The following is a 57,671-nucleotide window of genomic DNA, read 5'->3' as shown; positions in this document are numbered from 1 at the left end:
TTTGTGTCTAAGAGAATTTTGCGGTTATGGCAGTTATGTTTATCAATGCCAAGTTAGCAGATCCATAAAATTATTCATTCAGTTTTAAAGTTTAAAGTGGGTTATCATGAAATTAAATCTAACAGCAGTGCTGGTCATTGGGCTGATGACCAGTATGGGCGTGCTGACGGCGTGCAGTCAACAGGACGATACCAGCGTGCAGCAACAAATGCCAAATCCGACGGTAGATGTTCAAACCATTATGCTCGAAACTGTGCCAGTGATTCAAAGTTTTGCAGGGCGTGTTGCCGCCATTGAGACTTCAGAGGTTCGCCCGCAGGTGACGGGCATTATTGATGAAGTACTGTTCTATGAAGGTAGTATGGTGCAGGCAGGACAGCCTTTATATCGGATTAATGTCGATAGCTATACCAGCCAAGTGCAAGCAGGTGAAGCAGCGGTTCAAAACGCTGAGGCGGCTGTCGGTAATGCCGAGGCCACACGAGCATCAGCTCAAGCAAATTTAGCCGCTCAAGAAGCCAATTTGGCTCAGGCACGGGCAGATGTCATGCGACTTGAGGGCTTATTGGAGGTTGAGGCGATCTCTCGTCAAGCTTTTGACCAAGCAGTAACCGCCATGCGAACTGCTGAAGCGAATGTTTTGGCTGCCAGAGCGGCAGTTGCGCAGGCAGATGCTAATATTCACAGTGCAACAGCATCCGTGCAAAGTGCACGCGCCAATCTAAACGCAAGCCAACTGGATGCAGGTCGTACCATTGTCAAGGCACCCATCAGTGGTGTAACGAGCATCTCAGCGGTGACAGCAGGTGCACTGGTATCCGCCAATCAGCCAACACCATTGGTGACAATTAATCGGTTGGATGAAGTGTATGTGGACATCAGCCAGTCTTCAACCCAAATGCTAAGATTGCGTGAACAGATTGAGTCTGGTCAAGTAGGTCAAGGTGGTGCAGATGTTCAACTGGTGCTTGAAGATGGTCAAACTTATCCAATCTTAGGACAATTATTGCTTGCCAATGCACAAGTGGATACAGCCACGGGCAACATGACCTTACGCGCTGTGTTCCCAAATCCTGATGGTAAGCTTATACCGGGTATGTTTGTTAATGCTCGCTTAATTCAAAGTGTGGTGCATGAAGCAGCTTTATTGCCACAATCAGCGATCATGCGTACACCAAAAGGCGAAACCCAAGTTTATATCGTTAACGCAGATAACAAAATCGAGATTCGCACGGTAACGACAGCAGGTACTTATCATGGTAATTGGATTGTAACAGGTGGTATTAATTCTGGTGATCGTGTTGTGATTATTGGCGGCAGTAAAGTTAAGCCAGACCAAGAGGTTAATGTGCGAGAACTGCCAGCTGCCAGCAGTGAAGCAAATGCTGATATCAGCACGCCACCGCCTTCTAAACCAAGTACTGTTAACTCAAACATTCCAATGGCAAGACCACAAAGTGATACGACGGTTGCCAACTTATCCGCCGAAGAACAAGCTGCGATGAACGCTGCTGACGAAACCAAGTAAATAAAGGTATAGCATGTCTCGTTTTTTTATACATAGACCGATTTTTGCTTGGGTGATTGCAATTCTCATCATGCTGGTCGGTATTTTGGCAATTAATAATTTGCCGATTGAACAATACCCAAAAATTGCACCGCCTCAAGTAAAGGTGCGTGCCGTCTACCCAGGTGCTGATGCTGAGACGGTTGAAAACTCGGTCACGCAGATCATCGAGCAGCAGATGAAAGGGATTGATGGACTGATGTACATGTCATCAAATTCATCAGCGGCAGGGTCTGCCTCTGTGACTTTAACATTTGAAAATGGCACTGATCCAGATACTGCCCAAGTACAAGTACAAAATAAATTACAATCTGCCATGAGTTCATTGCCTGAAACAGTACAACGCACGGGTTTGAATGTTGAAAAATCTGCCAGCGATTTTTTGATGGTGACAGCTTTTGTGTCTGAAGATGGCAGTATGGATCAGTCAGATATTGCCGACTATGTTGCAACCAGTATTGTTGATCCTATCAGCCGTGTGGAGGGCGTCGGTGGTACTAATGTGTTTGGTTCATCTTATGCCATGCGTATTTGGCTTGATCCTGCCAAATTGCGTGCCTACAACTTGATACCGTCAGATGTCTCATCTGCCATCAGATCCCAAAATGTTCAGGTTTCAGCAGGACAATTAGGCACTTTGCCAACCAATACTGACCGTGTGGTGATTAATGCGACCGTCAGCGTACAAAGCTATCTGCAAACACCAGAGCAGTTTGAAGATATCTTATTAAAAACAGATACTGCAGGCGCTCAAGTACGCATCAAAGATGTTGCTCGTGTCGAGCTTGGTAGTGAAAATTACCAATTTAGAGCTCAGTATAACGGTCAAGCAGCATCAGGCCTTGCCATTATGCTTGCACCAGGTGCTAATGCACTTGAGGTGCGTGAAGCGGTGGGCGTGCGATTAGATGAGCTGTCGCAAAATTTCCCAACAGGCCTAAAAATGGTCGTGCCTTATGACACAACACCATTTGTTCGACTGTCAATTACACAAGTTGTATATACGCTGTTAGAAGCAGTTGTACTGGTTTTTTTGGTGATGTTCTTATTTTTACAAAACTGGCGAGCGACAATCATTCCAACTTTGGCAGTGCCAGTGGTCATTTTAGGGACTTTTGCGGTATTATCGGTGTTTGGGTATAGTATTAATATCTTAACCATGTTTGCGATGGTACTTGCCATTGGTCTTTTGGTGGATGATGCGATCATTGTTGTTGAAAATGTTGAGCGGATTTTGGAAGAAAATCCATCTATCCAAGTGATGGATGCCACCATTCAATCGATGCGTGAGATTAGTAAGGTTGTTATTGGTATTGCACTGATTTTATCGGTGGTTTTTGTACCGATGATTTTCTTTGGTGGATCCTCAGGCGTGATTTATCGTCAGTTTGCGGTTACTTTGATGACCAGTATGGCACTGTCTGCATTTATTGCACTTGTGTTTACACCAGCTTTGTGTGTGACCATTTTAAAGCGTCAAGCACATAAAGATATCAACATTCAAACAGGATTTTTTGGTTGGTTTAACCGCTTTTTTTATCAAACCAGTCGTCGTTATGAAAACTTTATTGGTAAAACTTATGCCTCAAAATTGGCGTATTTAGCAGTATATACTGGCATTGTGGCGGTTATGGCATTGATCTTTATGCGACTGCCAAGCTCATTTGTACCTGAAGAAGATCAAGGTGCGGTCATGACTTTGGTGCAACTGCCAGCAGGTTCAACACTTGATAAGACCAATGCGGTGATGGATAAACTGGCAAATTATTATCATGATAAAGAAACGGATAACATCGAATCGGTGTTTACGATTTCTGGATTTGGCTTCATGGGCAGCGGCCAAAATTCTGGTATGGCATTTATCAAACTCAAAGACTGGGATGAGCGAGCAGGCAGTGAAAATACCGCTCAAAGTATTGCACGCCGAGCAATGGTGATGAATATGATGATCCCAGAGGCAAGTCTGATTTTTCCAATCGCACCGCCGCCAATCCAAGGCTTTGGTAATACCAGCGGCTTTGATTTACAATTAAAAGATGTTGGCGGTGTAGGTCATGAAGCCCTGCTGGATGCACGCAATCAGCTGATGGGTATGGCGATGCAAAATCCAGCGATTGCCTCGATTCGCCCAGGTGGTCAAGAGGATGCACCCAAACTAAAAGTTGACATCAATCAGGCACAAGCAGCCGCTTATGGCGTACCTTTGACAGCGATCAATGATACCATTGCACAAGCGTGGGGAGGCAGCTATGTGAATGATTTCATTGATCGTGGACGCATCAAAAAAGTCTACATCCAAGGTGAGCCAGACAGCCGTGTGGTGCCTGAGGACATCAATCGCTGGTATGTGCGTAATCAATCTGGTGAGATGGTGAGCTTTGGTGCTTTTTCTGGCAGTCAATGGGAATATGGCAGCCCAAGTTTGGCGCGTTATAATGGTGTGTCTTCGATGGTGTTGACTGGCAGTGCTGCCCTAGGTGTGAGTACAGGCGATGCCATGGAGGCGATGGCACAAATGGCATCACAGCTGCCTGCTGGCATTGATTTTGAGTGGACAGGTCTGTCGCTTGAGCAACAAAAATCAGGGGGTCAAGCACCAATACTATATGCCTTATCAATTTTGGTGGTTTTCTTGTGTTTGGCAGCACTGTACGAAAGTTGGTCTGTGCCTTTTGCGGTCATTTTGGTCATTCCTTTGGGGGTAATTGGCTCTTTATTACTCACAAAAATCCATGGGCTTGCTAATGATGTATACCTACAAGTTGCCCTATTGACTGTGATAGGTTTATCGGCAAAAAATGCCATTTTAATCATTGAATTTGCCAAAGAAATCCAAGAATCTGGTCAAACGCTCAAAGCGTCAATCATGATGGCGGCGCGTATGCGTCTGCGTCCAATCATCATGACCTCGCTTGCTTTTGGTGTGGGTGTTGTGCCACTATATATTGCCACAGGTGCAGGTTCAGGCAGTCAAAACGCTGTTGGTACGGGGGCTTTGGGTGGGGTGTTGACATCGACATTCTTGGGGATATTTTTTATCCCAATGTTTTATGTTTGGGTGCGTACGCTATTTCCCTATAAGCCAAAAGCTCAGCCTGTAACCCATGCTAAATCTCATGAACATGTTTAAGGATTGATTATGAAAATCTCTACAACTGCACGTATCTTGACGCTCTCAGCGCTGGCGATTGGCATGGCAGCTTGTAGTAGCATTCCAAAGAAAATTGACACATCGGCACCGATTTTGGCGGTGCCTAATGTGCCTATGAAGGATGGCTATCAAGTCTATGATGCTGACACCATCAGTGTGGCGCAGGCACCAAGCGTGGCATCACTACGCTGGCAGGAATTTTATACAAATCCTAAACTTGCAGCTTTGATTGAGCTTGCTTTACAAAATAACAAAGACTTGCAATCTGCGGTCTTAGCCGTGCAATCAGCCCGTGCTCAATATCAAATTACCGAAGCTGGCAGCGTGCCACAAGTCGGCTCAAATACCAGTGTGACACGCCAAGCGAATAACCGTATCGATGCCAATGCTTCAACCAATTATCATGTTGGGCTTGCGATGAGTGGTTATGAGCTGGATTTATGGGGCAAAGTTGCCAGTCAAAAACAGCAAGCACTACATCAATATTTGGCAACCAACGCCGCCAAAGACGCCGTTCAGATTTCAATCATCTCAAGCGTCGCCCAAGGTTACGTTAACTTAGCTCACGCTTTGGCTCAAAGGCAGCTGGCTGAGCAGACGCTAAAAACCCGTGAACATGCGATGATGATTACCCAAAAGCGTTTTGAAGCGGGGATTGATTCTAAGTCGCCAAGTCTACAAGCAGCAAGTTCACTTGAGTCAGCACGATTGGCAGTATATGCAGCAGATACCAGTATCTTAAAAGCCAAAAATGCGTTACAGCTGCTGATTGGTCGTCCTGTACCAAACGAGCTACTACCAGCGATAGATGCCAGTATGCATATGGGTCATATTACCACACAGACATTGTTTAGTGCAGGTTTGCCCAGCGAGCTTTTATATTATCGCCCAGATATTATGCAGGCTGAGCATCGCCTAAAAGCAGCAGGTGCAAATATCAATGTGGCACGCGCTGCTTATTTTCCGTCGATTCGTTTATCATCTAATGTGGGATTTAGTAGTAACAGTTTGAATAACTTATTTGAATCAAGTGCTTTGGGCTGGTCTTTTGGGCCTGCGATTAGCTTGCCTATCTTTGATGCAGGCAGTCGCCGTGCCAATCATGAGATGGCGCAAGTTGCTCAGCAGTCGGCATTGGTGGATTATGAAAAAGCCATTCAAAATGCCTTTAAAGAAGTGTCGGATGTTTTAGCTGAGCGTGCAACTTTAGGCTTGCGTCTTGATGCTCAGATTCGCCTTCAGGATAATTACCGTCAAACTTATGATATCGCTTATGCAAGATTTCGTTCTGGATTGGATAATTATCTGACGGTACTGGACGCCGAGCGGTCTTTATTTATTAATCAGCAAAATATACTACAGCTTGAGCTTGCCAAGTTAGTCAGCCAAATCCAGCTATACCAAGCATTGGGCGGCGGTGCAAGCTTAACTGCTGAGCAAATCACAGAATTTAATCGTCAGCGTGAAGCCATGCGTCCAGCCATGCTGATGGATGACGAAAAATCCCAATAGGCTGATAATCACCCAACAACCCAATATACCAACCAAGATATTGGGTTGTTGGGCATCAATTACCACCGTTTAGATTGTGCAGATTGAATGTGGGTTGTTACTGCATTTGTGAGCGTATCAAGTGATTTATCAGAAAGCTTGGTAAGTTTGATGTCGACCATCGGTGCACTTAACTCCCAATCTCCACGATAACAAGATAATTGCCAAGCCGCCAATGATTGGCAGTCTGGTTCGATTTGGTCAAAGCTGATACTAAATGCCTTAGGCGTTTCTTTATCACCAAAGTATAGCATGCCTTTTTTGGCTTTTTGTAGCGGTTGATTGTGATAACTACTCAGCACAAAAACCAAATGATGTGCCTCTTTGAGCAATTTATCCAATTTGATTTGAATTTGTTCTTGCTGAATTAGACTATCGTCAAAGCTTTTAGCACCTACCAAGGCATCGCCATGATGGCGAATAGATTCATTGGCATTACGCAAATTACCATACCAAATCGTCTCCAAGATATTAAATGCCTTATCATAAACAAAGCAAGATAAATCAATATCCATCGCCACAGGCGCCTCATCTGCTAAGGGCAGTTTGGCAAGTAAGGCAGATAGCCCTTGTTTTTCAAGGCTGGTAAAGTGGTAGCTCACCCCCACGGTCACAGTATGACCAAGTTGATGCTCACGAATCTTGATTGGGTCAAAATATTCTTTTAAGATATGAGTATTGGTTGACATAAGGTAATTTTATCCATTTAAGTGAAAAGTTCATCATACCTTATCCACATCAGAGTTTTAAGTGTTGGTATGCAGATTGGTTGATAAAAGGGGCAATTTTAACAAAAAACCTAAACAGACCGTACAAATACAAGCAAAAATTCTCAAAGTAATCAGGCTGTTATGGGTAGGTTGATTGTTGGGTCAATTAATCAAAAATCTTCCCAGGGTTGATGATTCCATTGGGGTCAAATACCGCTTTGATGGCTTTCATATAATCAATCTCAGTCTGGGTGCGTGTGTAGGTTAGATATGGCTTTTTGGTCATGCCAACGCCATGTTCAGCCGAGATAGAACCTTGATATTTTTGCACGGTATCAAACACATAAGTATTGACCGTTTGGCATGTTTCAAAAAATTCATCTTTGGTCAAATTGGCAGGTTTTAGAATATTTAAATGTAAATTGCCATCGCCAATATGGCCAAACCAACAGATTTCAAAGTCGGGATAATTGGCTGTGACGATGTGTTCAATATCGCTGATAAAGTCTGCCAAATGGCTGATTAATACTGAAATATCGTTTTTATAAGGGGTGAATGCCGAGATGGTCTCAGAGATGCTTTCACGCAATTTCCAAAGTTCTTGAAGTTGCCCAATACTTTGGCTCATCACACCATCAACAATTAGCCCCTCTTCGGCACATTGCTCAAACACGCCCATCGCCAAATCTAGCACATCATCATTGATGGCCTCAAATTCTAGTAGTACATAAAAGGGTGCTTGGCTCTCAAAGGGTGCTTTGGTATGACCTGCGGCGATGACTTTATCAACAGCCAGTTGGTCAAAAAATTCAAATGCTGTTAAAGTCAATGCTTGACCAAATTGAGCCAGTAAAGTCACCACACTGTTAAACTCTGTCACGCCAAGCACCATGGCGGTTAGATTGATTGGCTGTTTTTCAAGTTTGATTAACGCCTTGGTAATAAAACCAAGTGTTCCTTCTGCACCGATGAATAAATGGCGAAAATCATAGCCTGTGGCATTTTTTAGCATACCGCCATTTAAAGTTAAAATATCCCCTTTGCCTGTAACAACGGTGAGACCTAAGATTTGATCTCGTGTCATACCATAACGGATAACCTTAATACCACCAGCATTGGTGCTGATATTGCCACCAATTTGGCTAGAACCTGATGAAGCAAAATCGACGGCATAATACAAACCTTGATTTTTGGCAAATTCTTGTAATGATTGAGTGATGACACCAGCGTCAACCTCAACCATACGGTCCGCTTCATAAAACTGACCAATTTGGTTCATTTTATCAAAACTTATCACCACCTCGCCTTTTGTCGCCACCGCTGCAGCGGATAGACCAGTGCGACCACCACTTGGCACTAAGGGGGTTTGATGTTCATTGGCCAATTTGACAATCACAGACACTTCTTCAGTTGTTTTTGGAAAAATGACTGCTTGGCAATGAGTATCAAAATGCACTGTCCAATCACGCCCCCAATGCTGGGTAGATTCGGTATCAGTTTTGATGCTTAAAGTGGGCAGAGTATTTGATAATGCTTGTAAAAATGCGTGATGTGGATTCATGCTCTTCTCAAAATTTTGGGTAAAAAACTAATCTAAACTACCATCAGTGTATAAAAGGTAAATCATACAAAATATAACTGTATCATAGCAGATTATCAAGTGATTTTAAAACATTCTTAAAAAACGGTTCTATAAACCACCTTAGAAAATAATCTTAATAAAATAATTAAATTAAATTAAATTAAATATAATTTTGGTGATGATACAACCCTAAAAGTAGAAAAATTTGCTATAATACAAATAATTTTGACCATAAAAAAAAGAGCATTCATTATGACCTCCCCAATCGCCCAAAAATCTGAACTGCTTTGTCCTGCTGGCACATTTAAGAACATGCAATATGCTTTTGCTTATGGGGCAGATGCGGTGTATGCAGGGCAAGCCCGTTACTCTTTGCGGGTGCGTAACAACGACTTTGATGAAGAAAATTTGGCAAAAGGCATTGCCTACGCCCATTCGCTTGGCAAAAAGTTTTATGTGGTGGTGAACATTCAAGCACACAACGCCAAATTAAAAACCTTTATTGAAGACATTCGCCCTGTCATTGAAATGAAACCTGACGCGCTTATCATGTCCGATGCTGGCATGATTATGATGGTGCGAGAAGCTTTCCCCAATCAAGTCATTCACCTGTCAGTACAAGCCAATGCCGTGAACTGGGCAACGGTGAAGTTTTGGCAGCAGATGGGCATTAGCCGTGTGATTTTAAGCCGTGAATTATCACTCAAAGAAATTGAGCAAATCATCAAAGAAGTGCCTGACATGGAGGTTGAAGTTTTTGTGCATGGGGCGCTGTGCATGGCGTATTCTGGGCGGTGCTTGCTCTCTGGCTATATCAACAAACGAGACGCCAACCAAGGCACTTGCACCAATGCCTGTCGCTGGAATTACAACACTTATAAAGCGGTGGAGAATGAAACAGGCGATATCGTCCCTGCCAACCCAGAAGTGTTCGTCCCCAGTCAAGGCGAGATTAGCAATGTCAACCTAAATGGCGATGTCGTCATGGACGATGATTATGTAGAAAAACCGTCCGATGAGGTTGTACTCATTGAAGAACAAGGTCGCAAGGGTGAGCTGATGGCGATGTATGAAGACGAACATGGCACTTATATCATGAATTCAAAAGACTTGCGTGCGGTGGAGCTGGTGCCTGATTTGGTCAATATGGGCGTGCATTCGTTGAAGATCGAAGGGCGTACCAAGTCGCATTATTATGTGGCACGCACCGCTCAGGTCTATCGCCGTGCCATTGATGATGCTTTGGCAGGCAAGCCATTTGATACCAGTCTCATCACTGCGCTTGATGGGCTTGCCAACCGTGGTTATACCGAAGGATTTTTACGCCGTCATGTGCATTCTGATTATCAAAATTATGACTACGGCTCATCAAAAACTGACCATCAACAATTTGTGGCAGAAGTGTTGGATATTTCAGATGACTTTTTGACCTTAGAGATTAAAAACAAACTCATGGTCGGCGATGACATTGAGATTATGACCCCAAAAGGCAATTTAACCTACACGCTTGCCAAAATGTGGGATAAAAAAGGCAATGCCATAGATGGTGCGTTGGGGTCGGGGTGGATTGCCAAAATCAAAAACCCATTTAGCGACATCTGTGATGATGAGCTAAAATTCGCCCTTGTGATGAAAAGCGTGAGTGAGGCGATTTATAGCTAAGCGGTGATTGTTATATGCAGTTAAAATTTATGGATTTTTGTTCTGGCATAGGTGCAGGGCGTCTGGGTCTAGAAAATGCAGGCATGTGCTGTGTTGCTCATAGTGAAATTGATTTGAATTCTGACCTAACCTATCAATTATTTTTTAATGATTACTCAAATTTGGGGGATTTAACCCAACTAAATTCAGATGACTTACCTGATTTTGATGTGATGCTTGCTGGGTTTCCTTGTCAAACTTTTTCCATTGTTGGAAAAAGAGCAGGGCTTGATGATAACCGTGGGCAAATTATTTATTATCTGACAGATATTTTAAAGCAAAAAAAAGTCTCTTTTTTTATCTTAGAGAATGTCAAAGGGTTAATTAATCACAATAAAGGTAAAACACTGAACTTTATCTTATCATTATTGTCAGAAGCTGGCTATGATGTGTATCATCAAGTATTAGACAGCCAATATTATGGCGTACCACAAATGCGCCAACGGGTTTATTTTGTCGGCATCAGAAAAGATATTAAGCACATGCCTTTTAAATTTCCACAACCAATTTTATCAAAACCGATTGATGACTTTTTAAGTGATGATAGGGATTATGAATTTGATGTCAATAATCCCACTTTTCAAAAATACCTAGCCAGCAAATATAACAAAAATCAATACAATATTGAAGAAATTTTAAAAAATGACCATAACATCATTGATTGGCGACAATCAGATTTGCGCCTTTATGATAAAAAAGTTCCAACACTAAGAACAGGTAGGCATGGTATTTTATATACCAAAAATGGTACACTTCGTAAATTAAGTGGTTATGAAAGTTTATTATTGCAAGGATTTTCAAAGCAGCTTGCCAAAAAAGTCATAGAACACAAATTACCTGATGGTAAAATACTCTCGCAGGCAGGCAATGCCATGACTGTTACAGTCATTGAACAGATTGGCAAACAATTATTAAAATCTATTGGTGAGCAAGATGAACAACAAGCAAAACTTGATTGATTTGGGTTCACAAACTGCCAAAAATGGTTTCAAAAATGAAGAAGGCATTTGTGCTAAATTTAATCACTGGCAATCTGATGAGATTGCTCAGAAGTGGCTTGTTATTATGGGCTATGATTTATCACAAATTAAGAGCGTAAAAGCAGTTATTTTATCTGGATATAAGGCAGATATTAATTTACAAGTTTTTGTATTCTATAAAGAAGTGGTAGATATTAAAAATATTCAAGTCAAATTGGTTAGTAATAAAAAAGGTTTTAACCAAATTGATAAACGATGGGTAAAATCCTATCAAGAACTTTGGCATTTTGATGACAACATTGGTCAACTATTAAGATATTTTACAGGTGAATTAAAAAAAGGCAGTAAAAAACGACTTTTAATGAATGAATTTACTGACAATGAACAAATCATGTTATTAAATTGGTTTAAAAATAATAAAATCTTAGTACTGAGCGATATATTGCGTGGGCGAGGTGAGTTTAGTGCTGAATGGATGTTGGTTGCTCAAAAATTATCTCAAAATTCTCGTTGGGCTTTAAAAAATATTAATGAAGTTTTGCAACACTATGGCGATGGTGATGTGGTGATTTCACCTAGGGGTTCATTAAAAATTGGAAGGGTAACCATGCAAAGAAAAGGTGGGGATAATGGACGACCAACTGCCAATATGCTTCAGTTTAAGATTGACCCAGCAGAATTATTTGAGATTTAAAGTTATGGCACTAAAAATTACCACCGACTGTATCAACTGTGACATCTGTGAACCAGAGTGTCCCAATGATGCCATCAGTTATGACCAAAAAGGGCAAAAGACTTATGTCATCAACCCTGATTTATGCACCGAATGCCTAGGCTTTTATGATGAACCGACCTGTGATAAGGTCTGCCCCATTGACTGTATCATCAAAGATGATAGCCGACCTGAAACCCCTGATGAGTTAATGGCAAAATATAAGCGGATTTGGGGAAAATCATAAAAATAAATCTTTTAAAGTAAACCAACTTTAAAGTAAACCGATTAAAAAGCGTACCCATTAGTACGCTTTTAATGTTTTGGTGGTTGTTTATTGCTATGCCGTCAGTGCTTTTTTGACCAATCCTGAAATGATGGCAGGGTCAGCTTGACCGACGGTCTTTTCTTTAACTGCATTCATCACGCGTCCCATATCTTTCATGCTATTGGCTTCAAGCTCAGTAATAGTCGCAGCGATGATATCATTCAGCGCCGCTTCATCAAGTTGAGCAGGTAGAAACTGCCCAATTACCTCAATTTCAAATTTTTCTTTGGCTGCCAAATCATCTCGACCATTAGCTTGATAAATATCCAATGATTCTTGACGCTGTTTGATTTGCTTTTGTAACAGCTCAAGCACAGCATTATCATCTAAAGTTGTCTGATGATCAATCTCTACTTTTTTGATGGCGGCTTGTACATTACGCAGGATTTTTACCACTTCCATCTCTCGAGCTTTCATAGAAGATTTGATGGTTTGGGTTAATGAGTCTTTTAAAGTCATGACAGTTTTCCTTTAATGGGGTTGATTAAGTATGGTTTTGTAGGGCTAACAGCCGATCATATACGGTCGTTTTTTTTAATCCAAGTACATCTGCAACAATGCTGGCAGCTTTTTTGGGCGGTAACTCTTTGGCGATGGCAAGAAGCCACGCATCATAATCCGTGCTTTGGTGTACTGTGTCATCACATCCTGCAACCACCACGACAATTTCACCTTTTTGTTGATTGCTGTCATTTTGGACAAATTGGACAAGCTCACCTAAGGGCAGCTTTTTGATGGTTTCAAAGGTTTTGGTCAGCTCACGACATAAAGTTGCTTCACGAGTTGCCCCAAAAACAGTCATCATGTCAGTTAAGGAGTCAACGATGCGGTGTGGTGCTTCATAAAATATTAAAGTTTGTGTGCAGGCTTGCCAGTGTTGCAAGGCTTTAAGTCGTCCATGCGACTTGGCGGGCAAAAATCCAGCAAAAGTAAATCGGTCTGAGGGCAGTCCTGCCACCGAAAGGGCGGCTATCGCTGCACATGCACCCACAATAGGCACTGTATTGATACCGTGTTCGTGAGATGCCTTGACCAATCGATATCCAGGGTCAGAGACCAAGGGTGTCCCTGCGTCGCTAATGAGTGCAACAGACTGACCAGAGTTTAATTTTTCAATTAGGTGTACGGTTTGCTTATCGGCATTATGTTCATGATAAGCAATCGTTGGCGTGGTGATATTAAAATGCTTTAGCAATTTGGATGAAGTACGAGTATCCTCACAAGCGATGAGATTGACGGATTTTAGTGTGCTGATGGCGTGTTCTGTCATGTCTGATAAGTTGCCAATTGGCGTGCTAACAATGTATAAAGTACCATTCATGATTATTCATTCTCACCAAAAATATCTGTATTGCTGGGTGATAGATGATGCTTGTCAGAAGGTGTTAGGTGTAGCCAATCACCAAGCACCAAAGCAAGCTCATCCATACCCTCTTTTTTAAGTGCAGAAAACAACTGAATACTAAAAGGTAAGTCCAATACTTCTAGCTGTTTTTTTGTTGCTAACAAGGCGGATTTTTGTGCGCCTCGCTTAAGCTTATCAGATTTTGTGAGTAAAACATGAACAGGTAATTTGCCATCTTTTGCCCAGTGTAACATTTGTTCATCAAAATATTTAAGTGGATGGCGGATATCAGTCATCAAAACCAGACCTGCCAAGGATTGGCGAGATACCAGATAGTCTTCAAGTTCTTTTTGCCATTTGATTTTCATGCTTTCAGGTACAGCGGCATAACCATAACCAGGCAAATCCACGATGCGTGCTTGTTCATCACCCACCATAAAAAAGTTAATCATTTGGGTTCGTCCTGGTGTTTTTGACGAACGAGCAAGTTGTTTTTGGTGTGTGATGGTATTGATGGCAGAGGATTTACCAGCATTGGAGCGGCCAGCAAATGCCACCTCAAAGCCTGTATCTTCAGGGCATAGTTTAAAGGTGGGAGCGGACAATAAAAACTTAGTTTGGTGAATTTGTTTTAATATCTCTTGGCTGTTCATATCAGTTAATCGTTAAACATAATATTTAAGTGTACCATGAAAGATTAAAAATAGCGATATGAGCCTAGGGCGATGCGTGTTAAATTTCAGGCAAACCATCTATTTTTTTTAATGATGATAAAAAATGGCCATTTAAAAAATAGCCATTTAAGTGACATATTAAGCTTAAAAATGAATGTAAAAAGATGACTGGTATCTTTTTTACAAGGCAAATAGACAACCACGCTTTATTCTAAGCTTTCTAGGCGAATACGCACAACAGGTTCAACCACCGCCCCGAGTGCTTCAATTTGGCGGATAGCGGCATTCATTTGTTTTTCTAAGACAGGTAGTGTTAAAATAATCACTGGTACTAAGCCTGATTTATGGGCATCACGCTGTAAAATGGCATCGATATTAATACCATTATCACTTAAAATGCGAGTTGTGTCTGCCAAAACACCAACTTCATCTTTGACCGTTAAACGCAAGTAATAACCCGATGTCATCTCATCGGCAGGTAAAATACCAATATCAGACAGCTCTTCGGGAATAAATGCCAAATGTGGTACATCGCTTGGTGTGGCGGCATTGATGACATAAATCAAATCCATCACATCAGCCATAACTGCTGATGCGGTTGCACCTGCACCTGCACCATCACCATAATACAGTGATTGACCTAAGGGGTGAGCATCAATCATAACGGCATTTTTGACGCCATTAACATTGGCAAGCAGTGCTTGCGAAGGAATAAGTGTAGGATGAACACGAAGTTCAATGCCATGATCACGGCGGATAGCAAAGCCTAAATGCTTGATCGTATAGCCAAGCTCTTTGGCATAGATGACATCTTGTAAGCCGATCTTGGTAATGCCTTCGCAATAAACTTTATCAAACTGTACAGGAATACCAAAGGCGATAGATGCCAATAGGGATAATTTATGTGCCGCATCAATCCCTTCAACATCAAAAGTTGGGTCAGCTTCTGCATAACCAAGCGCTTGAGCTTCAACAAGTACTTCGTCAAATTTACGATTTTTTTGTTGCATCTCTGTCATGATAAAGTTGCCAGTACCATTGATGATACCAGTGAGCCAGTCAATTTTATTTGCCGCCAACGCTTCTCGGACAATTTTGATGATTGGGATACCACCTGCAACAGCCGCTTCATAGCGTACTTGGACGCCATGCTCTTCAGCCAATCTAAAAATCTCATTACCATGTTTGGCAAGTAAAGCCTTGTTGGCGGTTACAACATGTTTTTTGTGGCGAATGGCATGCGTGATGACTTCATAGGCAATATCTGTACCGCCAATCACCTCAATCACGATATCCACATCCTTCGCCTCTGCAATGGACATTAAATCAGCAGTTTGATTGATACTTGGGTCGATATCATGGCGATGACGGCGAGTCCCTGCGTGTGTTATCACAAGCTGATGACCGCTACGGCGAGCAAGCTCATTGACATTATCTTTAATAAGGTTTAATACGCCAGTACCGACAGTACCCAAACCCAGTACGGCAAGATTGATGGTATTATTCACAAAATACTCCGCTATCGGAATGTTAATTTTGATACATTTGGCGATAAAAAGACCACCAAACTCTGAAAAAAGCGTTTATAATCAGTGCTGATATGTTCAATATTAAAATTATTCAAATTAAAAAATACCTTTTAACACCTTTGATAAATCTATAAATTGCCTAAGTTATCATAAGTTCGTGTTTTGTGCTAGGTTTTTTTTGGTGATTTAATTTTTACCCTTAGGTATTAGGGTGTACTTACCTGTGGTATTGACAACAAAAATAAAATTTAGTCGTTTTTCATCATAAATAATATTAAATTTTATTTTTATCAAAACTTAATAAAATATTATCAAGGGTAGGCACGCCCCAGCTTTTTTGATCAATCAGGACAGTTATCGTTGTTCAATGGCAGTATGGATGAGATCTTTGGCAGGCATATAGCCACCAATCTGCCTGCCAGATTCGGCAAAAACAGCAGGCGTGCCTGATACGCCCAAACTACGCCCTAATGCCAAATGTTCTTGAACAGGGTTTTTACAATGCTTGGCATGGACAGTTTGACCAAGCTTAGCTGCTGTTAAGGCTGCTTTTCGGTCTTGGCTGCACCAAATTGCTTCGGTGAGCGGTATGTCTTGTTCTGAGCGTGGCCACGCCAAATAACGCACCTCAATACCGCCAGCATTGAGCTGCTTGATATCCTTGTGTAGCATTCGGCAGTAGTGGCAAGTTGGGTCGCTAAAAACATAAATAGATGCTTTATGCTGACTGGTTGCAGGGTAAATAATCATATCATCAGTATTGGCTTTGGCTAAGGTTTCTTTGGCCAAAGATGACTGAATGTCAGCGGTAATATCTGTCGGATAATCACCACTTAATTTGACAATTTGCCCTTGAATTAAATATTCACCCGATTTATCTGTGAACATTGCAGGGGCATTTTCAAAGCTGACCCAATAGATATCAGGCATGGTTGTTGGCAGGGCATTTGTCACAGTGATATCAACCCCTGCTTGGGTCAAATTATCTTGGAGCGTCTTGACAAGCGTGGTATCGCTTTGAGAAGAAGTTTGGGTTGTTGGCTGGCTGGCATTAGAGGTATCTTTGGCATGAGAATTGCCAGAGCTGCAGGCGCTTAATAATAAAAAGCTTGCCATCAGTGTTGGCGGTAATAATCGGTGCATAAAAATTTGACGCATGGTTTTAACAGCCTAAAAGTGATAAAAATGGTGGTTTGAGAGTGTGGTATCAATGATTTATCAGTCATTGAGCGACTTGCCTTTGATGATTAAAATGGCTGTTGCATGAAGTTATGAAGTATTGACATCTTAATCATCATATCCCAAAAGTCATTGGCTTAACTAAAATAGATAATCTCAAAAAATTATACCAAAAAATGGCCATTGCTACCAAGATATTTCAAGATATTTGTTTAAATGACAGCGTTAATTTTTACTGTGGTTTGTTTTGGTTTTATCGCATTGGATTATTATTCATATTACATTTATAATAAATTGATAATAACTTAACTTATTTTATTTTAAATAATCGCATCATCTGACTTGCAAATTGTCATAATTATTTGATACAATACGGCGTTATTTCAAACCTGCCTTTGGTGTTTTATCACTCGATTTAAAGCCCAATTAGGCGCTCATACAGGAAATAACCTATGCTACGCATTGCCTATGATGCTTTGACATTTGATGATGTCTTGCTTTTGCCCGCCTATTCTGAAGTTCTCCCAAAACAAACTTCCCTAACCACTCGCTTAACCAAAGATATTACCATTAATTTGCCCATTATTTCTGCTGCCATGGATACCGTCACCGAATCAAAAATGGCAATTGCGATGGCTCAGCTAGGTGGCATGGGTATCATTCATAAAAATATGGATATCGCTCACCAAGCACGCCGTGTCCGCCATGTGAAAAAGTTTGAAGCAGGTACGGTGGCAGATCCGATTACTGTTACCGCCGATGCAACGGTTGGCGATTTGCTTGCCTTGACGCGTGAGCATAAAATCAGTGGCGTACCAGTCGTTGAAGCAGGCACTAATAAGGTTGTGGGTATTGTCACTCATCGTGATTTGCGTTTTGAGACCAATTTATCTCAGCCAGTCGCCAATGTGATGACCCCAAAAGATAAGCTTGTGACTGTTAAAGAAGGTGAAACCCAAGAGCGTATCAAAGAGCTGTTACATCGCCACCGTATTGAAAAAGTGGTGGTGATTGATGATGATTATCAGCTTAAGGGGTTGATTACCGTTAATGATTTTTCTAAAGCAGAAAATAACCCGAATGCCGCCAAAGACAGTAAAGGTCACCTGCTGGTTGGTGCGGCAGTTGGTACTGGTGCCGATACCCAAGCGCGTGTTGAAGCATTGATCGATGCACAAGCCGATGTGATTATCGTAGATACCGCACATGGTCATTCCAAGGGTGTGATCGATCGTGTGGCGTGGATTAAGAAAAACTACCCTAATATCCAAGTCATTGGGGGTAATATCGCAACAGGTGATGCTGCTTTGGCACTGTTAGATGTAGGGGCAGATGCTGTTAAAGTGGGTATTGGTCCTGGTTCTATTTGTACAACCCGTATTGTTGCAGGCATTGGCGTCCCGCAGATAAGTGCCATTGATAGTGTGGCAAGTGCGTTAAAAGATCGCATTCCTTTGATTGCCGATGGCGGTATTCGTTTTTCGGGTGATATCGCCAAAGCCATCGCAGCAGGCGCTTCATGTATTATGGTGGGTAGCTTGTTGGCAGGTACCGAAGAAGCACCTGGTGAGGTGGAATTATTCCAAGGTCGTTATTATAAGGCTTATCGTGGTATGGGTAGTTTGGGGGCAATGTCTGGTCAAAATGGCTCATCGGATCGTTATTTTCAAGATGCCAAAGATGGTGTTGAAAAACTGGTTCCAGAGGGTATCGAAGGCCGTGTTCCTTATAAAGGCCCTGTGGCAGGCATCATCGGTCAATTGGCAGGCGGTCTAAGATCATCCATGGGTTATACAGGTTGCCAGACCATCGAACAGATGCGTAAGAATACCAGCTTTGTCAAAGTGACTTCCGCAGGCATGAAGGAATCGCATGTACACGATGTACAGATTACCAAAGAAGCACCCAATTATCGCCAAAATTAACTCTATTAATAGCAAATACAAGCACTCATTAGATAGGGTGGGTGCTTTTTAGAGCATAAAAAATAAACTGACACATGATTTATTGTCATATTTTTAAAATGCTTTTAATTTAGATTTTTAATTTAGATAATGGCTAAAAATAACAGAATATTAATTTAAAGTTTTCAAAATCAAGCGATTAGATGAAATTATGAAAATAAATAACAATAATTCTGATTTATTTTAACCAATAATATCAATTATCATTTACAAGAAAAATTTTTTTTGATAAAATTCTTACTTGTACCTTGCTATTTTTTCTTATTTATCATTTTTGGCGGTATTTTCGTTGATTTTAGTAAGTAGATGAGCAAGGGATAATTTGACAAAAACAAATTTGATTTCAAGCCTCATAATCGGAGTTATTATGAATAAGTTTCAATTATTACCGCTGACATTGGCGGTGAGTGCCGCTTTTACAACCACTGCTTTTGCAGCTGTTAGCCAGCCTAAGGTTGTCTTGGCAGGCGATACAGTGGTCAGTGATCGCCAAGGTGCAAAAATTAAAACCAATGTTGTTACCTTACGAGAAAAAGACGAAAGCACGGCTACAGATTTGCGTGGTTTGTTACAAGATGAACCTGCCATCGGTTTTGGCGGTGGTAATGGTACTTCTCAATTTATCAGCATTCGTGGCATGGGTCATAATGCCATTGACCTAAAAATTGACAACGCTTATCAAGATGGTCAATTACACTACCACCAAGGTCGCTTTATGCTAGACCCCCAGATGGTCAAAGTCGTTTCGGTACAAAAAGGGGCGGGCTTTGCCAGTGCAGGCATTGGGGCAACCAATGGTGCGATTGTTACCAAAACCTTAGATGCTGATGAGCTTTTAAGAAACAGCGACAAAGATTATGGCTTTAAAGTTGGTGCAGGCTTATCAACCAACAAAGGTCATTCTTATCATGGCAGTGCCTTTGGTAAAGCACAGACAGGATTTGGTCAGGTAGATGCCCTTGTCTCTTATAATCAAGTAAATGACAGCGACTATAAAGGCGGTAAAGGGTACACCAATCTGTTGGGCAATGATGTGGTTACAAGAAGTGCCTTGGATAAATCCAGTTACCTTGTCAAGGCAGGGCTAACTGCTGGCGATCATCGATTTGTGGTCAGCCATCTAAATGAAGTTCATAAAGGCATTCGTGGCGTGCGTGAAGAGTTTGACTTCGCCAATCGTGCCTTGACGCTAGATATAGAAAAAGATAAGAAAAAACGTACTGACGAACAGCTTCAGGCAGAGTTAGATAACAAATATGCAGGCAAGGGTTACAAACTTGGCAGTAAAACACCAGATGGTAAAAAGTATAATGTGGTTGATGCCAATGGTAAATTGGTGGCTGATTTAGATAGGAACAACCCAACTCAGCGTGAAACCTACCAAAAGTTAACCAACCTTGAATGGACAGGTAAAAACCTTGGTTTTGCAAATGAAGTTACTGCCAATGTCTATAAGTTAGAACATGGACGCAACTCTTCTAGCGATCAAGGTAACACCTATATCACCAAAGATGTGCCCAAAGAGATAATAGATAATGTTGATACGCCATCAAACATGCATGTGGTAGCCAAAGGGGCAAATATTAACTTTGACACTGAGTTTAACCACGGTCTATTAAAAGGCTTTGGTGTTGACCATACTTTATTAAAATATGGCATCAACTATCGCCATCAAGAAGCCGTACCGCCCAGAAGTCTAAAACCTGGTGTGGTGCATCAAGAAAAAACCGATGCTGGTATTTATCTAGAAGCGATTAACCAAATTAATGACTTTACCATCAATACAGGCGTGCGTGTTGACCGTTTTGACTTTAAAGCCATGGACGGTAAAAAGGTTGGAAAAACCGACATCAACCCAAGCTTTGGGGTGATTTATGATGTCAATCCTAATCTTAGCGTCAGTGGTAACCTAATCTATGCCACTCGTAGCCCACGCTTTGCTGATGCCATCCTAAGCCGTGGTTATCGTGGTGGTGTGATCAGTATTGATGACAATGCAAAAGCAGAAAAAGCACGCAATACCGAGATCGGTTTTAACTATAATAATGGACCATATACCGCCTTTGGCAGCTATTTTTGGCAGCGTGTGGATAATGCCAGAGCCACCGCTGATGCAGTTCGTCATGGTACAACAGATGCTAATGGTAAGCCTATTAAAGTACCAACACTTGGTAACCAAGGTCATCAAACCAACCACGGTTATGAGCTGGGCGTAGGCTATACCGAAGGTGCGTGGCGTGCGCGTGCTGGCGTTGCTTACAGCAAACCAACCATGCACAATGTCAAATTTGACGGTAACCCTGAATATGCCGTGCGTACAGGTCGTACATGGACAGCAGATGTCGCCTATCGCCTGCCAAACCCAAGCGTAGAGCTTGGTGTGAGACACACCTTGGTTGAAGGGGTAGATGCCAAAGACACATCCATCATAAGTGGTGAAGTTAGCAAACTTAACCGTGAAGGCTATAATGTCAGTGACATCTATGCCAACTGGAAGCCTTATGGCAATGATAAGGTGAATGTAAACTTTGCGGTGAATAATGTCTTTAATAAAAACTATCGCCCACACACTCAGCGTGCTTCCATAGATACCTTACCTGGGGCAGGTCGTGATTTCCGTGTTGGCGTGAACTTCACTTACTAATACTTGCCGATTTATCGGTATAATACTGAACACTCAAGCACGCTTGGGTGTTCTTTTTATGGGTATGAGTGGATAAAAACGATAAAAAAAGCCAATCGTATCATATTGATTGGCTATAATGATAAAATTAAATCATTACTGATTTAAAAACCACGCATTGGCACTGCGTTTGGCAGATTCGATTTCACTGGAGGATAAATTCAGAGCAAGCTGGCTGACTTTAACCTTAGCACGATTGCGTACATTATCATCAAGCATACCCTCACGAGCGGATAAATCATACCATTTATAAGCATCAACCAAGCGTTGTTGCTGCTCATCAATCATTGCCAAAGCATAGCTGGCACGATTATCCCCCAAATTGGCTGCTTTCTCAAGCCAAGCTCGGCCTGTGGCTATATCGGCTCTAACACCTTCTCCACGCAAATACATGATGCCAAGATTGAGCTGAGCTGGAGCAATATTTTTTTCGGCGGCACGGGTATACCAATAAACAGCTTTTGAGGCGTCTTTGGTAACACCTTCTCCTTTTTGCAAGCGTTTGGCAAGAAAAAACTGGGCATGATAATCACCACGAGCGGCTTGATTGGTCAAGGTTGTGATATCGATTGTTTCAAAGCGAGTGTTAGCAATGGCGGATAGAGAATGACTGAAAGTGGCACTGCCCAATATGCTGGCAAATAAGGTGATTTTAAGCAGTTTCATGGCGATGTCCTTTGGTGTGTGAAAGCTTTGTAAAGTCTCCCAAAGTCATATGATGCTGACTGTCGGAAGTATTTACAGATAAAACCAAATAATACATCCATACCGTTCATATATGATATTCAATGATATTTATACGGTCTATGGCATGGCATATTATGAATGAATTCAACCACTTAGTATAATGTATTTATATCATCATATCAGTAAACAAAGGGTAACAGAAAGTTGCATAATATCATCAATTCATATCGCTAGGTGAATGTGCTTGCTCAACAGTCAGCGATACCTTAGTACTTGGCAATATGATAAACGGCAACATCTGCCAGCAGATTTGGAATACGCTTGACCATATGATTTAATAGCACTGGAGGTAATTTTGGATTTGGCTTATCGCTAATGGCAACTGTGTCTAGAATGCGAATGTTATTTTTATCGCACAATTGTTCAAAATCCTTAAAAGTACATAGATGAATATTGGGGGTATTATACCATTCATGGGGTAGAGTGTCTGATATCGGCATCATACCTTTGATGCCCAAATACATACGGTTTTGCCAATAGGCAAAATTTGGAAAAGTGACAATGCCTTCTTTGGCGACTCTGAGCATATCAATCAATAGCTGGTCTGGGGCCTTGACTGCTTGTAACGCACGAGCCATGACGACCGTATCAAAGCTATTATCAGCAAAGCGTGCCAAGCCATCATTGAGATTTTGTTCAATGATATTTAAACCTTTGGCAATGGCTTGATTGATTTTATATTCATCAATTTCAAGCCCATAACCTGTGACGCCTAAATGCTTTTGAAGATGTTCAAGCAGCGTTCCATCACCGCATCCTAAATCCAGTACACGACTATTAGGTTCTATCCATTGCTCAACAAGTTGGTGGTCAATACGCATAAAATACCCATATGGATTTGATGAAAATTTTTGCTAACATATTAAAATTATGCTTTATTTGGCCTGTAAAAAACCTTTGAGAGCATCACGATAACGAGGAATATCAAATAAAAAAGAATCATGACCATGCGGGGCATCGACATTTACAAAGCTAACTGGCTTGGTATTAGCCATTAAAGCATCGACCAACTCAACTGAGCGTTCGGGGCTAAATCGCCAGTCTGTGGTAAAAGATATTACCAAAAATTGGCAGCGTGTGCGAGACAAAGTCAGCTTTAGGGCATCTTCATCAGACAGACCATCAGGTGCATAGTCACGAGTCGGATCAAAATAATCTAATGCTTTGGTCATTAAAAGATAAGTATTGGCATCAAAGTTTTGGCTGAAGCGTTCACCTTGATAGCGTAAATAGCTTTCTACCTGAAACTCAACATCATAGCCATACATAAACCGACCAGATTTTAAATCTCGTCCAAATTTGGCTTTCATGGCATCTTCGGTAATATAAGTGATATGCCCAACCATACGAGCTAATATTAAACCACGCCGTGGATAAGTGCCATGCTCTAAATACCAGCCATCATGAAACTCAGGATCTGATAAGATTGACTGGCGAGCAACTTCATTAAAGGCAATATTTTGGGCGGATAATTTGGGCGTACTGGCGATAATCACACAGCGAGATAATCTATCAGGATAATCAACCGACCATTGCAGTGCCTGCATGCCGCCCATTGAGCCACCCACAATTGCATGCCATTTTTTGATTTCTAGGCGATCAGAGAGCATGACTTGGGTTTTAACCCAGTCTTTGATAGTAATCAAGGGAAAATCTGCACCATAGATTTTACCTGTTTTGGGATTGATGGTGGTAGGGCCTGTTGAACCGTGGCAAGAGCCAATATTATTTAAACAAACTACAAAAAATTTGCTGGTATCAATCGCTTTACCATTACCAATAAGATTATCCCACCAGCCAGCCTTGGTATCATCAGCAGAATGATAACCTGCAGCATGATGGCTGCCTGATAAGGCATGGCAAATTAAGATGGCATTAGATTTATCTGTATTGAGCGTACCATAAGTTTCAATGACAAGCTCAAAAGCAGGCAAAATCTGCTGGCATTCTAATGTTAAAGGCTCATCAAAAATAAGTGTCTGTGGCTGGACAATGCCAACGGAACTTGGATCAAGATACGGTGCTGTTTGTTCATAATCAGACACAACGGTTTCCTAATTTATTCAATGTATTTATGTACTTAATCTTGATTAACTGAAGTTAATTGACTGAATTTAGCTAAGCATTGATTTTATAATGATAACTTAACTAAATACCATCGCCTAACTAGACCTTAATTGAAAACCAACCTGATTGGGCGGGGTAACCTTAAAGATTTGCACTTTAAATAACACATCTTGACCTGCTAAAGGGTGATTAAAATCAACCAAAACCTCATCATCGGTTACCAAGCTTATGACACCAACCAGTGAATTTTGACCTTTATCGGCAAATTCCATCATCATACCAACCACAGGATTGGGTTCAGATAGGGCAAATTGTGTCCGAGTAAAAGTTTGGACATTTTCAGGATTCCATTGTCCAAAGGCATCATCAGCTGACAAGGTGGCGGTGCGTGTATCACCAGCTTTTAGGTTGATTAAGACTTTTTCAAATCCTGCCAATAAACTTTCATCGCCGATGGTAAGTGTGACAGGTTCTTGGCGATGAAAAGTTGAGTCAATCACCTCGCCGTTCATCAAACTGACCTCAAAATGTAAACTGACGGTGCTTTTATGGGTGATGCGAACTTCTTCACTGGGTAAAATGGGTGTATTCATGAGATGGTATTCAATTGGTGAATTGGATTTTGGGATGGATGGCAGTTTTTCGTAGTTATTTTAGCACAGTTAATCAGCAAAGGTACTTAAAACTTGAAAAATTTAAAACTTGAAAAATTGCGATTTGATTGGTGCTGGGTCTTTCAAGTCTTATGGCAAAATGGTCAAAAATCTGCTCATTTTGATTGAATGTTTTGACCATTTTGATGAGCGGTGGCTGATGGGTGGTTTAAACAGATCGCCGTTTTTTTTCTAAAAATAGCATATCATAAATAATCATTGCCATCCCAACACAAATACCAATATCTGCAATATTGAAAATCGGATAATGCCACACATCAGCATAATGCACATGGATGAAATCCACCACATGATTATGTAAAATACGGTCAATGACATTACCAATAGCACCACCTAATACCAAGGATAAGCCTAAGTTTAGGATGTTGGCGGTTTTTGGTGCTTTTTTTAGATAAATGATGATAAAGCCTGAGACGATCAAACCTAAAATAGCAAAAAACCATTTTTGCCAGCCATTTTGATCTGCCAAAAAACTAAACGCTGCACCATAATTATGCGCCAAAGTCCAGTTTAGGATGGGCGAAATGACCTCAACACTCTCACCAAGCTGAAAGGTGTTTTTAAAATAAAATTTGGTCATCTGGTCACTGACTAAGACCACAATAGCAATGAGATAATAGCCCATGACCTGCTTGGTATTTAAAAGCAAATGATTAGGCATACAAACGCATCTCCCCATCATCTAAATTCTGCACACAACGACCACAAATCTCAGGATGCTCGGCGTGTGTACCAACATCAGTACGAACATGCCAGCAGCGGACGCATTTTGTGCCATCAGCAGGCGTGATGGTTGTAGACAGCGTATCACCAGATTTCACGGTTGCATCAGAGGTGATGAATACAAAGCGTAGTTCATCACCAAACTTATTTAAGATATCAGTGATATCTTGTGGAGCGGTAATGGTAACTTTGGCGGTCAGATTACTGCTGACAATTTTATTACTGCGTGCTTGCTCGATGGACTTATTCACCGTATCTTTGATTAAGGCAACTTTATCCCAATCTTCGTGACTGATATCATTCATCTGAAAGTCTGGTAACTGGTACCATTCAGCGGTAAAAATATAGCCTTGTGTATCTTTTAAAACCTGCCAAGCTTCTTGGGCAGTAAATGATAAAACAGGGGCAATCCAACGCAATAAAGCATGGGCAATGTGATATAAAGTCGTTTGAGCTGAACGCCGTGGCAGACCATCTGCCTTAGTGGTATAAGTGCGGTCTTTGATAATATCAAGATAAAACCCGCCCAAGTCTTGGGAACAAAATCCCATAACCGTTTGGCAAACTTGATGAAAATCCATGCTATGATAAGCTTGGATAATCTCTTGTTGGATATGTTTGGTGCGATATAAGATATATTTATCCAAACTGATGAGTTTATCTGTTGATACCATATCGGTTTTGGGGTCAAAGTCGTCCGTATTGGCAAGTAAAAAGCGAATGGTATTACGAATGCGGCGATACATATCGGTTGTACGGTCAAAGCCTTCTTTAGATACAGCCATCTCGTAGCGATAATCTGACGAACCTACCCACAGACGCAAAATATCCACACCCATTTTATTGGCAATATCTGATGGTTCAAAACCTTTGGTATTGCCTTTGGATTTGGATAATTTATGGCCTTTGGCATCAACAGTAAAGCCATGCGTTAAAACTTGTTTATAAGGTGGGCGACCATAAATAGATTCACTGACCAGTAACGATGACTGAAACCAGCCACGATGCTGATCTGAGCCTTCTAAATATAAATCAGCAGGGTTGGATAGCTCTTTGCGGTGATTTAGGACAGCAAAATTGGTTGCACCTGAATCAAACCACACATCCAGTGTGTCGGTTACTTTGTAATACTCACCGCTCTCATCACCCAAAAAGTCGCTAATGTCAGCATCAAACCATGCTTCAATACCGCCTTTTTCAATGATTTGGGCGGCTTTTTCAATAAGCTCGGAGGTGCGTGGGTGCAATTGGTCTGTTTCTTTGTGGATAAAAAAGGTAATCGGCACACCCCATGTGCGTTGGCGTGAGATACACCAGTCAGGGCGACCATCAATCATGGCTTCAATGCGGTTTTGACCCCATGCTGGTGTCCATGTGATATTTTTAATATCGTTTAGGGCTTTTTGGCGAAGTCCGTTTTGTTCCATGCTGATGAACCACTGGGGCGTGGCACGAAAAATAATGGGGGTTTTGTGTCGCCAGCAGTGTGGATAACTGTGGCGGATTTTTTTGTGGTCAAGCAAGTGTCCGCTTGACCCCAAAGTCTCGATAATCTTAGGCTGCGCTTTGTAGATGTGTTCACCCACAAAAACCTTGGCATTGTCCAAATACACGCCTGCATCACTGACGGGGTTTTCAACAGGTAAATTGTATTTGTTGCCCACAATATAGTCGTCCACACCATGAGCAGGAGCGGTATGCACCAACCCTGTACCACTGTCAGCGGTAACATGCTCGCCTGTGATGATGGGTACTTGGCGTTCGCTGATAAGGGGGTGTTGGGCGTTTAAGACGGTCAAATCCGCCCCTTTGATGGTTGTGATTGTCTCAACATCATCAAGTGCCACATTTTTGCTAAAATCCGCCACCAAATCATTTGCTACGATAAAATGGGTGGTGTGATTGATGGTGCTTGGGTTTGTGATGGTATAGACCCACATTTTACCAAAGTCATTTTCTACATCTTTTTGATAAACTGCCCCCAATTTTTCTACCGCTTTTTTGGAGCGGTCATTGCCTTCATGTATCTGAAAACAGACGGCATTTCTGTATTTAAAGGCGTGGTTTAATAAGGTGTGTTTAATCTCATCATTTACCCCTTTGCCCCAAAATTCGGGTGTGATGAAGGTAAAACCAATACCGATGGTATCATCTTTGGCATTGTCATGACAAAAACGGGTTGTGCCGATGATATTGCCAGTTCGCTTATCAATAATGGCATAGGCTTTATCTTTCACTGCTTGTTCAAAAAATGGTTCAAACACCTCTGGCAGGTGTCGTTTGGTTGGCATAAATTGCCAAATGGCAGGGTCGGATGCACACGCTTGTAGTGCCTGCTTATCGGCTTTGGTTAGGGTTCTTAGGGTAAAATTTTTACTGTCAATTTGGCTTGGCAGTGCAAAGATGGGGGTTTTTTTGCCCTTAATGACGACATAATCAAAATCGCCATGTACCGAGATTGCTTGGTTGGCAGGCAGTGTCCATGGGGTTGTTGTCCAAATGACGGCTTGAAGCGTGCCACTGATATTGGCGATGATGGGTAGGTTTTCACGATTGACAATATCAAAGCCAACATAGATGGCATCTGAGGTTTTGTCTTGGTATTCAACCTCCGCCTCAGCTAAGGCAGAACCACAATCTAAGCACCAGTTGACAGGTTTCATGCCACGCACGATATGACCGTTGTCATAAATCTTTCCCAATGCTCGCACGATATTGGCTTCTTGTTGGTAATTCATGGTCAAATAAGGATTGTCCCAATCGCCAAGCACACCCAAGCGTTTAAAATCTGCCATTTGTAGTTGCACCTGACTTTTGGCATACTCTCGGCACGCTTCACGAAACTTTGTTGCATTGACCTTTTGTCCGACTTTACCAATTTTTTGCTCTACTTTTTGCTCAATGGGCAGACCATGGCAGTCCCAACCAGGGATATAAGGGGCGTCATAACCATCCAAGGTTTTATACTTGATGATAATATCTTTTAGGACTTTATTAACCACATGGCCTAAGTGAATTTGCCCATTAGCATAAGGGGGGCCGTCATGTAGAATATAGGTTTTGCGGCCTTGGCGAGCCTGACGAATTTGCCCATAAACATCGTCTTTTTCCCATTGTTCCAACCAAAGTGGCTCACGCTTAGCAAGGTCTCCTCGCATGGCAAAAGTGGTATCGGCAAGATTTAGGGTGTTCTTGTAGTCGGTGATTTGGTCGGTCATAACTGGCTCGTAAAAATAAAGGAAGATGGGTTATTATAGCCTAGCTCACAACATTTATAAAGACAAAATTTACCTCAACTACCCAAATGATTATTGATAAATTTTAGGGTAGTAAGTTTTGTAATAACCCTCCAGTTTATCATTATCTACCTTATAGATATGAACAACATCTAAATTTTTATCAATCATAACAGACAACATTAATAAAAAACAAACAATCACACCATAAAAATAAATCAAAAATCCATTATTTAACACCCAAGTCGTCAAAAAAACACCAATGGGAATAAACACAATACAACACGCCAAAAAGATAAATTCAAAACTGGCACGAATATCCTTTGGGGTTGCTGTACAGCGAATATGGGTACTGTTAATATTAAACATTACCACCCCAACACCCATCATTATTAATGCCATGCAAAACAGATAAAATCCGTCCAACAAAGACAATAAAATCCCAATCGCAACCAATACAATGCTACACACCACACTTTTATGACTGCCAATTTTTTTATTGAATAATTTTAGAAAGTAAACACTACCCAATATCATTCCAATACCAAAACAACCCTCACTAATACCGATATAAAATGCAGGTAATTTAAATTTATTTGCTATATTATAGGGAATGATATAAGCAATCATTGGGGTGATGATAAAATTAGCCAGCAATGATACCAAAACCATCAATCTTTCAATGGGATTTTTAAGTAATATTTTAAAGGTATTTTTTGATTGTTTTTCTAAGTTTTCCTGCAATTTTATATTTTTTATACCATAAAACAAAATGCCACTTATAAAAGATAAAATAATACAAGCACATATAATTTGATGTGCACCAAAATAATGAATAATAAACCCAGAAATAGCGGGAGACAAGATGGTATTGATGGAATTGACAAATCCACGCACCTTAAAACCATTTGATTTATTGTTACCACCATACAAGTCATTGGTAAGGCTTGTCCCTAACGGATTTAAAAGAATGGTAAAAATAGAACTAATAACAAAAATTATACCAAAAATAAAATAATTATGAATAAATAATAATGGCAAAAAAGATAATAAGCAAATAACACAAAAACACAGTAATATCTTTTTACTATGAATGGTAAATTTTGGTTGACTGCACACCCAAGAAAACAACAACAATGCCAACACCTGACACGCCCAAGAAGTTCCAATAAAAACCCCCAAATGCTGGGGGTTTTTAAATACGGTAAGCATTAACCAAGCAAACAAAAAACCAACGGTTCTAATACTTGTATTCAGTACTGTTTCTGCAACTTGATAAACATAAAAATCCCTATGCTTCATTGTCTTTTCCTTGTAGATATTTCTTGTACACTTCATCAAGCACAACAGCAGCATTCATTGCTCTTGTAAACCCACTGAATATTGCGTTTTGTATCAATATTTCTTGAATTTCTTCTTTTGTAATACCAAGCTTATAAGCAGCTAGCCCCTGAAATGACAATTGCCTTTCTGAACTACCCATAGCAATAAGTGCTGATAATGTTGCTATATGCCGTTCTTTAATGCTCAAAACACCTCTTTGATAAATATTTCCATAAATTGAATCAATAAGCATTTCAACTAAATCTGGTGCTATTGGGTATAAATCATCGTTTAGCCTTCTTACTGCATCGTCATTAAATCTTTGCATCAATTCGATGGTTTCTTTGGATAACTTATCTGTTAATTTCATTAGGCATATCCTTTAATTCTTTGTAACAGTTCTCAATTATGGCACTTCCCAAATTCGTTAATTTTCCATTTTTGGAAATAACATCATAGCAAGCTAAAAATTGTTCCTTATTTTTATTGATATGAGAAATCAGATCATCGTAAGAATATTGAGTATTTTGTTTTTTGATAATTTGATTAAAAAATCGTGCTATTCTATACAAAACAAAAGCTGCGTGATATATACCATTCATTGTTCTTAAGCCAGTTCTAAGGGGTGATGGATAACGCTCATCATCTGAGTTAAGCACAACTTCATCATGTATCATTACAGATAACAATATTTGATGAGCAGATTCGTGTATAATCTTATCTAAGATAAACAAATCATCTTTATCAACAAAAATCTCTTCATTGAAAAAAATACAGCCTAGTTTATCAAAGTCACTTCCAGAATAAACCATTTCTTGACTATCTTTAAAGTCTACACCAAATACATATATATCATCCACTATATTGTCAATTTCCATATAAGTTTCAAAATCAATATCCTTAATAAAATTCATAAGATTATTAATTTTTAACTTATACTCATCAATTAAATTAACATTAATTGGTTTGCAGGAAAATTCATAAGCATCATCATTAATTTTATTAAACTGATTTAAGTACAGGTTGCCCACATCTCCCACACCAGAGAAAATTATTTTTTCTCTATCATAAAACGAGATAAATTTATTAAAAGAAATAAACACATCATTTATTTCATAAATATTATTTTTTGTAATTGATTTAACAAGGTGATTAATAAAGTGGAATAAGATATCTCCCAATATGGAGTGAGATTCTGCAAACTCTATATTTTTGGCTATATTTTTCTTGAAATCTTTATCTAAGATTTCATCGCAAACATCCAACAAATAATAAAAAGAATCTACAATCTTTTCATTATTTGCACCACGCAATACAATTGCCAAAGATTGGTTTGGATTATAAATATCATTAAAATTCATTCATCGTCCTTAATACTTAATCAATAAAACAAAAAGACACCAGATTTTAACCCAGTGTCTTTTTGATTGGCATTACTTCTTATCTTTAACACCAATTGTCATAATTGTTTTGCAGTTTGATTGGTTTTTAAGCCCAACAGCTTTGCTTAGGTCTAATTGCTTTAACATAATTCCTTATATAAATGAAAAAGATAAACACCATAACCTAAAATACCTCATCAGCCTATGGTTCTTTGATTCTAAGTTAAAAAAACAAGATGTTAAGAATTTTTTATAAATTAGCATAATTTTTTTATTAAACCATTGTTTTTAATATATTTTTTTCAATATTCAACCCAAAAAAAGCGGTATCGGCAAGATTTAGGGTGTTCTTGTAGTCAATGGACTCAGTCATGGCGTATCTCGCTTTTGGCTAAATTTAGTAAACTGCCTATTATAAGACAAAATTAAGAAAGTTACAAAGTATTTGGTGGGGGCGGATGGAATATTATCAAATACAAAATATAAATATAATTCCTTATCATCTCAAAAAGCAGCATAAATGTGATATTTACAATCGGCTTCATTTTTAAGAGGCTGAAAAAGTTTTGATACTTTTTATCATGCTAAGTATAGTACAATATTAACATTATTTTTGAGTGATTTGGAGTGCGTATGAGCTGGTTTCCAAAATGGCAACCTTATACAGGTGATATTAACACACAGCCTGTGGCAACGAATGAATATCTGCCAGTTGGGCAGAGTATTATGTTGGGATTGCAGCATGTCTTGGCGATGTTTGGGGCAACGGTGCTTGCACCTTTACTGATGGGATTTGATGCCAATCTTGCGATTATGATGAGCGGGATTTGTACCATTTTATTTTTTGTGATGACAGGCGGGCGTGTTCCGAGTTATTTGGGTTCAAGTTTTGCTTTTATTGGTGTGGTGGCAACAGCAACAGCACATGCCACAGGCAGCGGCGCTAATTCAAATCTATCAGTGGCGTTAGGTGGTATCATCGCTTGTGGTTTTTTGTATGCTGTCATTGGTTTTATTGTGATGGCAACAGGCACACAATGGATTGAAAAACTCATGCCACCCGTTGTGACAGGTGCGGTGGTGATGATTATCGGCTTAAACTTAGCCCCAATTACCGTCAGCGGTGTGCAAGGCAAGCCGTTTGATTTATGGATGGCATTGATGACTGTGTTATGTATGGGTATGATTGCGGTTTTTGCACATGGATTTTTACAGCGTTTGTTACTACTGATAGGTTTGGTGATGGCATATGCAATTTATGCGATAGCGACCAATATTTTGGGTTTAGGTGAGCCGATTAATTTTGCTTTAATTACTGATGCCGATTGGTTTGGATTGCCAAATTTTAGCAGCCCAACTTTTGATACCAATGCCTTGCCAATCATTGCACCAGTTGCATTTATTTTGGTGGCTGAAAATCTTGGTCATATCAAAGCGGTGGGTGCGATGACGGGAGAAAATTTAACACCGTATCTTGGCAGAGCATTTGTGGCCGATGGCGTAGCAACAGCATTATCAGCAAGTGTGGGCGGCACAGGTATGACCACTTATGGCGAAAATATTGGTGTGATGGCGGTAACTCGTGTCTATTCAACACTCATTTTTGTACTGGCAGGCATATTTGCCATGATTTTGGGATTTTCTCCCAAATTTGGTGCAATGATTCAGACCATTCCTAGCCCTGTTTTGACAGGGGCGTCCATTGTGGTATTTGGTTTGATTGCCATTGCTGGTGCTAAGATTTGGATTGATAATAAAGTTAATTTTGCCAATAATAAAAATCTTATGGTTGCTGCCATTACCATCATTTTGGGTACGGGTGATTTTGGTTTGATGGTTGGAAATTTTAATCTTGGCGGTATTGGTACAGCGACTTTTGCGGCAATCATTCTACATTGGTTTTTAAGTCTTCGAGAGTTCAATTCTTCGAGAGTTCAATTCTTCGAGAGTTAAATAATGGCAAATCATTGGTTTAAAAAAGTTTACACAAAGTAAAATTTTCGTGATTTATGAGAAAATTTGTTATATAATCCTGACATTTGCCAAGTAAGGCAAATTCAAAGCATGGTTATAAAACAACGGATGGCGTTTATGCCATCTTTTTTTGGATTGAAAAATTATGTACGATAATCCGATATCTTGTTTGGCTAAGTCTGGATTTGTTGATGGGCTGCATTGTGTCGTAACGACTGTGAGTACGCCGCTTTGGGATATGCTGATTTGGATGCTGATTGGTATTGGGCTATTTTTTACGCTATTTTCAGGTGTGGCACAATTTCGTTTATTTGGCCGTAGTATCAAATCCATGCTTGGTAGTCGCAATCAGCATGATGATGCAGGTATTTCAGGCTTTCAGGCATTTGTGACAGGGTTGGCAAGCCGTGTGGGCGTGGGCAATGTTGCAGGTGTCGCAATTGCAATTGGTATTGGCGGTGCTGGTGCGGTATTTTGGATGTGGCTGATTGCCTTGATTGGTATGTGTTCAGCATTAGCAGAGTCAAGCTTGGCACAGTTATTTAAGGTGCGTGATGCCACAACAGGTCAGTTCAGAGGTGGACCTGCGTATTATATTGAACAAGGTCTTGGTCAAAAATGGCTTGGGTGTTTGTTTGCCTTGGCATTGATTGTGTGTTTTGGTTTAGTTTATCAATCCATTCAATCTAATACCATCACACTTGCCATACAATCAGCATTAGGCTGTGTGGTAGAAGATGCCATTTGCCAAAATCAATGGCAAAGTTATAAGCACATGATTGGGGCGTTGTTGGTGATTTTGACCGCACCGATTATTTTTGGTGGCATTCGCCGTGTGGCAAAGATTGCCGAAATGGTTGTACCGATCATGGCATTGATTTATATTTTGGTGGCTCTGGCTATTATCTTGATGAACATAACCGCCATACCATCAATCATTGCACTGATTTTTGAAAAAGCATTTGTTTTTGAAGCAGCAGGTGGCGGACTCTTTGGCTCTATGGTATCTGTTGCGATGATGCAGGGCATTAAACGAGGTTTATACTCAAACGAAGCAGGTCAAGGCTCTGCACCCAATGCAGCTGCTGCTGCCAGTGTCAAACATCCGTTAGACCAAGGCATGATTCAGATGTTTGGGGTATTTGTGGATACTTTAATTGTTTGTTCATGTACCGCATTTATCATTTTATTGGCACAAATGCCTGACAATGCAGCCAATTTATCTGGTATTCAGTTGACACAAGCGGCACTTGAAAGTCATGTGGGTAGCTGGGGCCAGTATTTTTTAGCCATTATTTTATTTATTTTTGCATTCTCAACCATCATTGGTAATTATGCTTATGCTGAGTCTAATATGCAATTTTTGAAAAATAATACAAAAGTTTTGACACTGTTTCGCCTGCTGGTATTGGGATTTGTGTACTTTGGTGCGGTCGTAAAAGTTGATGTTGTTTGGGATATGGGTGATTTGACCATGGGGACAATGGCATCTATTAACTTGATTGCCATTTTATTATTATCAAGATATGTTTTTGTGCTGATTCATGATTATCAATCACAACTCAAATTAGGTGTAGCTTATCCTATTTTTAAGCTTGACAACCATCCCAAACTTAAACAAAAAGTCAAATCTGATATTTGGTAGCCCAGTTGGTTAATTTAAAATCCAGTTCTTGAGACTGGATTTTTTTTTGTGTATTATTAGAAAGTCTGCCTTTATAACACGAGTTATACTGGATGATTTATAAAAATGGATTGTTTTTGTATCAAAATTTCACCATCATTATATTTTAAGGGTGCATACTCTATATGGGTAGATAATGATGTAATACTAAGCGTAACTTTAGCATCCATAATGGTGAAATACCTGCCATGCCTTGAGTCATTTTTCCTTGATATAAAATAACAAACGATGGCGTCACTTGTCCTTGCCAGTTGGCGAATATTTGTCCATCGGTATCATTAATAGTCGTAAAATGATATTGATGTCTTTGTAAATATTGACCAAGTTGTGCGTTATCTCCTGATTTGACAGCGATACTGACGACAGAATAACCATCTTGGTGTAGTTGATTGACTTTAGGTGAGGTGATGGTGCACACATGACACCAGCTTCCCCAAAAATATACCAAGACAGGTGATTCTTGGCTGATGGCAGCAATATCAATGGGAGTACCTTGATAATCTTTTAATTGTAAATTGGGTTTAACGGGCATGATAGGCTGACGCAACCAGTTAATCAACAGATAAATGATGAGAAATAATACCAGATATTTAAATATCGCTAATGATGATTTTAATATCATGGGCAAGGTCGGTAAACGCATATTCATCATAATATTTTATCGTGATAAGCCTGACTTATTTTAAAGCATTGATTAACGATTGTGCTAACTGATCAACAAGCGACCAAAACAAAATTTGGCATGATAACGAGTTATCTGTAGCACCATCAGCCATATCTGTAACAATCATCGGCTGATATTAAAATCCTGTCCGAAATAATACCCCAGTTGTCATAAATGCCAGCCCCAATACGGTTACCAAGATAATATGTCCAGCAAATATATGGCGTAGCTTAGCATTACCCAAGTCTTTTTTTAATCTTGGAATGACGATAAGCTGAGCGGATAAAGCCGTCAGTATGGTGAATATTAGCCATGTGATTTTCATGCTAATCAGTACTGAAATTTGGTTATGATAATCAGTGAGCATGCCAAAGCTGGGCAAATATTTATGTGCCATATAAAAGCCCGTCAAGACCTGCACAATCAAAGCAGTCATGCCCAATTTTTCAAAACTATTTTCAAAGTTTAAGATGGGTTGGCTGTCCTGATGACGCACAGCCTTGGGTAATATGCACAGACACAGATATAAATGACCACCAACCCAAATACAGGCACCCAAAATATGCCAAAATAATAACCAAAAGTTCATAAATCGCCTTGATAAAATTTAATTAAATCATTGCTTATGAGTACAAATACTGATGCTGTGCGTCTTATGAGTATAAATTCTATGATGATAAAGTGCGGTATTAACACGAGATACCAGTCATATTTTTTACAAGCCATCTTTTTTATGAATTATTTTTAAATGATGGTATTGTGATTTAGCGTTCTAAATATTGAAGTTTACCCTCAACACCATCCCATTTTTCATAGTCAGGTAGGGCGTCTTTTTTCTCGGTGATGTTTGGCCAAACAGCGGATAACTCTTCATTAATTTTTAAAAATTCTTCTTGACCGCTTGGAACTTCATCTTCAGAGAAAATGGCATTGGCAGGGCATTCAGGTTCACACAAAGCACAATCAATACATTCATCAGGATTGATGACCAAAAAATTAGGACCTTCATAAAAGCAATCAACAGGACAAACTTCAACACAGTCGGTATATTTACAGCGGATACAGTTATCAGTTACAACAAAAGTCATGTTCTTACCTTAGCGATTGGCTGGGGCGGTAAATTGCTGCCCGTAGGAATAAAAAATTAAAGAATGACAAAAAAGCACAAAATGGACAGCTGTCCAAATCAAGACTATTTTAGCCTGTTTATGAGATTTTCTCAAATAAAAGTCTGATATTTATTATGCTAAAAGTGAAAAAAGATTTCCAAAATAAGCAAAAGCTCTAAGCGATTGCAAATAAATATCGCTTAGAGCTTTGATGATACGAATCATAATCATTTAGATAAACTAAAATGAATATCTTGGATATATCAATTAAGCATTAAAATCCTGTGAGCTTGTCTCTTGGCGTTGAGATTGCTTGGCAATGTTATAGCATTCTTCAATGTGATCAAAAGCAATTTTTTTAAAAATCATATAGCCTAACGATGCTGCCACCATTGAGCCACCTAATGGGATAAATTTACTGATTTGCTTACCAATAAAGCGTCCGCCAAAACCTTGAATGGTCTTATTAACGACGCCACGAGCAGCAATCAAGCCACCAACAGAGACAATGCGATCTTTGATATTTTGCTTGCGTGCTTCTTCGGTTGAGGTATCTAAATTGGCTTTATCTTTTAGACCAAAGCGTTCGGTGATTTCAGGTAACAGCTTAGTTAGCATTGCCACATCAACGGCAACATCTAAAAATGGCAAGGGAATGACGGCAGCACCTGCTGAGACTTTGGCTCGAGATTTGGCTAAAGATTGGCACTCAGAACGGATTTTTTCTAAATCTAAGGTGGGGTCAATTTGAGTGGCGACAGGCTGACTAACAGGCGTTGACATGGTTATTTTCCTTGAGTAATTTAATGCGAATGCGGTATATGCTGTCTGGCTATTTTATATATGTGTCATCTTAATCGTTACATTTTACGATAATTATAAAAAGTTACAAGTAATTTTTTTTGTGTGCTTTGTATTGCTTATGTCAATGGTACGGCAGGGTATCATGTATAATGACAGTAGAATATATAATGACAGCTCAGCCATGCTTAAGCTGACTTGGGCGAAAACCAGTGATGAGTAGTGTGATACCATAAATGATTGCCCCAAAACCGCATATGCCCAGCAAGATGGCAATTTTGAGCCAGTGATTAGCATCAATTGGATATAAGGGCAAAATGACAGATAAGCTAATCACCATGGCAATATTGGCAATCACAAATTGTCGTATCATCTTTTTCCAGTGAGTACCAAAACGATAGATACCACGGCGATGTAAAACGGCATAGAGTAGACCTGCGTTAACAAAACTTGCTGCTGTGGTTGCCAAGGCCAATCCACCATGTAAAGGCAGTTTCATTAAATAAAATAGCCCAATAAATACGACGCTAAAAATCATATTAGCAAATACTGAAATGATGCCAATTTTAACAGGCGTTTTGGTGTCTTGATTTGCAAAAAATGCAGGTGCAAAAATTTTAATGAGCATAAATCCTAAGATCCCTCCTGATAAAGACTTTAGAGCAATACCACTCATCAAGGCATCTTGGTGGGTAAATTGACCACGCACAAACAAAGCATCCATCAAAATATCTGATAAAACAAATATCGCAAGACTGGCTGGTATACCGATGACAAGAATTAAGCGGGCAGCCCAGTCTAGCGTTTGGCGAAAATTTTCATCATCTGACTTGGCACGACTTGATGATAGGCTTGGTAAAATCACCGTACCAATCGCCACACCAATGAGTCCTAATGGCAATTCACTTAAGCGTTCGGCAGCATACATCCATGATACTGAACCTGCAATCATTAATGAGGCAAATACGGTGCTTAATAATAAGTTAATCTGGGTGACGGATACCCCAAAAATGGCAGGCAGCATGAGCTTTAAAATACGCCTAACGCCTTCATCTTTAAAGCTAATACTGGGTGGAATAAGCAGTTTTTGTTGCCAAAGCTGTGGCAACTGTATGAGCAGCTGCAAAATGCCTGAAATGGCGACAGCATAACCCAATGCCATGATTGGCTTATCAAGCATTGGTGCTAATATTAATGTACCGCCAATCATACAAAGATTTAGTAATACAGGAGCAAAGGCGGGTGCTGCAAATCTTCCATAACTTTGTAAAATGCTACCAAAAAATGCCGTCATGGAGACGAATAATAAATAAGGGAAAGTCAAGCGTAACAGCTTGGCGGTAGTGTCAAACTTTTGGGGGTCATCGGCAAAACCTGGTGCGAATAAATACACCACTTGAGGTGCCAAAAAGATAACCGCCACCGTCAATACAAGTAGCACCAAGGATAATACGCCAGAGACACGAGCAATCAGCAGTTGCACCTCAGTTAAAGTGCGTGCTTCTTTGTACTCAGTTAATACAGGAACAAAGGCTTGGGAAAATGCCCCTTCGGCAAACAGGCGGCGTAAAAAATTGGGGATTTTAAAGGCAACTAAAAACGCATCCATCAACCCACCAGCACCAAAAACACTCATCAAAACCATGTCTCTGATTAAACCTAAAATACGAGAAAGCATGGTCATGGAACTGACAATGACGGTGGAGCGAAAGAGCCGAGATTTTGCCATCTTAATATAAACTTATCAAAAATGTGTTATTTTACTTGGTTTTTCACTAATTTGCTTAGTTTTCTTGGATACTTTATCAATAAAAGTGATAAAAATTTTGTAAGCTAAGATGTCAAGCGATCATGACTTGATTGATTTAATGAACTCAAAGGGTCTTGGCTGACTTGACAAGCTGCTTAAATCATCATTTGAGCGACCAAAGCACGCAGCTTTTGCCAGTCAAAATACTTACCTGGATCAGTTTTTCGGTGGGGGGCAATGTCGCTATGCCCCATTAAATGGCGGCGTGTGGCAGGATAGGCATCATAAATAGCAACAATGATTTGACCAAGAGCTTGATACTGGACAGCTTCAAAGGGTATATCATCAGCCCCTTCAAGTTCAATACCAATGGTGAAGTCGTTGCAGTTTTGACGACCCAAATAGGCAGATTGTCCCGCATGCCACGCACGATCATTAAAATTGACAAATTGCGTCACGCTGCCATTGCGTTCGATGAATAAATGTGCAGATACTTTGAGTGTATGAATGCCCTGAAAGTATACATGATCATCGGGGTTGAGCTGATTTTGAAAAAAAGCCTTTACATGATGTACGCCATCGGCATTGACTTGCCCAAACTGTGAAGGAGGTAGGCTGATATTGTGAATAACAATGCCTGTTATGAGACCTGTTTTGTCAGCAGGACGAGCGTTAAAATTGTCAGATTGGATGAATGTCGCACCCTGTAAAATTCCATGTTGTATCACAAAAGCTGAACACATAAGATAGACCGATTTGACTGATGATAAAATTATTTTAGCATAATTTATCATATCAAAAACAGTTCAAAAACAGTCAATTGCTGGGATTAAGCTGTGCTACAATAAGCCGTATTATTGAGATTTTGGAAGATAGTATGAAGCATACCACCAAATTTAGTGCCATATCTTTGGGCATCTTTATACTGCCATTTGTGATGAGTTTGCCATCTTATGCTGCCAATGTCATCACTGATACCACTCAAATCAAGCCAAACGCTGTTAGCAGACAAGATGGCTTCGTTGATACAAAAGTCGATCAGATGATAAATCCTTATGGGCTAAGTGATAAAACCTTACAAAGCATCAGCCAATCGGCAGCGTGGCGGCGACTGTTATTATTTCAAGATACGCCTGTTGAGCATGATAACAGCAGTATTGATAACCCTAAATTTTTTTTTGGCACAAAATGGGTATCACGATGCCTATGCTGAACTTATCGCCACATTATCCGCCATGCAAAGCGGTGATGGTGACGCCGTATGCCGCTTTGTTGCACGGACGCACTTTTTAACCCAAGCGTTGGCAACTCAAGATATTGATAGCGGTGTTGATGATAGGCAGTGCAGCGATTTTCATGCCTTTGCCGATACACTCAATGCCAAGCGTTTGTCGCTGATTTTTGCCGAAGAACATCCCAATAATATTGCTTCTGCTTTTGCGCATGTGCTGATGCGTGTCGATAATGGGCAAGATGAAGATAAAGCCGCCACTGCGATTAATTACACCGTACAGCCCAACAAAGCTGATGGCGTCATTGTCTCAACAGTCAAATCCGCCTCTGGAGGCTATCCGGCCGTGATGGAAATTATGCCTTATCAAAAAAAGGCAGATGACTATTTGGTCAAAGACGAACGAGATTTGTGGCAATTTAGTCTGAATTTAACACCCAAAGAAGTGACGCAGATTGTCCGTCATATTTGGGAGGTTAAAGAGATGAAGCGTCCGTATTTTTTTACGCATGATAATTGTGCGACCGAAATTGTCAGATTAATTGATGTGGTTCGCCCCGAAGGGAATATACAAGCTGATATCGGTAATATTGCCATTCCCTCACGCATTGCAGCGATTTTAAGTCAGGCGGGTATGGTGACAGACCAAAAATTTATCCCATCAAACTCAACCATTAGGCAAGCTAAGCTTAATAATGGCGAGAATTTTGATATTGCCCATCTTGCCCCAAATCGCAATAGCCCTGTACATGCAATGCCTGTGCATCGGTTTGGTTTTGGTATAGGTCTGGATACTCGGCTTAGTGATCGTGCAGTTTATGGCATTCAATTAAATGGTGCCTATCAAGATTTACTGGATAATCCTCAAGGTGTTAGGTCTTTGTTGGATTTACAAGTGATGTCAGCCAAACTGATTACTGATGGCAGTACGCTTAGGCTTGAAGACTTAACGATTTTTTCAACTCGTAGCCTAAATCCTGCCAATACTGCCAAAAATAATGCAACCGTTAAAAAAGGTGTGGGCTTGGCAATGGCATTTCATACAGGTTTGACACGAACGATTGATGCATCCAATAAAGCCAATCATCATCATTTGGTGTTGGATATGGATATAAAGGCAGGCAAATCATGGAATTTTGGGCAGGTTCGCCAAAATAGCGGCGAGCTTGCGAATACGACTTGTTATACATTGGTAGGTGGCGGTACACAGATAGGGCGGGTTAATCAAGGCTATCGTTTGAGAGCTGGTACTGATATTGGCTGCATTCATTATGCTAACGAGAATTTGCGTGGTTTAATGCAGTTATCATTGCCTTATTATTACCATTTTGATAATGCACCAAGTGACCGCTCGGGTTATTTTCAGCCTGCCTTGAGTATTGGCATACAAGCAGATATCGCACCTTATCATGCCGTGCGTCTGACTGCCCAGCGTGAAAAACTAAACAGCGATTATGCAACTCAAGCGATGTTATCAGTACAAAGGTATTTTTAAGATGGCAAATTATTTAATGATTGGTCAAGGTAATATCGGCAAGCCTTTGGCAATCAGATTGGCAAAAGCTCATACTGTCAAAACCGTGGCTAGACGCTTGCATGAATATGGCACTTTGGCTAAATATATTCATTTTTTACAAAAAGATGCCAAGACTTTGACCTTGGATGATGTCAAAGATGCCACGCACCTTGCCATCATTATCACGCCATCAAATATAGGGCGAGCGTCGGCTTTGGATTATCAAAAAAGCTATTTGGCAGTGTGTCAGCATATTGTAGATTTGGCAAATCAATCATGTGAGTGGCAGCAAAAGCTAAAGCAAGTGTTATTTGTGTCATCAACATCGGTTTATGGTCAAAACCAAGGCGAGTGGATTGATGAGACCGCGCCTGCACTACCCATAACTGATACCGCTCAGATATTAAAAGACGCCGAAGACTTGCTTTGGCAAACCTTTGGCAAGCGTGCCATTATTGTGCGTGCTGGCGGGATTTATCATAAAAATAGCATAAGACTCATTGAGCAGGCACGCCAAGCCCATTTGGTTGGTATTCCACGCCATCATTATACCAACCGCATCATGGATAGCGATTTGGTGAATTGTTTGTATCAAATTTTGGTGAGTGATTGCCCCAAGTCGTTGTACCTTGCGACAGATAATACACCTGTGACAAGTTTTGAGGTGCTTGAGTATATCGCAAAAAGTCTGAATTACCCATCTGTCACACCTATCTTTGATCCGCCAAGTGGCAAACGGATTATTGCAAACATTAATACCAATTGGCTAAGTTATCCTAATTATCAGATAGGATACGATGCTGTGATTGCACATTTGATCAGATCTTAGTCGACTATCTATACCATCTTGGTATCTAAAACGCCATTTATTTCCCATAAAAAAAGCGGATTAATATCCGCTTTTTATTTGGATTTACCAATAACCCAACACTTTCCACCATAGACCACCAATCAGGGTGAACACGATGATATTAACGACGCTCATCACAAAGCCAGCTTTCCACCATTCTGGCAAAGTGGTATAACCTGATCCAAAAATCACAGGAGAGGTGCCTGTGGCATAGTGCGTCAAAGTCATCATGATGCTTGATGCCGCCGCCATCAGCAAGGCAAAAAGCATGGGTGGCACACCCAAGGCAACACCTGCCGATAAAAACGCACCAAACATTGCGGTAATGTGCGCTGTCGTACTGGCAAACATATAGTGTGCATACATATATGCGATCAGTAATAAAAGACCTGCTGATAAGCCGCTCAAACCCAAACTTGCGATGTGTGTTTCAAGGCTGGATGAAAACCATGTAATCAATCCAAGCTTATTTAAAAATGTCGCCATCATAATCAAAGCTGCAAACCAAACGATCGTATCCCAAGCACCTTTTTCGGCAGTCACATCCTCCCAGGTCAGCACACCTGATAAGAGTAGTAAGCTTAAACCAATAAAGGCGGTAGCGGTAGCATTAATGGGGAAATTAAATAATAAATTTGGCACGCCTGCCCAACACAGTAACAAAACGGCAAAAATCGCCAACATGATGATTTCATCTCGGCTCATCGTACCCATGTCAGACAGTTTTGCTTTGGCAAATGTTACCGCATTGGGTGTATTTTTAATTTTGGGTGGAGAGACAAAGTACAGCACCAACGGCATCAAGGCAAATGCCACCAAACCTGGAATTAACATTGCCCACGCCCATTGACTCCAGCTTAAGCGAAACTCACTGCCCAAAGTTTCGGCGATGAGATTCACCACCAATGGGTTTGGTGCTGTTGCGGTGATGAACATTGCTGAGCTGATGGGGTTACTATGATAATTAACCAAAGCAAGGTATTTACCGATCGTATCTTGAGTGTTTTTACTTGGTGATGAGTCAAAACTGTCAGCAATTGCCCGCATAATCGGATGCATGATTGCACCACCACGAGCGGTATTACTGGGCGTAACAGGCGCTAAAATCAGCTCACTAAAAGCCAAGCTGTAGCCAACACCCAAGGTTTTTTTACCAAAGATGGCAATGAATATATAACCAATACGCGCACCCAAACCCGTCTTCAGCAAACCACGAGAAATCATGATAGACACCCCAATCAGCCAAATCAGTGGATTGGCAAAGCTTGATAATGCATCTTTCATGGCATCATTAGCACTGCCACCATCGGCGACTGTAATACCTGTAACAGCGACCAAAGTGATTGCCAAGATTGATAAGGCACCAATGGGCATTGCTTTACCAATAATTGCAGCAATCACGCCAACAAATAACGCAAGCAAATTCCAAGCTTGGTCAGTCACACCCTCAGGTGTTGGAATTAAAAGAATCGTCACCGAAAGGGCAATGGCGATGACTAATGGCATGGGTTTAAAGCCGATTTTCACAGACATTTTTATACCTATTTATTTGTAGAAGTGAATATAAAACCACAGTACAGGTGTTTTAATTATTTTTTGAGTGATTTAAAATTATTTTAATTTTATTATACGATAATAATAGTTTAATAAAAAGTCATAAATTAAAATGATATCAGTTAAACCATTGGGTAAATAAATACCATCCATCTGATAAATTCTCCCATGAAAATCCCCACAAACTGGCGAATTTACGGTAAAATAGTTGATTAAATGTCATTTTTTATTATAAATCATCAGAGAGTTATCCCATGAGCATAGATAATTTATCAACCAATTATAATCCAGTAAATATTGAACAAAAATGGTACAAGATTTGGGAACAACAAGGCTATTTTAAACCCCAACCAAACCCCGCCATGAGCGACAAACAAAACGCTTTCTCTATTGCCTTGCCGCCGCCCAATGTCACAGGTTCGCTCCATATGGGGCATGGCTTTAACAACACCATCATGGACACATTAACCCGCTATCATCGCATGATGGGTCATAACACGCTTTGGCAGCCCGGTACCGACCACGCAGGCATCGCCACACAGATGGTGGTGGAGCGTCAGCTTGGGTTACAAGGCATCAGCCGTCATGATTTGGGGCGGGAGAAGTTCATTGACAAGATTTGGGCGTGGAAAGAGCAGTCAGGTAACACCATCACTCGCCAAATTCGCCGTTTGGGGTCGTCCGTGGACTGGTCTCGTGAACGCTTTACCATGGACGACGGTCTGTCGCAGGCGGTCAAAGAGGTGTTTGTGTGGCTTTATGATGAGGGCTTGATTTATCGTGGCAAACGCTTGGTAAACTGGGACCCAAAACTACACACCGCCCTTTCTGACTTAGAAGTAGAAAGCGTAGAAGAGCAAGGCAGTTTGTGGCATTTTAGATATCATTTTGCCGACCAAAGTTTGACAACCCAAGACGGTAAAAATTATCTGGTGGTGGCAACCACACGCCCTGAAACCTTGCTTGGCGACAGTGCGGTGGCGGTACACCCTGATGATGAGCGTTATGCCCATTTGATTGGTAAAACCATCGTCCTGCCCATTAGCGGGCGTGAAGTGCCTATCGTGGCGGACGATTATGTAGAAAAAGATTTTGGTACAGGGTGCGTCAAAATCACGCCAGCCCATGACTTTAACGACCATGAGCTTGGTAAACGCCACGAATTACCGCTCATTAATATTTTTGATGAAGATGCGTGCATAAAAGCTGAATTTGACTTGATTGCCAAAGTGGGAGAGCCGATTTCTAACCACATCACCGCCCCTGCCGACTATGCAGGGCTTGAGCGTTTTGCCGCTCGTAAAAAACTCATAGAACAAGCCCAAAACGAAAACTGGCTTGAAAAAATTGAACCTTATACCCTAAAAGCCCCCCGTGGCGACCGCTCCGGTACAGTCATTGAACCACTTTTGACCGACCAATGGTATGTGGCGATTGAAACCCTTGCCAAACCAGCGATTGAAGCGGTGCAAAATGGCGACATTCAATTCGTGCCACAACAATACACCAACATGTACATGGCATGGATGCGTGATATCCAAGACTGGTGCATCAGCCGTCAGCTGTGGTGGGGGCATCGTATCCCTGCATGGTATGATGACAATGGCAATGTGTATGTGGGGCGTGATGAAAGCGAAGTGCGTGCCAAATACAGCTTAGCCGATACCCCCCTTCGCCAAGATGATGATGTGCTAGATACTTGGTTTAGCTCGGCTCTGTGGACATTTAGCACGCTTGACTGGACAGGTCAGACCAGCTTTGATGATTATGGCGATGCCCTACAAACCTTTCACCCAACAAGCGTACTGGTAACAGGATTTGACATCATTTTCTTTTGGGTTGCTCGCATGATTATGATGACCATGCACTTTATCAAAGACAAAGATGGCAAGCCCCAAGTCCCCTTTAAGACCGTTTATGTGCATGGTCTGGTCAGAGACAGCCAAGGGCAAAAAATGAGCAAATCCAAAGGCAATGTGCTTGACCCCATTGACTTAATTGATGGCATTGATTTGGAAAATCTGGTCAACAAACGCACCCAAGGGTTGATGAACCCAAAAGAGGCGGACAACATCGCCAAACAAACCCGCCAAGAATTCCCTGACGGTATCCCAGCCTTTGGCACAGATGCCCTGCGATTTACCTACGCATCACTTGCCAGCACAGGGCGAGACATTAACTTTGACTTAAAACGCATTGAAGGATATCGTAATTTTTGTAATAAAATTTGGAATGCCACTCGCTTTGTACTCATGAACTGCATTGACAAAGATGGCCGTCCCCAAAACATTGATAAATCCGCCAACCCTAAGCTTTGGCAGTTGCCTGAACACTGGATCATCAGCCGCCTAAACGCCACCATCAATGACATTCACGAGCATATAAGCCAGTACCGTTTTGACTTGATGAGCCAAGCCATTTATGAATTTATTTGGAATGAATACTGCGATTGGTATGTGGAGTTTGCCAAATCCAGCTTAAACGCATCAGGACAAGACAGCACAGTCAGCGATGAGCGAAAAGCTCAAATCCGTTATGTGCTACTCTTTGTGCTTGAAATGGCAATGAAAATGACCCACCCCATCATGCCCTATCTCACCGAAGAGATTTGGCAAACCATCACACCACTGCTGGGCAAAACAGGTAAAAGCATCATGCTAAGCACCTACCCTAAATATGATGACAGCAAAATCAACGAACAAGCCGAAAGCGACATGGCATGGCTACAAAGCCTTATCGGTGCGGTGCGAAACATTCGTGGCGAGATGAAACTGGGCAATGCCGTGCGTCTGCCTGTGCTAATTCAAGGGGTAAGCGATGAACAAAAAGCAAGCCTTGTACGCATTGACAATCAATTTAAAACCCTTGCCAAAGTAGACAGCCTAACGATTGTCAAAACTGGCGAAGAGGTGCCATTATCATCATCTGGCATGGTTGGACAAATGAAAGTGCTTGTCCCCATGAAAGGCTTGATTGACCCGACCGCTGAACTAAACCGCCTAAATAAAGTGCGTGATAAACTGCAAACCCAAGCAGATGCCATTAACAAAAAGCTGTCCAATGACAACTTTATCGCCAAAGCCCCCGCTCAGGTGGTAGAAGCAGAACGAGCCAAACTCTCTGAGTTACAAGGGCAGTTAGCAGAAGTGGAGAAGCAGGTGGGGGCGTTGGGGAATTTGTGATCCTAACAACAGCAAATGGATCATCTTTTGGTCTATGTGCTTAACTTATTATGATAAACAATAGAAAAGTCATGAAACCTTTTATAAAATGGGCGGGCGGCAAGAATTCTTTGCTTGATAAAATTCAAAAACGCTTGCCTGATTTTGTTTACTCACAAGATTTTTGTTTGGTAGAACCTTTCGTTGGTGGTGGGGCGGTGTCCTTATGGGCATTGTCCGATTTGCCACATCTAAAACAGCTTATCATCAATGATTACAATGCCGATTTAATCAATGTTTACCCACATTAGCTCTAATCTTTAAAAGATAAACAAAGTATTGGGTTTATTATTTTTATTTGGCTGTCATTTTAATTTAGTGGATTGTGATGTTTGTTAAATGACATTCAATTAGATTGGATATGGGTAGATGCCATAAAAAGATAAAGAGAGTATAGGGCATGTAAAAGACGATGAATTTATATTTTGATAAAAACTTAGCAAATGAATACAGTAGTAAGGCTCAAATTGCAAGAGTTTTAACTGAAAATTGGGTGTTGAATAACTCATATTGTCCCAAATGCGGAAATCTGCCATTATCTGAATTTGGAAACAATCGACCTGTTGCTGATTTTTACTGTCAAAATTGCCTCGAAGAATTTGAGTTAAAAAGTAAAAATGGTCGTTTGCCCAATGTGATAACAGACGGTGCTTATGCAACGATGATAGAGCGTATCAACGCTAATAACAGCCCAAACTTTTTCTTCTTAACTTATGATAAACGGTGGCGAGTTAATGATTTTTTGATTATACCAAAACAATTTTTTACTCCAAGTATTATTATCAAAAGAAAGCCTTTGTCGCCCAATGCAAGGCGTGCAGGCTGGGTTGGATGCAATATTGATATATCCAATGTTGTTGATTTTGGTAAAATTTTTTTGGTCAAAAATTCTCAAATAATTAATCAAAATTTGGTGCAAGAACATTTTAATAATACCTTATTTATTCGCACTAAGAATATAGAGTCAAGAGGTTGGATATTGGACATAATGATGTGTATAGATAGTATTTCAAAAGATACTTTTAACCTAAAAGATATTTATGATTTTGAAGAGATATTAAAAATAAAATACCCAAACAATAACTTTATTAAAGATAAAATTAGACAGCAGTTGCAAATTTTAAGAGATAAAGGATTGATTGAATTCGTTGCCCGTGGTCGATATAAAAAGGTAAAATATGCAAACCTATAAAATACAACTTCAAGAGACTTTATCAAAAATTATTGAGATTCAAGCAAGTAACATTGATGAAGCCATTCGTATTGTACAAGAATCCTATCAAAATGAAGATATTGTACTGGATTGGGGTGATTTTGTTTTGGTGGAATTTGATGATGTTTCTGACTAAAAATTACTTCGTATTTCTCTTGCCGTTATTTTACTTATTCAAGTGAATGGATAATTTGGGCAAGAAAACATTCTAAGATACCACATTATTTTAACTATGATTTGATGAAAAAATTAAATGGTGATAAACAAGCCAAAGATGTTTGGCGATTGCCTGCGGTGGGTAGCTGGGAAAAGACACAGGGCAAACACCCTACTCAAAAACCACTTGGGCTTTTATCTCGTATTATATTATCATCTACCCAAAAAGGCGATTTGATTTTAGATCCATTCTCGGGTTCTGGTACAACAGGCATTGCAGCAACCATTTTGGGTAGGCAATTTATCGGCATTGATAAAGAATTGGAATTTTTAGAATTATCAAAAAGGCGTTATCAAGCAATTACACCCAAATCAAAATATGAATTTAAACAAAAAATTCGTGAGCAGATTAGTTTGGTGTAAAGGCACTTTAAGATGTCATCAACCCCACGGCCACCCCAAACACCCCACAATGAGCCGCCACCACCGTCTCAATATCAGGTGAATAGCCCCCACCCATGACAACAGTGACAGGGATGCCCGCCTTGTGTGCGGTGGTGAGTACCAGTTTGTCTCGCTCATAACAGCCTTGTAAGCTAAGCGATAATTTACCCAGTTTATCCGTCGCCAGTACATCCACGCCTGCTTGATAAAATAGCATGTCAGGGTCAAAATTATGGATAATCTTGGGCAGGGTCTTGCCCAGTATCGTCAAATACGCATTATCATCCGTACCATCATCAAGCTCTATGTCTAGGTCGGACGGTGGTTTGATAAAGGGATAGTTCTTTTTGCCGTGCATGCTAAACACAAAGACAGCAGGGTTATTTGCCATGATGGAGGCATTGCCGTTACCTTGATGCACATCCAAATCCACGCTTAAAATGCGTTTGGCTTGCCCTCGTGCTAAGAGCAAATTGCTCGCCACGCACACATCATTAAACACACAAAATCCCTCACCGTGGTCAGCAAATCCGTGGTGCGTACCACCTGATACCGACAAAGAGATGCCGTATTCTTTGGCGTATAAGGCACATTCGTAAGTGGCGTGCGTAATGTAGCGTTCTCGCTTGATAAGACTGGCGGACATGGGCAGACCGATTTTACGAATCTCTTTGTCCGTGAGCGTGCCTGTTTTTAATTTGTGCCAATAATCAGCGGTGTGCGTGCTTAGAATCTCTTGTTCTGACAACAGCTCGGGATGAAATAAATTATCTTGCGTGATGATGCCATCGGTAAGCAGTTTTTTGGGGATGAGGTCGTATTTTGCCATGGGAAAGCGGTGAGAGACTGGCAGACGATGACAAAATAGGGGAGAATAAGCAATTTTTAGCATAACTTAACCAAAATGCAAAAATATAATCAAATCTATCACTGATATTGATCGGTTGGCTCAAAGTATTGATCCAAAAGGTCTTTGGTATGAGCATCGGTAGGGTGCTGCAGGTAATCAGTAACGATGGGGCTGGGGTCGGCTTCATAAAGTACATCATCATACAGCCTTTGGGCAAGTTCAGTTAGGCTTGCCACACCTTGCAAATGCACGCCCAAAGCGTTATCGCTTAATGGAGTAAATTCAGCATCCAAGCTAACTTTGGCGTGTACCTCGCCATCGGTTGGGTCAAGCTCAATACTCCCAAAAGGGATTGATAGATTTGCCTTAGCGATCGCCATCAGCATCATCGCAAAATGACTATCAGGCACCACTTCAGGCAAAATACCAAAGATAGAAACCAGCTGGCTTGTTTCATTGATACGAAACACACAAGACCATTGATATTTAGTATAACTAAATAATATAATCAGATGATGAATTTGAGGCGTTATCGTGCCATCGTTTGATCGTGCTTCATATTGCCAGCCATGACGCTTTAGGTATTGGATGATATGATCGGTGATGGGCTGCTTTGTGTCTGATTGATGCTCAGTGATGGACTGTGCGTTCTTATTTGAGCGTTTGGCATCTGCTCGTTTGAGTAATGATTTTAATTTTTTTAACAGTTTCATCACAGTTATGAATTCATTAAATAAATCGTTGGATGGCTTTTTAGGATCGATATGGCAAGATTTTTATCAATATAAAATTTGGGCAAATCTGTGTTAATTTTTTATGAAAACCAATCAGATACTTGAGTAAAAATCACACACCAACAGCCAAAATATCATAAATACCACCAAACAACTCAGATTTTTAACGCTAATGTACGCTTGGTAGATGAACTTGTATTGTATCATAAAATGGCTGTCTACTTTGGTATATTTATAGACCATAAGTGATAAAGCTATGTTAATAGGTTGGGTGATATGGCGGTTTATCATAGCTTTATTTGATAGGGTTGTGGTAAAATTAGGGGTTAATTTATATACCACAGTTAAACCCATCATTTTCATCATTGATACCAATCATGCCATGACAACAGTAACTAAGCCCATTGATACCGATAATAAGCCAATCCTTACGATTGATAAACTGGATGTACAGCGTGGTGATTTTGTGCTGTGCCAAGAGGTGCAGTTGACCTTAGAGATGGGTGATGTGTGTCATCTGATTGGCGAAAATGGCTTGGGTAAAACAACACTTATGTCTCAGATTGCAGGTTTATTACCTATTATTCATGGGACTTGTGTGTGTGCTGGTGCTATGGTATATGTCTCGCATCAGCTTGGTATCAGTGCAGCGTTGACTGTCGCACAAAATTTGCGATTTTTGTTGTCGCTATATGGTGTGGATGCTGATGATACATTGATTGATGAAGCATTATGGCAGGTGGGACTTGAGGGGCTGCAAGATATCTCAAGTGTTCAGCTATCAGCAGGTCAGATGCGACGAGTGGGATTGGCTCGCTTGTTTGTTTTGACACCAAATGAGGCATCATTTTGGCTGCTTGATGAGCCACTGACGGCACTAGATACCACCATGGTTCAAAGACTTGAGGCGTGTATTTTAGCATTTGCAAAGGCAGGCGGCGCTGTACTGATGACCAGCCATCAGGCGACAAAAGCGACAAATCGGCAACTGAATTTGGCGGAATTTGCGTTATGATGACTCATCCTTTTTTGACCATGATTACCCGTGAATGGCAAATCAAACGACAAGGCACAGTTCAGTGGCTTTATCCTTTGGTGCTGTTTTTATTGATTATTACACTATTTCCCTTGGCGATTGGCAATGAACCAAAGCTTTTACTCAGATTGGCACCTTCGGCGGTGTGGATTGCTGCTTTGCTTGCATTGGTGATTGGTGTGGATGATTTATTCCGCAGTGAGTTTGATAACGGCACATTGGCACAAATGGTCGTTGCCAAATCACCCTTAATCATTTGGGTTTTGGCACGGCTTTTGGTGCATTGGTTGTTTAGTGCAGGCGTGGTAGCAATCTTATCCTTATTAGTGATTATATTGTTTGAGATGCCATTTGGTGAAGCGGGAATATTGATGGTTTCGATATTTGTGGGTTCTCCGATTTTGCTTGGATTGTCTGCGATTGCAAGCAGTTTGACTTTAACTTTAAAAAATGGTGCAGTTCTTGTCCCTTTGATTGCATTACCGATGCAACTGCCTGTGCTGATATTTGCAACAGGTGCGGTGGACTTATATGCCACAGGGTTAAATGGCTTACCAACCTTGGCTTTATTGGCGGCAGGCAGTATTATCACGGTGCTGGTGACGCCATGGGTTGTCGCCTCAGTACTCAAAATGGCATGGGCAGATTAATCATCACACAGTATCATCAATCCAGTGGTAGGCTGTCATGCTATGCCAAGTGATGGCAGTCAAAAATCGGCATGGCAGCACGGATTTTAGCTTGCCTATCAGCGTCATAATCAGCATAAGCAATACAATAACCGTTGTCTGCCACCTCAGTGCGACCACTGTCTGCGATGATTTGACCATGTGCATTCACAATCATGGAATGACCCCAAGTCTGGCGTATGCTATTACCGATCTGATGGATACCGCCTTGAGCTGAACCGATAATCAGGCATTGACTATCCAACGCACGCGCCTGTAGCAGCATTTGCCAATGTGCCTGACCTGTGCGATGTGTAAACGCAGCTGGGACAGTGATGATGTCCGCCCCCATTTGTCTGAGCCGCTGAGCAAAGGCAGGGAATCTGACATCAAAGCAAATCATCATGCCAACATTGATCGTCTGCCCATGAATGACGCACGGCTCACAGACCAATCGGCTGCCATGCTCAAATGTCTTACCTTCATCATAGTTGCCTGTGCTGTCATCAATAGTTGCACGAAATAGATGAATTTTATCATATCGTGCTTTGATATTACCTTGGTCATCAATCAGTAGACTAACTTGTCTGACAAGATCGCAAGGCACATCACTGCCATCGGGACGAGTTGGGCAAGGTAGCGTACCTGCTAATAGATGAACGCCATATGTCTTGGCAAGCGATTGATAAAATTGGCAGATTTCATCATAGCGAGTGGCAAGCTGACTTTGACGACCCATAACGCAAGCATTTTCGGGCAATACGATAAATTTAGCATCACAGGCGGCAGCTTCGCTGATGGCATTATTGATAATACCTAGGTTGGCGTCAATGTCAGTTTGGCTATTTAGCTGAATGGTAGCAATGCGAATGGTCATGACATTTCCTTGATTTTTTAGATGATTTTGGATTAACCTATCGATATTTGTTTGGATTGTCAAGGCAATTTAGATGGATTTGTACAAGATCATCATAAAAATACTTGCAAAATTGGGTAGGCTGTGCGATAGTAACAATACCCAATGACGATCACTAACAGGCATTTGATCATCATTGGGTATTTTTTTGGGTACTTTAGATTGTCGAAGATTAAATTTGGTATCAATACAGCGTGTATCAGCCACCACCAACGGCTTGCACAACTTCGATACTCATACCATCTTTTAGCTCTGTGAGCGTCAAGCGTGATTTTGGTACGAGCATCTCATCAATCTCCACTGCAAATCGCCCCTGGGTCAGACCGTGGGCATTTAGCAATTCAAATACCGTTGAATGATCCGACTGGGTCGGTTGTCCGTTTAAAGTTACTTGTTTCATAGTTTAAATTTTTGATTAAATTTTGGTTAAATTGGGTTAAGCCAAGCGAGTCGTTTTGGCGATTTGTAAGGCAAACACAAGCCAACCGATGATCAGTAAACCACCACCGATAGGTGTGATTGCCCCAAGCCAACGAGGCGCACCAAGTGCCATGGTATACAGTGTGCCTGAAAATATCACAATACCCATTTGTAGTAATACGCCAGCCAAAGCAGAGCGATATCGCCCAATATGCTGTAAAACACCAATAACCAATAAGCCCAACGCATGAATGAACAAATACAGCGTGGCAGTTTGCCAAATCTGTAACGCATACTCATCAGCAATGTGCTTAAGTCCATGTGCACCAAATGCCCCAAAGGCGACACCTATAGCAAGATTAAGCGCCGCCACTAACAGCCAATTGATTTTAACAGTCATAAAGCCTTCTATTTGATGGTGATTATGAAGAATAATACAACAAATACTAATACAACAAATTAGCCCAATGAAACCTTTTATTCATCTATAATCATACGATCAAGCGTAATAGCTTCTTTGATTTTATTCATGGCATTTTTTTCAATTTGGCGAACTCGTTCAGCCGAAATATTATAAGTTGCCGCAAGCTCATGTAATGTGGATTTTTGGTCAGCCAGCCACCGCTGCGTGATGATATCACGAGAGCGTTCATCTAGGGTTTCCATCGCATCTTTGAGTGCGGTTGTGGTATTTTCTTCCCAATCTGCCTCCTCAACGACATCGGCAGGATTGACCGCATCCTCCAAAAATAGCTGAGGGGCATAGCGTCCTTCATCATCATCTGAATCTTGTGCCTCAAAAGACGCATCATAACTGGTCAAGCGTGATTCCATCTCCAAAACTTGCTTGACAGTCACATTCAAATCATTGGCGATGGCAGTTGCTTCATCTAAAGTCAGCTGATTAGAGGATTTTTTTAGGCTGCGTAAATTAAAAAATAATTTACGATGTGCTTTGGTGGTAGCAACTTTAACAATACGCCAATTTTTGATGACAAATTCATGAATCTCCGCCTTAATCCAATGTACCGCAAAACTGACCAAACGCACCCCCTTATTAGGATCAAAGCGTTTGACGGCTTTCATTAAGCCAAGATTGCCTTCTTGGATCAAATCGGCTTGGGATAATCCATATCCTGAATAACTGCGTGCAATATGAATGACAAATCTTAAGTGGCTCATCACAAGCAGCCGAGCGGCTTCAACATCGCCATCATGATAATAACGCTCAGCCAAGGCACGCTCTTCTTCGGGTGTTAAAATAGGAATTTGATGCACAGTATTAATATAAGCACCCAAATTCACCCCAGGTGCTGCCAAATGGGTCGGCATGGCTGGTACTAGATCGTGCGTCGCAATGGCATCTGTGTCAGATGGTGTACTGTGAGCTTTGGGCGTAGCAGAAATTTTGGGTTTATCGATATCATCATCAATATCATCGATGATTTCGGCGTACTCTTCATCATCAATCTCATGAAAGCCGTCTAACGCTTCAATCAAATCCTCATCAAACTCATCGTCATATGTGTCATCATAGCCTTCATGGTTGTGATCATAATCATCATCGTTATCTTGGGTGCGTTTGGGTGCCATTTTGTCCCTATATATTCTCAAAATCTTGATACTATTGTAGGCAATTTTCCAAAAATTAGCTAGTATCCAATCTTTTAATCACATAAATTTTACAATCTGTAAAATTTGGCTAACCTTAATTTTTATGCCGAGTTTGATAAAATCTTTTTATATTAAATCTTTTTATATTAAATCAGTTTTATATTAATTTGCAGGCTTGATAATGATAAAGTGATAGATGGGCGTCTCATTGGTCAAGTCATGACTATGCCAAGTATGGGCAATCAGAGCGTTTTTGTTGCAATAGGTCACTAAGTCTTTTTGAGAGTTTTGGTCGGTAGCGATTAAATACAGCGCTTGATTATCGGTGACATGACGCAGTGTCACTTTGGCTTTTAATAAGGGCATCGGACAAGGCAGATTTCTGGCATCATAAAACACCTCTACGATATTTAAAGGAAGGTTTAATGCTTCTAGTTTGCTGGTCAAATGAGCGTTAAGCGTACTTTTATCTTCTGCTGTGAGCGTGTCAAATATATGATTTAGCATCTGTGTCACCGAATAAAATTGACATAAACATGATGGGGCGGTGGCATATTTATTAGCATTAGGTTTTAGCGGCATTAAGGCGTTTGAACCATAGACTCTAAGCCTTTTGGCCTAACTTGGCTTAGGTGCTTTTTGATGGTATCGATGGGTAGACCTTGTTTTTCGAGGCGTTTCGGGATAATTTGGCTACCTTTTTGACCTTTCATGTCAAACATCATGAATAAATAGTCATCTGTCTCATCCCAGCTACTCACTGTATGCCAAGGTATGGTTGCTGACTGCGTTGCACCTGCACGCATTTGCATACCTCGCATTTGTGGTGATTTCATCAGATCGGTGGATGTAGGCATCGCCATAACAAGCCCGTGTGATTGTACACCTAATTGCAGAGTGCGAAGCTGTTCAGGCATTTGGGTACTTGCCACTTGTTTTTCATATTCACGCTTCATATACCATTTCATACCCAAGGTACGAGCAAGCAGATACACACCAACCAAAATCAGCATAAGCCAAAAAATGATTGTCGAATAGCCACTGACAAATACCAAGCCTGCAATCGCCGCCACAACCATCAGGGCAATCACAATCCACTCTGTGCGTTTTAAGGACTTTAGTGTAAAATGACTTGTGCCTTTTTCAAACAATGATAACTGTGCTGCGTAAAATTCAGTTTCGCTCATGTTTAAAGCGATGGGCTTTAGCGTATAGGGATAAAGTGCTTTGGTCATTGAGATAAATCCTAACGATGAATTTGCCTATATTACCCATTTTATCCAAAAAAATAAACCCAAAGTTAATATTTGTCAAAATTTTTTGATTTTTAACTGCTTTGATTTGAAATTGGCTTAAGTTTTGGGGGAAAATTTGCTATTATAAGAATAAGAATAAATTTTATTGTTCATCATTTTAGCACGCCAAGCGCCGTTTGGGGCGTTTTTGTGCTTGATAGGA

50 protein-coding genes and 1 pseudogene are annotated in these 57,671 nt (G+C 40.7%); 20 read left to right on the top strand and 31 right to left on the bottom strand.

The window, feature by feature from the left end; all coding sequences use genetic code 11:
* Nucleotides 1-106: 106 nt before the first annotated feature.
* Genes A4U55_RS04450 through A4U55_RS04440 form a run of 3 tightly spaced genes read left to right on the top strand, consistent with a single transcriptional unit; the run spans nt 107 to nt 6,230 of the window.
* Nucleotides 107-1,528, top strand: coding sequence for an efflux RND transporter periplasmic adaptor subunit (locus A4U55_RS04450; protein WP_003659126.1), 1,422 nt, complete (start codon nt 107-109; stop codon nt 1,526-1,528).
* Between the two features lie 13 nt (nt 1,529-1,541).
* Nucleotides 1,542-4,697 carry an efflux RND transporter permease subunit gene (locus A4U55_RS04445; RefSeq protein ID WP_063454059.1) on the top strand — a complete coding sequence of 1,052 codons (3,156 nt, stop codon included), beginning with the start codon at nt 1,542-1,544 and terminating at the stop codon, nt 4,695-4,697.
* A 9-nt stretch (nt 4,698-4,706) separates the two neighbouring features.
* The gene (locus A4U55_RS04440; RefSeq protein WP_003659130.1) at nt 4,707-6,230 is read left to right on the top strand and encodes an efflux transporter outer membrane subunit; all 1,524 of its coding nucleotides are present in this window, start codon (nt 4,707-4,709) and stop codon (nt 6,228-6,230) included.
* 59 nt (nt 6,231-6,289) lie between these two features.
* On the opposite strand, the gene A4U55_RS04435 is transcribed toward A4U55_RS04440, so the two are convergent.
* Entirely contained in the window at nt 6,290-6,958 is a 669-nt protein-coding gene (locus A4U55_RS04435) for a TerD family protein (RefSeq protein ID WP_003660770.1), read from the bottom strand.
* A gap of 187 nt (nt 6,959-7,145) precedes the next feature.
* Nucleotides 7,146-8,540 (bottom strand): FAD-binding oxidoreductase, encoded by a 1,395-nt coding sequence (locus A4U55_RS04430; RefSeq protein WP_063454058.1) that lies wholly within the window; start codon nt 8,538-8,540, stop codon nt 7,146-7,148.
* 273 nt (nt 8,541-8,813) lie between these two features.
* Between A4U55_RS04430 and trhP the strand changes: the two genes are divergently transcribed.
* The 4 genes from trhP (at nt 8,814) to A4U55_RS04410 (ending at nt 12,201) form a co-directional block, all read left to right on the top strand.
* Nucleotides 8,814-10,223, top strand: a complete 1,410-nt coding sequence (gene trhP / locus A4U55_RS04425; protein WP_063454057.1) for a prephenate-dependent tRNA uridine(34) hydroxylase TrhP — start codon at nt 8,814-8,816, stop codon at nt 10,221-10,223.
* 14 nt (nt 10,224-10,237) lie between these two features.
* Nucleotides 10,238-11,221, top strand: coding sequence for a DNA (cytosine-5-)-methyltransferase (dcm, locus tag A4U55_RS04420; protein ID WP_003667745.1), 984 nt, complete (start codon nt 10,238-10,240; stop codon nt 11,219-11,221).
* A gap of 106 nt (nt 11,222-11,327) precedes the next feature.
* Nucleotides 11,328-11,936: a PDDEXK family nuclease gene (locus A4U55_RS04415; protein ID WP_228706417.1), complete on the top strand. Its 609-nt coding sequence runs from the start codon at nt 11,328-11,330 to the stop codon at nt 11,934-11,936.
* Between the two features lie 4 nt (nt 11,937-11,940).
* Entirely contained in the window at nt 11,941-12,201 is a 261-nt protein-coding gene (locus A4U55_RS04410; RefSeq protein ID WP_003659145.1) for a YfhL family 4Fe-4S dicluster ferredoxin, read from the top strand.
* Nucleotides 12,202-12,294: 93 nt separating this feature from the next.
* On the opposite strand, the gene A4U55_RS04405 is transcribed toward A4U55_RS04410, so the two are convergent.
* The 5 genes from A4U55_RS04405 to A4U55_RS04385 form a co-directional block, all read right to left on the bottom strand.
* Nucleotides 12,295-12,741: a GatB/YqeY domain-containing protein gene (locus A4U55_RS04405; protein ID WP_003672929.1), complete on the bottom strand. Its 447-nt coding sequence runs from the start codon at nt 12,739-12,741 to the stop codon at nt 12,295-12,297.
* A 25-nt stretch (nt 12,742-12,766) separates the two neighbouring features.
* Nucleotides 12,767-13,603: a 16S rRNA (cytidine(1402)-2'-O)-methyltransferase gene (rsmI, locus tag A4U55_RS04400; RefSeq protein WP_063454055.1), complete on the bottom strand. Its 837-nt coding sequence runs from the start codon at nt 13,601-13,603 to the stop codon at nt 12,767-12,769.
* Between the two features lie 2 nt (nt 13,604-13,605).
* Nucleotides 13,606-14,280: a ribosome biogenesis GTP-binding protein YihA/YsxC gene (gene yihA / locus A4U55_RS04395; protein WP_003660759.1), complete on the bottom strand. Its 675-nt coding sequence runs from the start codon at nt 14,278-14,280 to the stop codon at nt 13,606-13,608.
* A gap of 227 nt (nt 14,281-14,507) precedes the next feature.
* Nucleotides 14,508-15,809: a homoserine dehydrogenase gene (locus A4U55_RS04390; RefSeq protein WP_003659152.1), complete on the bottom strand. Its 1,302-nt coding sequence runs from the start codon at nt 15,807-15,809 to the stop codon at nt 14,508-14,510.
* A gap of 375 nt (nt 15,810-16,184) precedes the next feature.
* On the bottom strand, nt 16,185-16,988 hold the full coding sequence (locus A4U55_RS04385; protein ID WP_003659154.1) for a DsbC family protein: 804 nt from the start codon (nt 16,986-16,988) through the stop codon (nt 16,185-16,187).
* A 473-nt stretch (nt 16,989-17,461) separates the two neighbouring features.
* Here A4U55_RS04385 and guaB point away from each other — a divergent pair, with 473 nt between their 5' ends.
* Together guaB and A4U55_RS04375 are read left to right on the top strand one after the other, a co-directional pair.
* Complete coding sequence (guaB, locus tag A4U55_RS04380) at nt 17,462-18,934, top strand: IMP dehydrogenase (protein ID WP_003659156.1); 1,473 nt, start codon at nt 17,462-17,464, stop codon at nt 18,932-18,934.
* Nucleotides 18,935-19,340: 406 nt separating this feature from the next.
* A complete protein-coding gene (locus tag A4U55_RS04375) occupies nt 19,341-21,617 on the top strand; it encodes a TonB-dependent receptor domain-containing protein (protein ID WP_003666427.1) in 2,277 nt (758 codons plus the stop codon).
* A 135-nt stretch (nt 21,618-21,752) separates the two neighbouring features.
* Here the strand turns inward: A4U55_RS04375 and A4U55_RS04370 are convergent, their stop codons facing one another.
* The 9 genes from A4U55_RS04370 to A4U55_RS04330 all read right to left on the bottom strand — a co-directional run bounded on the left by A4U55_RS04370 (nt 21,753) and on the right by A4U55_RS04330 (nt 31,787).
* Nucleotides 21,753-22,322: a tetratricopeptide repeat protein gene (locus tag A4U55_RS04370; RefSeq protein ID WP_003659160.1), complete on the bottom strand. Its 570-nt coding sequence runs from the start codon at nt 22,320-22,322 to the stop codon at nt 21,753-21,755.
* A 287-nt stretch (nt 22,323-22,609) separates the two neighbouring features.
* Nucleotides 22,610-23,224, bottom strand: coding sequence for a methionine biosynthesis protein MetW (gene metW, locus A4U55_RS04365; protein ID WP_003659165.1), 615 nt, complete (start codon nt 23,222-23,224; stop codon nt 22,610-22,612).
* Nucleotides 23,225-23,278: 54 nt separating this feature from the next.
* Entirely contained in the window at nt 23,279-24,448 is a 1,170-nt protein-coding gene (metX, locus tag A4U55_RS04360; protein WP_003660753.1) for a homoserine O-succinyltransferase MetX, read from the bottom strand.
* Between the two features lie 117 nt (nt 24,449-24,565).
* A complete protein-coding gene (locus tag A4U55_RS04355; protein ID WP_003659168.1) occupies nt 24,566-25,063 on the bottom strand; it encodes an FKBP-type peptidyl-prolyl cis-trans isomerase in 498 nt (165 codons plus the stop codon).
* A gap of 229 nt (nt 25,064-25,292) precedes the next feature.
* On the bottom strand, nt 25,293-25,805 hold the full coding sequence (lspA, locus tag A4U55_RS04350; RefSeq protein ID WP_003659171.1) for a signal peptidase II: 513 nt from the start codon (nt 25,803-25,805) through the stop codon (nt 25,293-25,295).
* Nucleotides 25,798-29,025: an isoleucine--tRNA ligase, N-acetyltransferase domain-containing gene (gene ileS / locus A4U55_RS04345; protein WP_319822874.1), complete on the bottom strand. Its 3,228-nt coding sequence runs from the start codon at nt 29,023-29,025 to the stop codon at nt 25,798-25,800. The genes lspA and ileS overlap by 8 nt, the downstream gene beginning before the upstream one ends.
* 150 nt (nt 29,026-29,175) lie before the next feature.
* Nucleotides 29,176-30,405 carry an MFS transporter gene (locus tag A4U55_RS04340; protein ID WP_003663294.1) on the bottom strand — a complete coding sequence of 410 codons (1,230 nt, stop codon included), beginning with the start codon at nt 30,403-30,405 and terminating at the stop codon, nt 29,176-29,178.
* Nucleotides 30,395-30,796, bottom strand: coding sequence for a carboxymuconolactone decarboxylase family protein (locus A4U55_RS04335; protein ID WP_003660749.1), 402 nt, complete (start codon nt 30,794-30,796; stop codon nt 30,395-30,397). Before A4U55_RS04335 ends, A4U55_RS04340 begins: the two co-directional genes overlap by 11 nt.
* Nucleotides 30,780-31,787 carry an aKG-HExxH-type peptide beta-hydroxylase gene (locus A4U55_RS04330; RefSeq protein ID WP_042510238.1) on the bottom strand — a complete coding sequence of 336 codons (1,008 nt, stop codon included), beginning with the start codon at nt 31,785-31,787 and terminating at the stop codon, nt 30,780-30,782. The genes A4U55_RS04335 and A4U55_RS04330 overlap by 17 nt, the downstream gene beginning before the upstream one ends.
* A gap of 654 nt (nt 31,788-32,441) precedes the next feature.
* Here A4U55_RS04330 and A4U55_RS04325 point away from each other — a divergent pair.
* A complete protein-coding gene (locus tag A4U55_RS04325) occupies nt 32,442-33,761 on the top strand; it encodes a solute carrier family 23 protein (RefSeq protein WP_013107765.1) in 1,320 nt (439 codons plus the stop codon).
* A 166-nt stretch (nt 33,762-33,927) separates the two neighbouring features.
* On the top strand, nt 33,928-35,427 hold the full coding sequence (locus tag A4U55_RS04320; protein WP_003663292.1) for an alanine/glycine:cation symporter family protein: 1,500 nt from the start codon (nt 33,928-33,930) through the stop codon (nt 35,425-35,427).
* A 160-nt stretch (nt 35,428-35,587) separates the two neighbouring features.
* On the opposite strand, the gene A4U55_RS04315 is transcribed toward A4U55_RS04320, so the two are convergent.
* From A4U55_RS04315 to ampD, 6 genes are all read right to left on the bottom strand, one after another.
* Complete coding sequence (locus tag A4U55_RS04315; RefSeq protein ID WP_003667753.1) at nt 35,588-36,115, bottom strand: protein disulfide oxidoreductase; 528 nt, start codon at nt 36,113-36,115, stop codon at nt 35,588-35,590.
* A 151-nt stretch (nt 36,116-36,266) separates the two neighbouring features.
* Nucleotides 36,267-36,719, bottom strand: a complete 453-nt coding sequence (locus A4U55_RS04310; protein WP_003659180.1) for a CopD family protein — start codon at nt 36,717-36,719, stop codon at nt 36,267-36,269.
* Between the two features lie 175 nt (nt 36,720-36,894).
* Nucleotides 36,895-37,218 carry a ferredoxin FdxA gene (fdxA, locus tag A4U55_RS04305; protein ID WP_003659181.1) on the bottom strand — a complete coding sequence of 108 codons (324 nt, stop codon included), beginning with the start codon at nt 37,216-37,218 and terminating at the stop codon, nt 36,895-36,897.
* Between the two features lie 288 nt (nt 37,219-37,506).
* Nucleotides 37,507-38,022 carry a hypothetical protein gene (locus A4U55_RS04300; protein WP_003660737.1) on the bottom strand — a complete coding sequence of 172 codons (516 nt, stop codon included), beginning with the start codon at nt 38,020-38,022 and terminating at the stop codon, nt 37,507-37,509.
* Between the two features lie 196 nt (nt 38,023-38,218).
* Nucleotides 38,219-39,769, bottom strand: a complete 1,551-nt coding sequence (murJ, locus tag A4U55_RS04295) for a murein biosynthesis integral membrane protein MurJ (RefSeq protein WP_003659184.1) — start codon at nt 39,767-39,769, stop codon at nt 38,219-38,221.
* A 176-nt stretch (nt 39,770-39,945) separates the two neighbouring features.
* On the bottom strand, nt 39,946-40,533 hold the full coding sequence (ampD, locus tag A4U55_RS04290) for a 1,6-anhydro-N-acetylmuramyl-L-alanine amidase AmpD (RefSeq protein WP_063454093.1): 588 nt from the start codon (nt 40,531-40,533) through the stop codon (nt 39,946-39,948).
* A gap of 134 nt (nt 40,534-40,667) precedes the next feature.
* Between ampD and A4U55_RS04285 the strand changes: the two are divergent.
* Nucleotides 40,668-42,516 (top strand): annotated as a pseudogene (locus tag A4U55_RS04285) (Lnb N-terminal periplasmic domain-containing protein).
* Between the two features lies 1 nt (nt 42,517).
* Entirely contained in the window at nt 42,518-43,366 is an 849-nt protein-coding gene (locus tag A4U55_RS04280) for a Rossmann-fold NAD(P)-binding domain-containing protein (RefSeq protein WP_042510241.1), read from the top strand.
* A gap of 84 nt (nt 43,367-43,450) precedes the next feature.
* On the opposite strand, the gene A4U55_RS04275 is transcribed toward A4U55_RS04280, so the two are convergent.
* Nucleotides 43,451-44,908 (bottom strand): DASS family sodium-coupled anion symporter, encoded by a 1,458-nt coding sequence (locus A4U55_RS04275; RefSeq protein WP_197711696.1) that lies wholly within the window; start codon nt 44,906-44,908, stop codon nt 43,451-43,453.
* Between the two features lie 287 nt (nt 44,909-45,195).
* Here A4U55_RS04275 and A4U55_RS04270 point away from each other — a divergent pair, with 287 nt between their 5' ends.
* From A4U55_RS04270 to A4U55_RS04255, 5 genes are all read left to right on the top strand, one after another.
* A complete protein-coding gene (locus A4U55_RS04270; RefSeq protein WP_063454053.1) occupies nt 45,196-48,123 on the top strand; it encodes a valine--tRNA ligase in 2,928 nt (975 codons plus the stop codon).
* A gap of 71 nt (nt 48,124-48,194) precedes the next feature.
* Complete coding sequence (locus A4U55_RS04265; RefSeq protein ID WP_003660726.1) at nt 48,195-48,413, top strand: DNA adenine methylase; 219 nt, start codon at nt 48,195-48,197, stop codon at nt 48,411-48,413.
* A gap of 161 nt (nt 48,414-48,574) precedes the next feature.
* The gene (locus tag A4U55_RS04260) at nt 48,575-49,354 is read left to right on the top strand and encodes a DpnI domain-containing protein (RefSeq protein ID WP_063454052.1); all 780 of its coding nucleotides are present in this window, start codon (nt 48,575-48,577) and stop codon (nt 49,352-49,354) included.
* Nucleotides 49,341-49,511 carry a DpnD/PcfM family protein gene (locus A4U55_RS08815; protein ID WP_003660722.1) on the top strand — a complete coding sequence of 57 codons (171 nt, stop codon included), beginning with the start codon at nt 49,341-49,343 and terminating at the stop codon, nt 49,509-49,511. The genes A4U55_RS04260 and A4U55_RS08815 overlap by 14 nt, the downstream gene beginning before the upstream one ends.
* Nucleotides 49,512-49,513: 2 nt before the next feature.
* Nucleotides 49,514-49,954 carry a DNA-methyltransferase gene (locus A4U55_RS04255; protein WP_277784243.1) on the top strand — a complete coding sequence of 147 codons (441 nt, stop codon included), beginning with the start codon at nt 49,514-49,516 and terminating at the stop codon, nt 49,952-49,954.
* Nucleotides 49,955-49,961: 7 nt separating this feature from the next.
* Here A4U55_RS04255 and A4U55_RS04250 read toward each other — a convergent pair whose 3' ends face one another.
* Together A4U55_RS04250 and A4U55_RS04245 are read right to left on the bottom strand one after the other, a co-directional pair.
* Nucleotides 49,962-50,867 carry a histone deacetylase family protein gene (locus tag A4U55_RS04250; RefSeq protein WP_063454051.1) on the bottom strand — a complete coding sequence of 302 codons (906 nt, stop codon included), beginning with the start codon at nt 50,865-50,867 and terminating at the stop codon, nt 49,962-49,964.
* A gap of 35 nt (nt 50,868-50,902) precedes the next feature.
* On the bottom strand, nt 50,903-51,538 hold the full coding sequence (locus tag A4U55_RS04245; RefSeq protein WP_063454050.1) for a YbjN domain-containing protein: 636 nt from the start codon (nt 51,536-51,538) through the stop codon (nt 50,903-50,905).
* A 277-nt stretch (nt 51,539-51,815) separates the two neighbouring features.
* On the opposite strand from A4U55_RS04245, the gene ccmA reads away from it, so the two are divergent.
* Both ccmA and A4U55_RS04235 read left to right on the top strand, forming a co-directional pair.
* Nucleotides 51,816-52,574, top strand: a complete 759-nt coding sequence (gene ccmA, locus A4U55_RS04240) for a heme ABC exporter ATP-binding protein CcmA (protein ID WP_003660715.1) — start codon at nt 51,816-51,818, stop codon at nt 52,572-52,574.
* Nucleotides 52,571-53,245, top strand: a complete 675-nt coding sequence (locus A4U55_RS04235; protein WP_004462715.1) for a heme exporter protein CcmB — start codon at nt 52,571-52,573, stop codon at nt 53,243-53,245. The genes ccmA and A4U55_RS04235 overlap by 4 nt, the downstream gene beginning before the upstream one ends.
* 40 nt (nt 53,246-53,285) lie before the next feature.
* On the opposite strand, the gene A4U55_RS04230 is transcribed toward A4U55_RS04235, so the two are convergent.
* The 6 genes from A4U55_RS04230 to A4U55_RS04205 form a co-directional block, all read right to left on the bottom strand.
* The gene (locus A4U55_RS04230) at nt 53,286-54,140 is read right to left on the bottom strand and encodes a nitrilase-related carbon-nitrogen hydrolase (protein ID WP_003660712.1); all 855 of its coding nucleotides are present in this window, start codon (nt 54,138-54,140) and stop codon (nt 53,286-53,288) included.
* Nucleotides 54,141-54,378: 238 nt separating this feature from the next.
* Nucleotides 54,379-54,579, bottom strand: a complete 201-nt coding sequence (gene thiS / locus A4U55_RS04225) for a sulfur carrier protein ThiS (protein ID WP_003659201.1) — start codon at nt 54,577-54,579, stop codon at nt 54,379-54,381.
* A gap of 36 nt (nt 54,580-54,615) precedes the next feature.
* Complete coding sequence (locus A4U55_RS04220; RefSeq protein WP_003659203.1) at nt 54,616-54,999, bottom strand: DUF423 domain-containing protein; 384 nt, start codon at nt 54,997-54,999, stop codon at nt 54,616-54,618.
* 77 nt (nt 55,000-55,076) lie between these two features.
* On the bottom strand, nt 55,077-55,931 hold the full coding sequence (gene rpoH / locus A4U55_RS04215; protein ID WP_196758370.1) for an RNA polymerase sigma factor RpoH: 855 nt from the start codon (nt 55,929-55,931) through the stop codon (nt 55,077-55,079).
* Between the two features lie 444 nt (nt 55,932-56,375).
* The gene (locus A4U55_RS04210; protein ID WP_003659205.1) at nt 56,376-56,795 is read right to left on the bottom strand and encodes a sulfurtransferase TusA family protein; all 420 of its coding nucleotides are present in this window, start codon (nt 56,793-56,795) and stop codon (nt 56,376-56,378) included.
* The gene (locus tag A4U55_RS04205; protein ID WP_003659207.1) at nt 56,795-57,448 is read right to left on the bottom strand and encodes a YcxB family protein; all 654 of its coding nucleotides are present in this window, start codon (nt 57,446-57,448) and stop codon (nt 56,795-56,797) included. The genes A4U55_RS04210 and A4U55_RS04205 overlap by 1 nt, the downstream gene beginning before the upstream one ends.
* Between the last annotated feature and the right edge of the window lie 223 nt (nt 57,449-57,671).

The organism is Moraxella catarrhalis, assembly GCF_001632285.1.
Lineage (GTDB): Bacteria > Pseudomonadota > Gammaproteobacteria > Pseudomonadales > Moraxellaceae > Moraxella > Moraxella catarrhalis.
This window is presented reverse-complemented; position numbering and strand designations above follow the sequence as displayed.

Bases quoted from the DNA above. Each gene is read 5' to 3' on its own strand.
- A4U55_RS04450 (WP_003659126.1), top strand. From the start codon at position 107: ATGAAATTAAATCTAACAGCAGTGCTGGTCATTGGGCTGATGACCAGT.
- A4U55_RS04445 (WP_063454059.1), top strand. From the start codon at position 1,542: ATGTCTCGTTTTTTTATACATAGACCGATTTTTGCTTGGGTGATTGCA.
- A4U55_RS04440 (WP_003659130.1), top strand. From the start codon at position 4,707: ATGAAAATCTCTACAACTGCACGTATCTTGACGCTCTCAGCGCTGGCG.
- A4U55_RS04435 (WP_003660770.1), bottom strand. From the start codon at position 6,958: ATGTCAACCAATACTCATATCTTAAAAGAATATTTTGACCCAATCAAG.
- A4U55_RS04430 (WP_063454058.1), bottom strand. From the start codon at position 8,540: ATGAATCCACATCACGCATTTTTACAAGCATTATCAAATACTCTGCCC.
- trhP (WP_063454057.1), top strand. From the start codon at position 8,814: ATGACCTCCCCAATCGCCCAAAAATCTGAACTGCTTTGTCCTGCTGGC.
- dcm (WP_003667745.1), top strand. From the start codon at position 10,238: ATGCAGTTAAAATTTATGGATTTTTGTTCTGGCATAGGTGCAGGGCGT.
- A4U55_RS04415 (WP_228706417.1), top strand. From the start codon at position 11,328: ATGGGCTATGATTTATCACAAATTAAGAGCGTAAAAGCAGTTATTTTA.
- A4U55_RS04410 (WP_003659145.1), top strand. From the start codon at position 11,941: ATGGCACTAAAAATTACCACCGACTGTATCAACTGTGACATCTGTGAA.
- A4U55_RS04405 (WP_003672929.1), bottom strand. From the start codon at position 12,741: ATGACTTTAAAAGACTCATTAACCCAAACCATCAAATCTTCTATGAAA.
- rsmI (WP_063454055.1), bottom strand. From the start codon at position 13,603: ATGAATGGTACTTTATACATTGTTAGCACGCCAATTGGCAACTTATCA.
- yihA (WP_003660759.1), bottom strand. From the start codon at position 14,280: ATGAACAGCCAAGAGATATTAAAACAAATTCACCAAACTAAGTTTTTA.
- A4U55_RS04385 (WP_003659154.1), bottom strand. From the start codon at position 16,988: ATGCGTCAAATTTTTATGCACCGATTATTACCGCCAACACTGATGGCA.
- guaB (WP_003659156.1), top strand. From the start codon at position 17,462: ATGCTACGCATTGCCTATGATGCTTTGACATTTGATGATGTCTTGCTT.
- A4U55_RS04375 (WP_003666427.1), top strand. From the start codon at position 19,341: ATGAATAAGTTTCAATTATTACCGCTGACATTGGCGGTGAGTGCCGCT.
- A4U55_RS04370 (WP_003659160.1), bottom strand. From the start codon at position 22,322: ATGAAACTGCTTAAAATCACCTTATTTGCCAGCATATTGGGCAGTGCC.
- metW (WP_003659165.1), bottom strand. From the start codon at position 23,224: ATGCGTATTGACCACCAACTTGTTGAGCAATGGATAGAACCTAATAGT.
- A4U55_RS04355 (WP_003659168.1), bottom strand. From the start codon at position 25,063: ATGAATACACCCATTTTACCCAGTGAAGAAGTTCGCATCACCCATAAA.
- lspA (WP_003659171.1), bottom strand. From the start codon at position 25,805: ATGCCTAATCATTTGCTTTTAAATACCAAGCAGGTCATGGGCTATTAT.
- ileS (WP_319822874.1), bottom strand. From the start codon at position 29,025: ATGCGAGGAGACCTTGCTAAGCGTGAGCCACTTTGGTTGGAACAATGG.
- A4U55_RS04340 (WP_003663294.1), bottom strand. From the start codon at position 30,405: ATGAAGCATAGGGATTTTTATGTTTATCAAGTTGCAGAAACAGTACTG.
- A4U55_RS04335 (WP_003660749.1), bottom strand. From the start codon at position 30,796: ATGAAATTAACAGATAAGTTATCCAAAGAAACCATCGAATTGATGCAA.
- A4U55_RS04330 (WP_042510238.1), bottom strand. From the start codon at position 31,787: ATGAATTTTAATGATATTTATAATCCAAACCAATCTTTGGCAATTGTA.
- A4U55_RS04325 (WP_013107765.1), top strand. From the start codon at position 32,442: ATGAGCTGGTTTCCAAAATGGCAACCTTATACAGGTGATATTAACACA.
- A4U55_RS04320 (WP_003663292.1), top strand. From the start codon at position 33,928: ATGTACGATAATCCGATATCTTGTTTGGCTAAGTCTGGATTTGTTGAT.
- A4U55_RS04315 (WP_003667753.1), bottom strand. From the start codon at position 36,115: ATGAATATGCGTTTACCGACCTTGCCCATGATATTAAAATCATCATTA.
- A4U55_RS04310 (WP_003659180.1), bottom strand. From the start codon at position 36,719: ATGAACTTTTGGTTATTATTTTGGCATATTTTGGGTGCCTGTATTTGG.
- fdxA (WP_003659181.1), bottom strand. From the start codon at position 37,218: ATGACTTTTGTTGTAACTGATAACTGTATCCGCTGTAAATATACCGAC.
- A4U55_RS04300 (WP_003660737.1), bottom strand. From the start codon at position 38,022: ATGTCAACGCCTGTTAGTCAGCCTGTCGCCACTCAAATTGACCCCACC.
- murJ (WP_003659184.1), bottom strand. From the start codon at position 39,769: ATGGCAAAATCTCGGCTCTTTCGCTCCACCGTCATTGTCAGTTCCATG.
- ampD (WP_063454093.1), bottom strand. From the start codon at position 40,533: ATGTGTTCAGCTTTTGTGATACAACATGGAATTTTACAGGGTGCGACA.
- A4U55_RS04280 (WP_042510241.1), top strand. From the start codon at position 42,518: ATGGCAAATTATTTAATGATTGGTCAAGGTAATATCGGCAAGCCTTTG.
- A4U55_RS04270 (WP_063454053.1), top strand. From the start codon at position 45,196: ATGAGCATAGATAATTTATCAACCAATTATAATCCAGTAAATATTGAA.
- A4U55_RS04265 (WP_003660726.1), top strand. From the start codon at position 48,195: ATGAAACCTTTTATAAAATGGGCGGGCGGCAAGAATTCTTTGCTTGAT.
- A4U55_RS04260 (WP_063454052.1), top strand. From the start codon at position 48,575: ATGAATTTATATTTTGATAAAAACTTAGCAAATGAATACAGTAGTAAG.
- A4U55_RS08815 (WP_003660722.1), top strand. From the start codon at position 49,341: ATGCAAACCTATAAAATACAACTTCAAGAGACTTTATCAAAAATTATT.
- A4U55_RS04250 (WP_063454051.1), bottom strand. From the start codon at position 50,867: ATGCTAAAAATTGCTTATTCTCCCCTATTTTGTCATCGTCTGCCAGTC.
- A4U55_RS04245 (WP_063454050.1), bottom strand. From the start codon at position 51,538: ATGAAACTGTTAAAAAAATTAAAATCATTACTCAAACGAGCAGATGCC.
- ccmA (WP_003660715.1), top strand. From the start codon at position 51,816: ATGTTAATAGGTTGGGTGATATGGCGGTTTATCATAGCTTTATTTGAT.
- A4U55_RS04235 (WP_004462715.1), top strand. From the start codon at position 52,571: ATGATGACTCATCCTTTTTTGACCATGATTACCCGTGAATGGCAAATC.
- A4U55_RS04230 (WP_003660712.1), bottom strand. From the start codon at position 54,140: ATGACCATTCGCATTGCTACCATTCAGCTAAATAGCCAAACTGACATT.
- thiS (WP_003659201.1), bottom strand. From the start codon at position 54,579: ATGAAACAAGTAACTTTAAACGGACAACCGACCCAGTCGGATCATTCA.
- A4U55_RS04220 (WP_003659203.1), bottom strand. From the start codon at position 54,999: ATGACTGTTAAAATCAATTGGCTGTTAGTGGCGGCGCTTAATCTTGCT.
- rpoH (WP_196758370.1), bottom strand. From the start codon at position 55,931: ATGCCGACCCATTTGGCAGCACCTGGGGTGAATTTGGGTGCTTATATT.
- A4U55_RS04210 (WP_003659205.1), bottom strand. From the start codon at position 56,795: ATGCCGCTAAAACCTAATGCTAATAAATATGCCACCGCCCCATCATGT.
- A4U55_RS04205 (WP_003659207.1), bottom strand. From the start codon at position 57,448: ATGACCAAAGCACTTTATCCCTATACGCTAAAGCCCATCGCTTTAAAC.